The following is a 57,671-nucleotide window of genomic DNA, read 5'->3' on the forward strand; positions in this document are numbered from 1 at the left end:
AACCCGTTCTGTCAAGTACTCATTTCCAGGGTCAATCAATACCATGCCGTTAACTTTTTCAGGATATTTTTCGGCAAAATCCCTTGCTACAAATCCCCCCAGGGAGTGGCCTACCAAAAGTATGTTGTCTTTTGTTTCTGTCTTATCCAAAATAACCAGGAGTTCCGAAGTCATATTTTCAACAGTTCGCGGTACACAGCGCATTTCAGATTTTCCGATTCCGGGCTTATCATAGGATAATGTTCTGGTCACCTGTGCAATTTCTTTTTGGACTGGCTTAAAGTCCTCAAGATTACTTCCTGCTCCGGTAATGAATACAACGGTGGGTGTCCCTGATCCCGCTAAAAAGACATGTTGGTTCTTTCCTTCAACCGGGATTTTCTGAACTCCTGTTGGCAATGCTGCATTACAGCAGAGCATAAGAAAAAAACAGGGCAGATGGGTAAGTGCTAAAAATTTTGTTTTCATACTAACGCTTTTCTATAGCATTGCTTCTTGGTTAAAAATTTTTTACCCAGAGGAAAGATAGATCAAAATTGACAAAATCCCCAGTATGCAGATGAACCAGAATATCCAATACGGTTTTCTCTTGAGTGGATTTTTGCCCCAGAAAGCCCAGGTGAGCTTCATCATTAGCCGTCGGTTTTTTGCGATCCAGTTGTATGTGTGGTCACTAAGTTTTTGAAAAGTGCCAGCGCTTTCATATCGGCTATGCCAGTGTTTTTTTGGATTTTTGAAATACCAGAATGTCCGATATGCGGAATCCGGCCCACTGAATACAGAACCGTCTGCCTCAATCAGTCGAGAGGCTTTCTTAAATTCTTTCAGTGGGATATCCGGGAATTCGGAGGCAACTTCTTGGAAAGTCTTGTAGGTCAAACCATCTGTTTTGCTCTTCCAAACCAGGATCCAATACCTACAAAAGGCACATTCTCCGTCCCAGATAAATAAAGGCTGTTTGGGAGGATTGGAAGTTTTTTGGAACGTGGTGAACATTAGCTAATATAGAAGGTAAAACGATTGAGTTTGGAATACTGGTACGGATTTAAACAGTGAATGATTTAATGTTTTTTTTGGGTGTAAGGAAATATCCTTCCGCTTCTGTTATCGGTTTATATGAAATCCATTACTAGGATATTAGCTTTTCTCACAGTAATGCAATAAAAGCTTCGTAGTGTTCTGGAACACTGGAGTTATAGGCCATTTTGGTCACCCTTCTTCTGTCTTCCGTCCAGTATGCCAAAGAAAATCACGGAACTGGCATCATTGCGTATAATCACATAATTAGTCATAGATTTTCCATTATTCATACTCCGAAACTGATTACTTTTGCGGCGTTTAATTACTAATGGATGTTATTAGATTTATTTACCGCAATGCTTTGGAGCATTTCCCCTTTTGGGGAGGCTAAAGTCGGAATTCCTTATGCCATACTCAAGGGTGTGAATATTTATCTGGCTTTTATTTGTAGCTTTTTAGCCAATTTATTGGTCTTTCCCATAATGAATTTCTTTCTTGATGTAGTCAACAGGTACTTTTTTAAGTGGTATTATTACAAAAAAGCTGCAATTTTCGTAGGTCGCCGCGCAAAAGCGGGTGCAGGAAAAAATGTTAAGAAATATGGTTTTTGGGGCCTGATGGTTTTCGTGGCAATGCCCATCCCAGGAACTGGGGTTTATGCCGGAACTATTGCCGGGTATCTTTTTGGATTGGAGCGGAAGAAGGCATTTTTTGCAAATGCCATAGGCATATTCATTTCGTGCGTAATTGTTTGGGTCGCTACTTTGACAGCGATGCAGGGGTTTAACAATTGACGAGCCTATCAGCCTATTCAGACCTCAATTATTTCATATCGGACTGTTAGTTTATCCATAGAAGAGTTTACAAATGCTGTTCAGCCAGAAGGGAGTAGCTGGCTTATCTTTCAGTTTCTTCTTCTGAAATAATTCTTTGGACGGTTTTATACGTTTCAGTTTCCGGCAGTCTCTCCTTTTTCTGGACAATTATCAGCACACTGATGATCTCCATTGCCTGAAGCCAATAATTCAGTCCACTAGATGTAGCAAAAGATGGTTTGGATATTGGCCAGAATTTACTTCCAATAACCATCCATTAATTCTTCATCCGTCTCAAGTCAGTTTATTTGATTAAAGTGTCATTTTATCTAGAATCCTATTTGGAAAACATGTGTTTCTTACCCAAAGTCAAGAGATTTGAAATTTCCAAGGAAGATATTTGAGTTATCAGTTAATATTTCAAACTATCATTTTATGGAAAAAATCAAATTCATTCGAGTTGCTTTATTTTTGTTTGGTTTTATTGCTACCGGAATTGGTGGTGCTCTTTTATTTTTCCCAGTATCTTTTGAAGCTTCTGCGGGTATTGTACTTGATGAAAACATCAGCCTATTAAGCGAAATAAGAGCTTACGGAGGCATTATATTATCAGGTGGGATTATTGTTTTTTTGGGTAGCTTTTTCGATAAATTACTACTGATATCCAGTGGGGTGTCGAGTCTGTTTTATCTGTCTCTAGGGTTGTCCCGCCTAATAAGCCTGTTTATTGACGGGGTTCCTTCCCAGGCTTTGGTGACCGCAGGCATAGCTGAAATACTAATCGGTCTGGTCAGTTTACTTATGTTTCTGAAAATAGACAAACAAGACCCTTTCAGATTATAGCAGCATTTCGATTTTATTCAAGGCGGGATTTACTTTGATGTTTCACTAAAATTCTTTTTCTGATTCTACTGAAAGATTCGGGTGTCACACCTATATAGCTGGCTAATTGGTGCAGCGGAACCCTGCTTAATAGGCCAGGTTGATTTTTTAGTAAATCCTGATACCTTTCTTCCGGTGAATAGTTAATCAAAGATGACAGATGCTCCTGTGTCTTGGCGAAGTCATGAGTCATTAGATTATGTATCAAATAGTTAAGTGATGGATAATGTTCATGCAGTTTTTGTTCATCTTCTCGAGTCCCTGTAGTTAAGAGGCAGTCTTGCACGCAGGAGAGATAATGTTTGGAAGGCTCCCTGCCCATATAGCTTGCGTATAAAACGGCGGGTTGTTCTTCAGTAAAGAATGCGATTGTCTTTTCTGTCCCATCCACTAATTGGTATTGCCTTACACAACCACTCAAAACAAAATAGCATGTATTACAGACCTCCCCTTCCCGGAGGAGAACTGTTCCTTTCTTAAAATATCCCAGCTTGGTATTTTCTACAATAGCATTTATTTCAACTTGGGTAAAAGTATCAAACTTGGACATGAATTTTCTCAATGCTTCTTTCATTCGATCGTTACTTTTAACGAATACAACGGCCAAGTTTAAACGCGAGTTTCGGGCCAATTCCCTATCCGATTGTGCTAATTTAGATGTGAAAATACTCAAATTTCAAAATCTCCATTTGGGATTGGCAATACGCAAAAGTATCTTTACACCTCATTCATCAAAATGATCTATTGTGGCAAATAAAACTGTAAAAGTGGGTTTAGTCCAGTTGAGTTGCTCTCCGGATGTGACCGAAAATATGGCCAAAACCATTGCAGGAGTGCGTGAAGCGGCAGCAAAAGGTGCTCAGGTGGTGGTTCTTCAGGAGCTTTTTCGCTCTCTCTATTTTTGTGATGTGGAAGACTATGAAAACTTCAAACTTGCCGAAGCGATTCCCGGTCCGTCTACCGAGACACTTGGCGATCTCGCCCAAGAACTGGGAGTGGTGATCGTCGCTTCTCTTTTTGAGAAAAGGGCAGAGGGGTTGTACCATAATACCACAGCAGTTTTGGATGCAGATGGAGCTTATTTAGGCAAATACAGAAAGATGCACATCCCTGATGATCCGGGGTATTTTGAGAAGTTTTATTTCACTCCGGGAGATCTTGGGTATAAAGTTTTTCCAACCAAATTCGGTAATATCGGAGTGTTGATCTGCTGGGATCAGTGGTATCCGGAGGCAGCGAGGATTACAGCGTTGAAGGGAGCTGATTTCTTGGTATATCCTACGGCTATCGGCTGGCACAAGGATCAGGCACCTGATGTCAATGACGAGCAATACGGAGCCTGGCAGACCATTCAGCGCTCCCATGCGGTGGCAAATGGTATTCCGGTAGTTTCTGTCAACCGCTGCGGGAATGAAGGTGATATGAAATTCTGGGGCGGTTCTTTTGTATCCAATCCTTTTGGAAGAATCATCTTCAAAGCCAGCCATGACGAGGAGCAAATCCACGTGGAGGAACTTGATTTTGGGAAATCTGACCAGTACAGAACGCACTGGCCTTTCCTCAGAGATCGCCGCATTGACTCTTATCAGCCAATTACCAAACGATTCCTTGACGAAGAATAGCCATTCATGACAGATATCTTTGCACTTGCCGATTCTGGTGAGAAAACACCGGCTGAATTGGGGTATTATTTTCCCGCAGAATATGCACCACATACGGCCACCTGGCTGAGCTGGCCTCACAAGGAGGAGTCCTGGCCTAGGAAAATTGCTACTGTTTATGCTCCATATTCTGAGTTTATCAAATATGTGGCATTAGGTGAAACCGTCAATATCAATGTGACAGACCAGGCCATGAAGGAGTTTGCTTTGTCGCACCTGGAAAAAGCAGGAGTGAACTTAAGAAATATCCGATTTCATTTTTTTCCAACTAACGATGCGTGGTGTAGAGACCATGGGCCTGCATTTCTGATTAATCCAGATGCCGAGGTGAAGAAAGTGCTGGTGAAATGGGATTACAATGCCTGGGGAGAGAAATACCCTCCACATGATCTTGATAATCAGATACCCATCAAAATCGCTGCTGAATTGCATATTCCATGTTTTAAACCAGGAATTGTCATGGAAGGTGGTTCTGTGGAATTTAACGGAAAGGGAACACTTTTGACCTCAGAGGCCTGCTTATTGAATGAAAATAGAAATCCACATCTCAATCAAGGGCAAATCGAACGGTATCTTCAGGATTTTTATGGTGTAAATCAGATCCTTTGGGTAGGGGACGGAATCGTCGGCGATGATACTGATGGACACATTGATGACATTACCCGCTTTGTCAACGAAGACACGGTTTTGACAGTGGTAGAGGAAAATAAATCAGACGAAAATCATCGTCTATTGCAGGAAAACCTGGAGCGCTTACATAAAATGCGTTTGGAAAATGGTAAGCAGCTTAACGTGGTGGAACTTCCTATGCCTTCCCCTGTAATCTGGGATAACCAACGATTGCCGGCTTCTTATGCCAATTTCTACATAGCAAATCAGGCGGTGGTCGTACCGACATTTAGGGATATAAAAGATCAGGTAGCATTGGATATCATTTCAGCTTGCTTTCCTGACCGTAGAGTAGTTGGGGTAGATTCTACTGATATTATATGGGGTCTGGGTAGTTTTCATTGCCTGAGCCAACAGGAGCCGTCGGTGTAGTAAAAGTATTCCGTAAGTGAGTAGGGGGGCAAAGAAAATTGTGTGCTTTAAATTATTGTCATCCAGTAATTAAGCGATACGATTTTACTAGTATGAAAATGGGTACTGTCAAAATTGGTGTTTGCTTGATTCTGAAGAAGAATATGATCGTGCAGTTGCCCACTATGAATAGCTAAAGACGGCGAAAAAAGGAGGGGAAGCGCATAAAAAAAAGCTTTTGGTGTATTTGATTTCTGATTATGAGAGCAAACAATGGGATTTGCCAGAGGTAGATCCTGTAGAAATGATCAAAATCAGAATGGGGGATTTAGGCTATAAATGCGGCGACTCTGGCCAGAAAAATATGGAGACAAAGTAACTAGTAGTAAAGTACTGAACTATAAGCACTCACTTTCACTGACTATGATCAGGAAATTTAGTCATTAGCTTAAAATACAGGCAGAATGGCTTATTAAAGAGTATCCTATAAAAAAGGCTGTGTGAAAAAAAATGAATATGTAGAAATAAATAATAAGGTCTATTGCTTAAGCACTTCTATCAATTCTTCAGGGGTTAGCACCTGTAGATACGGTATTGAAAGTTTGAGAAGATACCGGTCTGAGGTTACAATAGCATCGATGGGTTGATTTAGGCAGATAAAATAATGAACAGAATCTCCAATGTCTGTGTGGTTAGATTGAATTACCGAATGGAATGAATTTTGATCTCCTTCTAACAATGTGACTTTTACACAAATAACTCCGATTATATCTTTACAGACAAAAAGTTCATACGGTTTAAAAAGGCATTCGTAATCTATCAATTTTCCGATTTTTCAATCTTTATTTACGAAGGATCCACATCCACCACAAAACGCACAGATCGAAACTCGGGTCTGGATTTCAATTCCTCAGTGATTTTCCAGAGCTGTTCTTTAAAGGTCACAGACGTATTCCCTGATCGATCAAGTTTGATCAAACTCTCAAATTGGTATTGGTTCTTGATTCTGGCAATAATGCCCTTTTCCGGGCCTAGTATGATCTTTTTAACCGGGATTTCCGCCATGCCATGATGAAGGTTTAGCGCAGCTTTTTCCGCTACTTTATAGTCTGCATGTCGTGTAGTGATCTTTACCAGTTTCACAAAAGGCGGATAGTAAAACTTCTTCCTGTCATGAATCTCATGGTTGAAAAACTCAAAGTAATCCCCCCTGATCACCTGCGCATAAATTTGGGTTTCAGGATTTCTGGTTTGTACGATCACCTGGCCCTGCGTTTCTCTTCTGCCAGCTCTGCCAGCAACTTGGGTGATTTGCTGATAGGCTCTTTCACCCGCGCGGAAATCAGGGAAATTCAGGATCCTATCCCCATCCCAGATTCCCACTACAGTCACCCTGCCAAAATCCAAGCCTTTGGTAATCATCTGAGTTCCTACGAGAATATCCAGATTCCCCGACCCAAACTCATCTAACAACCGCTGGTATCCATGCTTATTCCGGGTTGTATCCAGATCCATTCTGCCGATTCTTGCTTCGGGAAAGAGCAGACTCAGGGATTCCTCGATCCGTTCGGTTCCCATTCCCATAGTGCTCAGTTGTGTACTTCCGCAGGCAGGGCAAGAGCTAGGCACTTTCTCTTTGTATCCACAATAATGGCAGCGTAGTTCTGCGGAGAATTGATGATAGGTGAGACTCACATCGCATTGCACACACTGTCCCGTCCACCCACAGTCCTCGCACTGTATGTATGGTGAGTATCCTCTGCGGTTTTGGAAAATCAGGACCTGCTCATGCATTGCCAAAGCATCTTGGATTTTCTCCCTTAGGATTCGCGTGGTGTCAAGCTTGAGCAAGTTTTTTCGCTTGTCTGCTGCCAAATCAGCCAGATGAAAATGAGGCATGCTGGCATCCCCAAATCGGTGGGTCAATTCCACATAACCAAATTTACCCTGACTGGCATTGAAATACGATTCAAAGGATGGTGTGGCTGACCCTAGAAGTGTTCTGGCTTGGTGAAAATTAGCTAGCATAATCGCAGAATCCCGAGCCTGAAATCTCGGTGCCGGATCAAATTGCTTGTAGCTGGATTCATGCTCCTCATCTACGATAATCAGCCCTAGACTATCAAAGGGCAGGAAAATAGAGGATCGCACTCCCACCACAAAGGAAAATCTTCCACTTAAAACCCCATTCCAGACTTCTACGCGCTCATTGTCCGAATATTTTGAGTGGTAAACGCCCATTTGGCTTCCGAAGACTTTCCTCAGCCGGGTGACAATCTGTGTGGTGAGGGCGATTTCAGGTAAAAGCAATAATACCTGCGAACCGCTTTCCAGCACTTCTTTGATCATCTGGATGTATATTTCAGTCTTTCCGCTGCCCGTCACACCATGCAGTAAGACGGACTGCTTGCTTTCAAATTGATGTTTGATTTCCTCGAAAGCTACCTGCTGGCTGGAGGAAAGTACCGCAGGTTCGGATGCTGGCTCTTCCTCAGCAAGGCGGTTTACTACTACCTTGAACGATTCAAAAATCCCATTCTTTATGAGTGTTTTCAATGAACTTTCAGAATCTCCCTCTTCCAGTAAAGTCGCTTTGTCCAATCCTATTTCATTGGACTTCGGCGTTTGGAGAAAGGGAACATCCCTTAAGTATTTGAGTAGAATTGATTCTTGTTTGGGTTTACCCTCCAGGTCTTCAAAAATAATCTGTAAAGCAGTTTTACCCGCAGCTATATCAGGAGTCAGTCGAATTCTGGTTTCTACTTTTGGTGTGTATTTTTCCTGAACTTTCTCAAAAATCAAGATTGCTTCTTTTTTGACTAGACTTTTGAGAATTGGGTGAATACTCTTGATAGAGAGTACTTTTTCGCAATCATCATACGAAAGTTCAGGTTTGTTCTCTAGTGCATCTAAGATCAAAATCTCCCGATCATCCAGGGGATAAGAATTGGATTCTCTGTCAAAATTCGGATTGAGCTGCACTTTACTTTCGCTGCTCAGTCTTAAGCCTGAAGGAAGAGCAGCATACATCACTTCCCCGATATGGCAGCAGTAGTACGCTGCCATCCAAACCCAAAATCGGATTTGTATTGGGTTCACGCTAGGGGTATCATCCAAAACTTCGAGAATTGGCTTAGCCTGGTATGCCTGTGGAGGTTTATTGTGTACTTTCCCTACTATTCCGGTGAGGACCTTTTTCTTCCCAAACTGCACAATCACGCGAGCGCCAAGATTTATCCCGGATTGCATAGAATAGGGGATGCAGTAAGTGAACATTCGAGGAATCGGAACGGGCAGAATGATATCTGCGAAATTATTTCCGCTTTCAGGTGGGAACAGATCTTGATCTCCAAACAGGCTTTCCACTAGTCTTAGGCTAAATAGGGGAGTTGAGAAATGGCTTCTTCGCGTGTACTTACCGGTCTTCGGCAGGCATGATCGAAGCAGACATAAATTAAGGCATTTCCTTTCGGATCAGGGGTTTTGTCGGAAAGAATAGCGGCATTTTCTGTCAAAGAATCTGAGAAGGCCAAGATCATGTTGGGTAAATAGGTTCTTTGGAGCTCCCTTGCCTTCTGGGAAGCGCCATTTCCTATGATGGCTATTTCGGCCGTTGGTACAAGCTTTTCCAAAAATAGGCTTGCCCAATTGCAGAGGAATCCTGGTTCCCGGAGAATTAATTCCTTCATTCCCCCCAGCATTTTTGAGGCGATTTCCGTATATTTTTCTTCGTAGGTGAAAAGTGATAGTCGATGAAGATTCCTTGCCATCATCGAATTAGATGCAGGGATTACGTTGTCGAAAAGTTCCTTTTTATTGGCGATTAATTTCTCAGCACTGGGGTTGTTGAAAAAGAAAAATCCATCTGTCTCATCGTGGAATTCAACCAGGCAATAATCCGTCAAAGGTCTCGCCAAATCCAGCCAGCGTGCATCCCCCGTGGCTTCAAAAGCCATCAAAGACGCCCGGATTACCGCGGCATAATCTTCCAAAAAACCCGGAGTATATGCACTACCGTTTTTATAGGCCCGGTGCAAAATCCCATTGATCAACAGCTTTTCCTGTAGAAATTCCAGATTGGCTATGGCCAAGTCCAGCATTCGTTTTTCGCCGGTAGCATAATATGCCTGGATCAGTCCCGCACTCATAAGACCATTCCATCCGCTAAGGATTTTATCGTCTTTGCCAGGGAAGACTCGCTGGTTCCTGACTTCCAGAAGTTGGGCTTTTACTTCTTTTAATCTGGATTGGAATTCTTCGAGACTCATCCCATATTCTTCCGCTACTTTCTGTTCACTTTCTGTCTGAAAAAGAATATTTACTCCATCTTCCCAGTTCCCCTCGGGCTTGAGATTGTAAAGTCTACTAAACCAAGGCAATTCCACAGGGATCAATTCCTGCAATTCCGTAAATGTCCAAACATAAAACTTGCCTTCCACACCTTCCGAATCAGCATCTTGAGCTGCATGGAACCCGCCCTCTCCATTCCCCATTTCTACTTCCAGCCAAGCGACTGTTTCTGTTATTTTTTCCTTAAAAAAACTGTCTCCACTTATCTGATAGGCTTTTGAATACAATTCTAGCAATTGTCCATTGTCGTAAAGCATCTTTTCAAAATGAGGAGCAAACCATTCCCCGTCCACGGAGTATCGTGCAAATCCACCCCGCAACTGATCGTAGATTCCTCCCATACCTATCTTGCGAAGCGTGAAAAGGACTTGATTAATCAGTTTATCATCCCGGCGAAGTAAGGCAAAGTCTAATAGAAAACTCCAAATTGCGGGCATGGGGAATTTCGGAGCTCGCTTCATTCCCCCCCATTCGGAATCGAGTTGTGAAGTGATTTTGGCTACAATCTCTGCAAGCTCATCCGGATCGAGTTCTTGATCACTTGATGAAATCTCGTATTTCTCTGTTTCCTTTCGATTCAGACTGGCACCAAATCCCTCAGCACTCTCGGCCAGTTGGTCTTCATGCTTTTCAAAGGCGTCTGCGATGTTCGCCAGTAGCCCTTTCCATTGCTGATTCGGGAAATAAGTACCACCGTAAAATGGTTTCTGATTGGGCATCAGGAACACGTTGAGTGGCCAGCCTCCCTGTAACCCCATTGCCTGGACTGCATCCATGTAAATATTGTCAATGTCAGGGCGTTCTTCCCTGTCGATTTTGATGCAGATAAAATGCGCATTCATCAGCTCAGCTGTAGCTTCATCTTCGAAACTTTCCCGCTCCATAACATGGCACCAATGGCAAGCTGAATAGCCGATGGATACCAAAATCGGCTTATTTTCACTCGTTGCTTTTTCCAATGCCTCAGCACCCCAAGGATACCAATCCACAGGATTGTTGGCGTGTTGGAGTAGGTAGGGAGATTGGGAATGGAGTAGGCGATTGGACATGTTTGTTGGAATAGTTTAAAATTGCAAAACCTACGCGTTTAACTGATTTTGAATTTGAGTGATCTCCCTGGAAAAATCAAATTCCTCATTCAATCGTTCCAGCTTTTGAAGAAGATTCTGTAGAAATTTTCGATGTCCTTCACTGGTTGGATTGAGGGGGCGATGTGCCAAATCCTGGTTGATTTTATTGATTTCTACAATTTTAGCTTTGCTTTCCCTGCTGAAATACGCATCGCTCCATTTTCTCCAGATGTAATTTTCTGCCGCTTCGGTTGGATGTATCAAATCTTCCTTATAAAAGCGATAGTCACGTAATTCATCTATAAGTATTTCATAAGCAGGGAAATATGTTATATTACTTAATCTCTTTTCTAATTCATAACAGAGCACACGCAAAAGACTTTTACTCAATTGATTTTCTGGGATACCATCTTTAATATGGCGGACCGGACTGACAGTCATAATGATTTTCAGGCCGGGATAAACGCTAGAGATATTTTCAAAAACATGGCTGAGGTGAGAGACCATTTCTTCAAGAGGGACCAATTTTTTCTCAAAAAGTTTTTGTGGGAGTTTGTGGCAATTTGCCACTCGTCCAAATTCCTTGGTTTTGTAGATCCAGGATGTTCCTAGGGTTAAGATAAGGTGGGTTCCTTTTTCCAGATAATCTTTTATCGCAGCAAGCTTAGTTTGATATTTTTGAATCAGTTCATCCCGGGAGGAAGCAAAAAGATCGGAATGCGCACCGAGATAGAAATATACTCCATCCCTTTCTAAAATCCCCTGATCATCCAGCATGTCCTGAAACATTGCATGATGCAACAGATCACCCAGTATCATCGGGTGAAAGACAGTTCCGAAAGGATTTACCAGGCAGTCAAACTTTGCATCAATCATTTTCTGTCCTATAGTCTGGGCAAAGCAGGATCCCAAACTTAGGATTTTACTTTGATGCGAAATCGGGGATTGTGATTCAGGAATTGTGAATTCTGTAGACCATTGCATAACACGAAATTAAGGATTTGTGATGGATTGTTGTAACCGAAATGGACACAGAGGTTTTCGACGAGCTACCCAATAGTGCCTATCCCGAAATAGTCTAGACTGGTTCTAGTGCAGGTTATTCCTGATCGCAAAGGAATACACCTGGGAAGATTAGTTACACCATATTTCACCCACAGATCCACTGGCTGTTCCGTTTCAGGTTTTACTTACATGGTCCACCAAAAAAACTATACGATATTCTTAGGGGCCCCGCACCTCCTATGTTGATAATGGCGTTACCGCAAGACCCTAAGATGATCCACATATTCGCGGGGTTTAATCTTTGATTTTCTAACGCCTAAGTAGCATCACTATCAATTCATCTGTCAGGATTTTGCTACTTTATAAAATTTCCCGCAATTCTGTGATTTTTCCCAACCGAGGTAGACTAATAGAGAAAAGAAACCAGATGAGTATTGAGGAAGAGTTCATCAGCCTTATCCATGAAAATCAAGGGTTGATCTACAAGATCGCGACGGTTTATGCTAAGGAGAAAACCGAACAAGATGATTTGTATCAAGAAATTGTCTATCAGACATGGAAGTCCTTTGATCATTTCAAGAAAGCTTCCAAGCCCAGTACCTGGCTCTACAGAGTTGGGATGAACACCGCTATTACTCATTTGAATAGGTCAAAAAGGCAATTGTCTACGCTTCCGTTCGACAAGGTGACTATTCAGTTTTCTGAGTCAACTGATTCAGAGAAAGAGGAGAAAATCCAACTGCTCTATGCGCAGATCAGAAAATTGAATTTACTGGACCGTGGAATAATTTTTCTTTTTTTGGAAGAAAAGACTTACGAGGAAATTGCTGAGATATCAGGGATCTCTGTGAGCAACGTGGGGACGAGAATGTCCAGGATCAGACAAAAACTAAAATCAAAGATGAACCCTAAACCAACTACTGATGGAACTCGATGAAATGAAATCACTTTGGGCTGACCTGAGTCTGCAAGTGGAAAAACAGGATAAAATCCAAAAGGAACTACTTATGGAAATCACCAGGCAAAAATTCAGAACCAGGTTAAACGGTATCAGGATTCCGGAACTATTGAGTTCTCTGGTATGTGTAGGCTATGCCGTGTATTTGCTGTCTCATTTTTCCGATTTTGAACTTTGGTACAATCAGATCTTTGCACTGACAACTATTTTTATGATGATAGCTCTTCCAGTGGCAAGTCTGGCAGCAATTAAAGGAATGCGGAACCTGCCGATAGGCTCAGAAACCCCGGCAGCAATTTTGGATAAGTTCACTAAGAGCAAAATCCGATTTTGGAATGTCCAACGGTATGGGGTGATCTCGGGGGGAATAGTAATGGTTACGATTTTCCCTCCTTTAGCCGAGTTGAGTGGATCATCACATGAGAAGATTCTAAACCCTGTGTTTTGGATGGTTTACATCCCTACAGGGCTGGTTTTTATGTACTTTTTTAGTAGATGGGTCCTGAAAAAGTACAAAGGAGTGGTAGATTCATCAGAGAAAATGATCCGGGAAATAGAATAAGGGAATTAAAAAGGAGCTGCCTAACAGCTCCTTTTTAATTATTTCCTGAGTTCTTCCCTTTTCAATTCTTCCCAAAGTCGCTTGACCTGCAAATCCCCGTAGCCATAAATGGCGTGCTTGATATGAAATGCCCGAAAGATTTTCCCAAAGTCATCAGTTCCGAGTTCAGCAGCAATTTCTTTCAAAGCAGCTTTTGGCTTGCCGGGATAATCTCCATGGGGAATTGATTCTTTCCAGGCTACTACTGCCGGATATAGAAATGGAAGTTCAGGCATGGTTTGATGCGAGAGGGTCAACGCTTCAGAGATATCCGGTGCCTGATAGAGTTTCCACATGTCAGCTAAAATATGTCTTTCATTTGCTGTCAGTAATTTAGCATCTCTATATGCCTGTTCCAACTGCAGCTCATTCATCCCGCCAAAACCCTCAATCAGATCCGTGACGGGGGTTACCAGGTAAACAGAGCCTTTGTGCGGTTTGAGCAGATGCATGACAAACCATAAATTCACCTGGCAGAACAGGTCATACTCAAACCAGAGATAGATCTTGGTGTCAGAAGAGACAGTCATGATTTTTTCAAATTGGGAAACCACTTTCGTAAAATAGTTCTCCTCAGATGCTTCAGGGTAATTTTTTGAAAGAAACTTATCCCGAACTACCCAGAGCTCTTCTGTGGAATGAGCTTTTACAGGTCCATCAACCAGGCATTCACGTGTAATAGCGATTTGGCCTGGGATGCTGGCCGGAAATGAGGATGCCAGCGAATCGCCATTCAGAACATGTAGCATACTATTGGTTTTTAGTTCGTACTAAATTAATGGAAGTACGGATCATTTCCCTAAAAACCTCCTCATTTACATCAGACATTTTATTTATATAAATGCACCCTTTGGCTTTTTTATGTTTTCCGAGCTTATTCAAAAAGGGCTCCAGCTTCTTGTTTTCCAGCATGATGTAGATTGATAAAGATTGCTTTCTGGGGGAAAAACCTACGGGAAACCATTCCATTTCTTTACCGGATGCATAAGTATAAGACATTTTACCAAAACCAACTATGCTCGGTCCCCACAAGACAGGTTCTTCACCTGTCTCTTCCTTGAATAATTGCAGAAGCTTCAATCCATCCGCCTTTCGCTGGGGGTTCTCAACAGATTGGAGATAGTCTTCTACCGAAAGGTCGGTTGCTTTGGTTTTCAGTTCAGACATAGCATACCAATTTATTGAATAAAGGATGAAAATCAGCTAAACAAACTGATCATTTGTGATTAGTTGGATAATATCGGTTAAAATTTCCAGTACATCTGTTAAAATTGTGATTCAAACTGTTTTTTAGCCTTTTGTCTCAATCTAAATGTGACTATAGATTGTTTGTGGTATTTTTCACTAACCAAAATATAAACACATGAAATTAAGAGCTACTACAATCTTTGCTTTCGCTGCTTTCCTCGGATTTATCTGGACGGAAGTATCAGCGCAGAGTACCTATCAAACGCCCCCACAATCAATTGCTGACCTGGCGAATGCGCCGAGTACGCCTTCTGTGAGGTTTTCCAAAAACGGTGACTGGATGCTGTTGATGGAAAGATCAGACAATCCAAGTATTGAAGTGCTTTCTCAGCCTGAATTGAAAATAGCAGGAATGCGAATTAATCCGGCGACCTCTGGCCCGAGTAGGCAAATAGGAATAGAAAACATCAAAATCAAAAACACCGAATCAGGTGAGGATATCCAGATTACCGGTTTGCCTGCCCAGCCAAATATGGGTGATTTTAGATTTTCCCATGACGAAAAATATATGGTTTTCACCCAGACAGAGGCTGATGGGATCAGTCTGTGGTTGGTTGATTTGATGACGAATTCCGCCAAAAAACTGACTGAAAAAATCATTAATGATGTTTACGGAAATTCTGTTCTATGGACTCCCGATAATAAACTGTTAGTAAAAGCGGTGAATCCCAACCGTGGAGCTACTCCTCAAAAGCCTTCTGCTCCTGCGGGTCCTATTATTCAGGAGACTACCGGAGATGCGGCACCTAGCAGGACGTATCAGGATTTGCTGGAGAACCCTTACGATGAAACGCTTTTCGCCTATTTCATGGATTCCCAGTTGACGGAAATTGATTTGAAAGGGGGCACAACGCCCATCGGTCCTTCGGGAATGATCAAATCCATGGATATATCACCTGACGGAAGTTATATTTTGGTTGAAGTAATCAAGAAGCCGTTTTCTTATCTGGTCCCGGCCAATAGATTTCCATATGATGTAGAGATCTGGTCCAAGGAAGGCAAAAAGGTTAAGACCCTGGCTGAGATTCCACTGGATGAAAACAGACCAACAGGGTTTGATGCTACTGTTACCGGCCCACGATATATCAGCTGGAGAGCAGATAAGCCAGCCGTGCTGTATTGGGTAGAAGCCCAGGATGGGGGAGATGCCCGGGTGGAAATGCAAGAGCGCGAGATAGTGTACACTTTGGCAGCTCCATTTGCAGGTGAAAAGCAAAAGCTTGCTACTTCAGCATACAGATTTGCAGGTATTGATTGGTCAGATGATTCGTTTGCAATTATGAGTGAACGTTGGTCTGGAACGAGAAAAGATATGCGTTCCATTATTAATCCATCTGATCCTTCCCAGGCCAAACAGGTCATTATAGAGCGTTCTTTTGATGATTTGTATAATGATCCGGGAGATCCAGTGATGGTAGAAAATGACTTTGGGAGGAATGTATTGCTAAGAAAAGGTGAGTTGGTCTATATGACAAGTCCGGGTGGTTCTCCTCAAGGAGATATGCCGTACCTGTCTACATTTAATACAAAGACAAAGGAAGAGGACATACTTTGGAGATCACAGGCGCCATATTATGAGCGGGTAGCCAAAGTGTTGAATGACGATGCTACTGAGTTTATAACAATTAAAGAAAGTACTGACATACAGCCGAACTATTGGCTGGTTAATACTAAAAGAAGGATAGCACCCCGCCAACTCACCAACTTCGATAATCCTTATGAATCAATCAAAGGGATCCAAAAGCAGTTGGTAACTTATGAAAGAAAGGATGGGTTGAATCTTTCAGCAGTTATTTATACCCCAGAGGGCTTTGAAGTTGGCAAAGATGCGCCACTGCCGGTTTTGATGTGGGCTTACCCTAGAGAATACAAATCCAAAGAGGTAGCAGCACAGGTAAGAGGTTCGCAATATGCCTTCACCCGGGTGGGTTATGGTTCACCGCTTTTCTGGGTGACAAGGGGGTATGCTATTATGGATAGAACTGAAATGCCAATAGTGGGAGAAGGTGATAAAGAACCAAACGATTACTTTATTGACCAGCTTGTAGCAAATGCAGAGGCTGCGATTGACAAAATAGTGGATTTAGGCATCGGTGACCGTAGTAGGATTGCCGTTGGGGGACACTCTTACGGAGCTTTTATGACGGCCAATCTGCTTTCACATACGGATCTGTTTGCAGCGGGAATCGCGCGAAGTGGAGCTTATAATAGAACCCTTACTCCTTTTGGTTTCCAGTACGAGCAAAGAACTTATTGGGAAGCGCCAGAAGTTTACTTCAATATGTCCCCATTCTCATTTGCGCATAAAGTGGAGACCCCAATTCTTCTGATCCATGGACAGGCAGATAATAATTCCGGTACATTTCCAATTCAGTCTGAACGGTACTATAATGCCCTGAAAGGACATGGTGCTACTGCGAGATTGGTGTTTTTACCTAACGAAAGCCATGGATATTCTGCTAAGGAATCCATCAATCATATGCTTTGGGAAATGGATACTTGGCTTGAAAAATATGTAAAGGATAAAAATGAGCTGGAAACGGCAAAATAAAAATAGACATACTTAGATAAAAAGACCTTCTGCAAGCATAGAACGCTAAGCAGGAGGTTTTGCGCCTTATAAAAAACGCCTTACAAATTTCTTCATAAAAAGAATAGGTTTTGAGATGATTTTATTTTTGGCGTTTTTTTTAAGGTAAATAGTTGGAAATTTATAATAGATGTTAATTTTACGTTAGTTAAACCCAGGTATAAAGCAGAAAAAGTGTCCGATTTTGGAAAAATGGTTTATTTTATTTTTTAGCCAATCCGAAATCAAACACTCCAAATTGAAAGATTATGAGAAAGATTTTCGGTAGTAAGCATTTATTTTTTATTGATCGGAAATTTCTGTTTTCCCAGACTCGTCCATAAAAAAAAACTTAGTCTATCATCCCTTATTAAAAAAAAATGCAGCTACAAGGCGTAGCTGTACTTATGAACAATTAATTAAAACTCATGAAAAAAGCGTTACTCAGTATGCTCTTTGGATTACTGGTTTCCAGCTCGGTGTTTGCGCAGCAGCGTACTATCTCCGGGAGGGTGATTTCAGAAGAGGAGCCGGAAGGACTCATCGGAGTCAACATTTTAGTGAAAGGTACCACTACAGGTGTCATCACTGATTTGGATGGTAATTACACTATTCAAGTTCCAGACGATGCAACTGCGTTGGTTTTTAGCTACATCGGTTATTTAAGCAAAGAAGAAACCATAGGGAATAGGTCTGAAATCAATGTGACCCTTACCCCTGACTCGCAGAATCTCGACGAAGTGGTGATCACCGCTTATGGAGGAACCATGGATAAGGGTAACTTCACCGGGTCTGCTGTCTCGTTAAAGGGAGACAAAATAGCCGATAGGCCTATAAACAATGTGGTGAATGCAATCGAGGGACAAGCCCCAGGGGTGATTACTACCTCAGCATCTGGACAGCCAGGTTCTACGCCATCAGTCAGAATACGTGGTGTGGGTTCAGTAAATTCTTCTTCATCACCGCTTTATGTGGTGGACGGAGTGGCATATGATGGTAACCTGTCCAATCTCAACCCATCCGATATTGAGGATATGACTATCCTGAAGGATGCCTCTTCTACGGCATTGTACGGATCCCGTGCCGCCAACGGAGTGATTATGATCACTACTAAGTCAGGCAAAAAAAACAAGCCTACTTTCAATTTGAAAATCCAGCAAGGCTATTCGGGGAGAGCTCTACCTGAGTATGATCGGGTGAATGCTGCAGAATATTACCCTGTTGTTTGGGAGTCTTTGAAAAACAGCAGACTTGGTTCAGGACACACTGCTGAAGCTGCCGCACAGTATGCTTCTACAAATTTGATTGATAATGTATTAAAGTACAATATTTACGATGTGCCAAATGACCAGGTGGTAGGTTTGGACGGTACCTTGAATCCAAATGCAGTAAACAACTTTGAAGGGTTGGATTGGTATGATTTCCTACAAAGAACGGGTGATCGAAAAGAATATAACCTGACCTATTCGGGGGGGTCGGATAAGACAGATTTCTATACTTCGTTTAACTACCTAAACGAGCAGGGATTTGTAATCAAGTCTGATATTGAAAGATTTACGGGGCGTGTCAATGTGAATACCCAGGCCACGAACTGGTTGAAGACGGGTTTAAACCTTTCTGCTACAATGAGTGAAGGAAATAATGCGAGAACTTCTGGAAGTACCAGTTACGTCAACCCGTTTTTCTTTGCCAGAAATATTGGTCCTATTTACCCTGTTTACGCACAGAACATGCAAACGGGTGGATATATTCTAGACGATAACGGTGAGAAAATCTACGATACAGGAAACCTGTCAGAGCTTGGACTTCCAAGTAGAGGCTCAGATGCATCTGCAGGCCGGCATGCTGTACAGGAAACGCTTCTGAATGTCGATTCATTTGATAGGGATGTGATCTCCGCCAGAGGGTATGTAGAAGCAACTTTCCTGAAGAACTTTACCTTCAGAAGCAATATTGCCACGGATATGACATCCTTATTGAACATTGGGTATGACAACCAAATAGTAGGCGACGGAGCCCCGGCCGGTAGAACAAATAGAGAGAATATTAGAACAAACTCCCTGACATTTAACCAGCTTTTGTCTTATTCAAAAGTATTCCGTGACAAGCACTTTGTTGAAGCGCTGGTCGGTCACGAGAATTATGACCTACAAATTAACAGACAATACCTGGGCAAGCAGGATCAGATTCTTGCCGGAAATATAGAGCCGGATAACTTTGTGACTACCACTTCCGGAACAGGAAGAGTGGATGTGGACAGGATCGAGTCCTATTTCAGTAGAGTAAACTATGTCTACGATGATAGGTATTCCTTATCGGCTTCTTTTAGAAGAGACGGTTCATCCAGGTTCTTCAGTGATGTCCGATGGGGTAATTTCTTTTCTATAGGTGGTGCATGGAGCATCGATCAAGAGAGCTTCTTTAATTCAAGTGCCATACAGCTGATGAAATTGAGAGCTTCTTATGGTCAAGTTGGAAACAACAAGCTTGAATTTTCCAACGGTGATGCCAACTACTATCCTTGGCAAGAACTTTATGATTTAGGCTACAATAATGCCACTGAGCCTGGTGTTTTACAGGCATCCCTTGCTGCTAATGAATTATTGTGGGAATCTAACAATACGTTTGACGTAGGATTGGATTTTGCATTCGCAAATAGATTCCAAGGTACTCTTGAATATTACTACAGAGAGTCAAAAAACCTGCTTTTCGAAGTTCCTTTGTCATTGACAACAGGTCTTGAAAGTAGATTCCAGAACATCGGGACTATGAGCAATACAGGTATTGAATTCAGTATCTCCGGTGATGTAGTAAGATCCAATGATTTCACATGGAATGTGGGTCTGAACATATCTTCCTTTACAAATGAATTCAAGAAATTACCTTTCGAAGAACAGATCGAAGATACCAAGAAATACGAAGTGGGAAGCTCCCTCTATGACTTTTGGTTAAGAGATTGGTATGGGGTAGATCCTGAAACTGGTGATGGTCTATTCAGGGCAGAGGAATATAGTGAGGATGATGATGATATTAGGATTATCGGAACTGACACCCTTACTGTCGATCAGGGAAATGCAAGGTTCCACTATGCGGGAAGTTCAATTCCTGATTTCTTTGGGGGGTTGTCGAACACCTTTACTTATAAAGGATTTAGCTTGGGTGTTTTGATGAGTTTTTCAGTTGGAGGGGATATTTATGATGGAATCTACCGTGGCTTGATGGATGCTGCCACAGAAGGTGGTGCACTACATAACGATATACTTAACAGATGGCAAAATCCTGGTGACATCACAGATGTTCCAAAGATGGATGTTACTGATGCTGCGAATACTAATGTGATATCTGACCGCTGGCTGACTTCTGCATCTTACCTTAATTTGCGCTCAGTGAATCTTGCCTATACTCTTCCAAAGCCGTTTTTGGAAAGAATAAAAGTAAAAGGTGCCACGGTTTATTTAGCAGGTGAAAACTTGGGCTGGGCATCTGCAAGAAAAGGCATGTATGTGTCGGGTACTTTTAGTGGTACTACATCCAACACCTATACTCCGGCAAGATCTTTCACTTTGGGAGTTAATCTAACACTCTAATTAGAAGACAATGAAAAATATTATTAATAAAATAGTTGTATTGGTTTCACTTTTTGTTGGGACCAGTTGCGCAGATGATTATTTGGACACCGCACCTACCGATGCAGTGCCTAAAGAAGATGTTTTTACTACCACTACCAGTGCCATGGCAGCATTGAACGGTATTCATAGAATGCTCCATATCCGTTTTGACAGTCAGGGCCAGGCTGCTGAAAGTGGGGTGATGATCATGCGGGAAGTATTGGGTGAGGATGTGGTGTTTACTACTACCGGTAATGGCTGGTATGTTTCAACCGCTAGATGGCTGAACCATGTCAATGAAAACTCTGGAGATGTCCGTTTTGTCTGGAGGTATTACTATAGAGTGATCGGTAACGCCAATAATATTATTGAAAATATTGATGCTGCTGAAGGCCCCCAAGAGGAAAAAGATGAAATCAAAGGACAAGCATTGGCTTATAGGGCCTGGGCCCATTTCAATTTGGTTCAGATGTTTGCCGAGCGATACGATGCAGCAGGTGGAAATGATCAACTAGGTGTTCCGATTGTAACTGAGCCTATTACCGAAGGAGGACCGCGTAATACGGTAGAAGAAGTCTATACACGGATTAACACGGATATTGATGCTGCTATTGGATTATTGACTGAAGGAAGAAATGAAACTTCTCATATCAATAGCAATGTGGCTAAAGGTATCAAGGCAAGAATCGCGTTGACCCAGGGCAACTATGAAGTGGCTGCCGCTATGGCGAAAGAGGCACGCAACGGATTTGTGCTGATGTCGGATAGCCAACTCTATCAAGGCTTCAATTCTGTGGACAATCCAGAGTGGATGTGGGGTAGCCGTCAGGTAGATGACCAAGGAACTTTCTTTGCTTCCTTCTTTGCTTACATGTCTCTGAACTTCAGTTCTACCAATATCCGGGGAAATCCTAAAGCTATCAATAGCAAGCTTTATGAAATGATTTCTGATTCCGATTATAGAAAAGGTCTTTGGGATCCAAATGCATCGGACCCGGAATTGAGAGATCCTTTTATTGATGAGATGACGCTGTCTAGTTTCAGTAAATATGATTACATGAACCGCAAGTTCCTTGCCCAAGGAAATGCATCATCTGTAGGGGATGTGCCTTATATGAGAGCTGCGGAAATGTATCTGATTGAGGCAGAAGCATTGGCCAGAGGTGGAAATGACGCAGAGGCGGCGCAGGTTCTTTTTAGCCTGGTGTCGAAAAGAGATCCGGAATATAAATTGTCTACCAAAACTGGTGAAGCGTTGGCTGAAGAAGTCATGATTCAGAGAAGAATTGAATTATGGGGAGAAGGGTTTAGATTCTACGATTTAAAGCGTCTTAATCTGCCGTTGGATAGAACTGGAACTAATCAGGTGGAATCTGTCATCAATGGCAAATTTACGGAGCCTGCCGGAAGTAATAACTGGCAGTGGAGAATTCCAATAGATGAAATGAATACCAATGATCATATGGTTCAGAACCCTTCTTAAGCGGATTTTGATCGTAAAAATTAAGCCCGGGGATTTTTTCCCGGGCTTTTTTGCATCTATTTGAGCTAAACTTCATAGAACTCAATAGGCAAGCCATCGGGATCTGCAATAAATGTAAAGCGTCTGCCGGTGAATTCATCAATCCGGATTGGTTCAGAAGATACCTTATTGCTAGCGAGCTCCTTAATACAGGCTTCCAGATCAGCCACAGCAAAAGCCAGATGTCTGAGGCCTGCAGCCTCTGGTCTTGAAACTCTCTGGGGAGGAGAGGGGAACGAGAATAACTCTATAACGTATTGACCATTTAAACTCAGGTCAAGTTTGTACGAGTCTCTTTCCTTACGGTATACTTCCCTTATCGGCGCAAGGCCAAGGATATCGGTATAGAATTTTTTTGACCGCCCGTAGTCTTTGCAGATGATAGCGATGTGATGGATGCCCTCGAGCTGAAGCATATGAATAGGCTTTAATCAAGTAGGTGTTTTTTCAGGAAATCAGCGGTAGCCTGATTCACTCGGATCATATTTGACCACTTCATCCAATGGTGCGTATCGCCGGGAATTAGAATAGATTGATAGGATTTGCCCAGCTCTTCAAACCTTCTGATTAAATCAGCCGTCTGGCTTACAGCAACATTACGGTCATCATCGGCATGGATAAAAAGGACAGGAGAAGACCAGGTATTTAGATCTGCCATTGGTGAAGATTCCCAAGCAATCTTCTTGGCGCTGTCCAGATCTGAGGCGACTTCATACGTTTCGGGAAGTTCATACCGGCCATCCAAATCATGGACTCCATGAATATCAACCCCGACTTTGAACAAACCGGAATCTCTGGCCAAAGCCAAAGCTGTCAAATAACCTCCGTAGCTACCGCCATAAATCCCGATTTTATCTCCATCTACCTGCGGCATAGAAGCGAGAAATTCACCTGCGGATTTTATATCCTGATACTCTACAGCACCTTGATAATAACCATTGGCAGGACGGTGGAATTCATATCCGTAACCAATTCCCAGTCTATAATTCACAGATAAAACCACAAATCCAAGTTCTGCCAAATACTGGTTCAAGGCATAGGTATTGGAGTAGTAATCCATATAGCTCCAGCCCAACAGCATTTGGCGCTGCGGACCACCATGGGCGAAGACCACACCTGGCTTTTTGGCTGGTCCAGCTTCTTTTTCAAATAGCTGACCATATACCAGGGTGCCATCCGGGGCAGTGAACTTCACTTGTTTTGGCACAACCAGAGAGGCTTGCGGGAAGTCGTCCGGTATGATCGATTCTTGAAGAAGCTTGATCTTAGCTCCGTCTTTAACCGCAATTAAATGAGGACGCTTGGATGATGCACTGAAATAGGCCATTTTTCCTTCATTTCCGATCCACACCGGATAAGCTTCGATTCCTTGTCCTGAGGTTTCCCAGGTTAATTTTGAACTGGGAATATCGATTGACCCGATATGTCTTCGATCGAGGTCTTCTGGATCAGAACCTGCATTGACTGAGAAGATAAGTTTTGTACGATCAGGATTGATTTTGATTTGTTCCACCATGTAGTCTCCCGGGGTAAGTAAAGTAGTTTTGCCGGTAGCTACTTCCAGCGTATACAGATGCTGCCACCCATCTTCATAGGATTGGAAAACCAGATTCCCGTCTGCTGAAAATGAGAAAAACGGATAAGGATAAGAACCTCGCAACGTCTGCGGAGCCTTCCATAGTTTTTCCGCATTCCCTGTCTCCACATCTGCAATCCAGATTTCCCAGGGAATATGTCTAGGTTTTAAAAGATCAAATGCGGCTCCTTTTCCACCTTGAAGTCTGATGAAAGCCAGCTTCTTTCCGTCCGGCGACCATTGAGGAAGTACATCGCGGTGGAAGGAAGGAGATACCCACTGAATGGGAGTCTGGTTATCCTGATAGATTCCTGTCAAGGAATGCGATCCTCTATTGGATACAAAGGCTAGCTTTGTCCCGTCTGGAGAATACTGCGCATAGTTTACGTTTCCTTTTGCTTCGAAAAGCTGAGTCGGCTCAGATGAAGATTCCAAATCCGCCACCCAGATTTGTCCTCCTTTGAGGTAGCCTACCTTATGGGGAAATCCGGTGAAAGGATCATCAGCTTCAGCGATAGTTTCCACCTTACCATCTGCAAGGTTGATTTTCCAGATTTCCACTTTTGGAAGTTTCGGAAGATTTTGGGCATTTACAGTGGAGGAAGAATTGCCGCCACCATGATCACCCCCACGTACAAAAATCAACCAATTTCCATCTGGAGTAAATTGAAGACTGCTGATTTCCTGTCCATCGTCTTCGTTGAATCCGGTTAGTTTTTTGGGTTCAAAATCCGGTCCTTCAGAAAAATACACATTTCGTTTTCCTTGCTCATTCATCGCCCAGGCTATTTTCTCACCTGCAGGAGAAGAGATCAATTCAGAGGGAAAACTGAATTTTCCGACCTGCTCCATGGTAAAGGATTGTGCGTGTATATTATGGGGTAGGAAGTAGCTAGTGAAAAGTAGGAGGTAAACCGAAAGTTTGGCAAAAAAAAGCATATTAGTTTTAATCATAGTTTGATAGTTAAGTAATTGGTGGCTTATGTTTTTTAGCTCGCTGATATTCCAATTCTGTTAATACGTATCGTGAATGAAGTAGAGTACTTTATTTAGTTCAGTCTTCAATTCATTGCCCGGGATCGGATAGTTATTCATCAGGCAGGAAAAGTGGAGGATTTTTCCACTTTTGGTAATCAAAAAACCACTTAGCGCATTTGCCATAGATAGGGTACCGGTTTTGGCATAAATGTAGGGTGGCTGACCTGAATCTGCAGGATACCAGTTTTTGATGGTGCCAGATTCTCCTCCTGCCGGGAAGTAAGCTTTGATTTTTTCCAATGGAACCTCTGCTCTTATCTTCCCCAGCAAAGCGATGATGCTTCTTGGTGTAAACATGTTTTTCGAGGATAATCCTGAACCGTCCACCCAAATGGGTTCGTCGGGGAGGTCAGAAAGCAGATTCTCCTTTGCATAAGCAATGGCATCTGCGGAACTCAGCTTATTATCCAATTGATCGGAGACGAGAAGCAAAAGCTGCTCAGCCAAGAAATTGTCTGAGATCTTCATCATCTGGGAATAAATACTGTCGGCAGGTGCAGTCAGTAATTTAGAAGGTTCTTCTGAGAAATAGCGCGGATTTTTGATTACGGTGATGTGCTGTCCGATTTCCTCGGAAAGTAGCTGGGCTGTAAATTCAGCCGAAGTAATAAAGGGGATATCGGTTTCAAATTTTTTGTCTTTAGCCTCTGAAGTCACGTAATAGTTAAACTTGTTTTCCAGATGATCTCTACGGAAACTAGAGCTTGAAGTACCTCTGGGCTCTATCAGCTCCATGGAGGATTCAAAGCGCTGGGGGTAGACGGTGAATGTAGAATCCCCTTCGTTTTTGGCAAAGCGAACAATATCACCATAAACAGGTAAAACAGAACGCTCGGCAGCATAGTACGAGTTGTACCAGTCCCATGACCAGCCAGGGCCAAAAGCATCCACCTGATCAAAATTATCCAATAAGTAGAGTTTTTTATTCTGGTTTTTCAGAAAATCCAGGGCAACTGTGTTTTTTAAATCCGGGTGTAGCAAACTCGGATCGCCTGTTCCCCAAAAAATGAGGGAATCGCCTTTTTCCAGGTAATTCAGACCATTCACCAGGCTATCGCCCAAGACGGTATAGGAAGTGTAAAAGGTAAAAAGCTTGGTGTTTGATGCAGGGATAAAGTATTTATTGGAATTGATATCTACCAGAACTTTGTCTTTATCCGGATCAAGCAGCATAAAACCCAGATGACCTTTGTCAAAGACATGGGATTTGGTTAGGGATTTGTTGATCTTCTGGACTGTGCAAGAACTTAGAATGATCAATGTAGCGAATAGTGTTTTTTTCATTTAGTATGGATTGCTTACTTAAGGTAAAGTAAAAAAGTCTCCCGCCTAGAGGCAGGAGACTTTAGAAGTCTTTGATGGATTATTGATCCCACCAGATCCGGTCAAGTAAGGTTACTGACGGTACATTGGCACCGTTTCGGCTGACTTCACTATCTGGATAAGCCATGCGTCGGATAAATTCACCATTCAGATCTGGATTCAGGTTCGCTGGAAGCTCCATGTTCTTATAGGCATAGTCATATCTTCTTGCATCATTCCAAGTCTCCGGGTGAAGAAAAAGAGCTACATATTTTTCCTTAAAGATGTCGTCCATTGTAAAACTTGCGACTCCCATACTTACACTAGGTGCTGACAAATATGCATTTTTATCAGCCTCAGGCACTTCCAGCATGTCCATATGCGCTTCAATACCTTTTAAATAGGCTTCATAGGCACGTTCTTTATCTGTCTCAAATGCTGCTTCTGCTTCAATAAATTTGAGTTCTGCATAGGTAAATATTAGAACAGGGGAAAGTTCGGAAGTATAGAATTGCCCTGGTATCAATGTGGAGCGGGCCCCCTGTTCTGGTGCATTGCCCCGTCCAGCACCATTTACGGTACCTAAATATTCCCCGTCCTTCGTAGTCCCTATCATATATTCCATCCTAGGATCGACAGTCGGGTAGGAGGTGCCATCAAGTGCCTGCACAAATTGCTCAGATATCCATCCCCCAAGAAGTAGGTTTTCATTATCAATTGCGACATCTGACCAAGGATTAATATCTTGTTCAAAAAAGAAAACCTGTGCATCATCGACATTGGACGTGAACGAGTTATCTACCGCAGCGAGTACATCGGCTGCATTATATCCTTCAGTACCTTTAGTATGGATCATGTATCTTGCCTGTAAAGCATAAGCAAACTTTATCCACCTCTGGATATCACCCTGATAAATAAAATCATCTGCATTAATGGTGAAGGTTGATTCTGCATTTAGATTAGCGATTGCATCTGTTAGCAACGCGTCTATGTTTTCATAAAGCGATTGATCATCATCATAGGATGGTGTCACAGTGGTGAAATTGAAACCCTCAGAATACGGAACATCTCCAAAGAAATCTACCGTCATCCCCAGGTTTAGAGCCATCAGTACCTGACCCACACCCAGGTAATGGTTTGCTCCATTTTCTTCAGCTTTAAGCATTATCTCGTTCAGATCAGTCATGACATTGTAGAGATTGAACCATAAAGTGCTGAAATTTGAAGGTTCCATCGTGTCGGATCCGCTTGCAGGATTGGGAGAGGCAAGGTATTGCACATAGTTACTGATAGCGCTTCCTTCCCTAAAAACATTAAGCGGAGTTTGATACGTAGCGTTTGTCAATAAACTTGACATGGGAGCATCGGTGGGGTCATTTGGATTTTTATTCACATCCAAAAATGTCTCACAGGCAGAAGCCGTCAAAACCATGCAGACAGCAATCGTTGATTTTACTTTATTTTTAAAATTCATCTTTTCGAAATTTAGAAGTTTACAATCCCAAGTTCAGCGTGAAATAATAGCTTTGAACGCCAGGGAATCCTAGTCCGGTAAATCCAATTGCGTTTCCTCCTGCACCCGCTGAAAAGGATTCAGGGTCAAAGCCATCCCACGGAGTGGACAGAATGATGTTATTGGCGGCAACTGAGAATCTGGCAGTTCGGAAAGGAGTCCGTTCAAGCACACTTGGAGCTAGATTGTAAGCCAATGTGATGTTTCTAAGTTTAATGTAGCTCGCATCATTTACAAAGTTTTCAGAAACTCCTCTGTATGCATTTCTCCAATAGCCCGCGCCATAATCTACGCCATCAGGTCCTATTCCTTGACCAAGCCATACTTCTTTGGTGTTTTGAGAGCCATCAGCTATAATCCCAGGGAAAACCATCGTTTTATTTCTTCTTTCAGAATCTTCATGTTTACCAAATGCTGAAAGGAAATTTGCAAACTGATTGTATTGCTCAAGACCAGCACGGAAATCAATTAAGACAGAGAGTTCGAAGCCTTTGTAAGAAAAATCATTTTTCAAGCCTCCGAAAAATTTCGGAACAGCATTTCCAAGAATAAGTTGATCGGCTGTTCGGGCAGGAAAGCCATTTGCGTCAATCAATTTCGGCAGATCCCTGTCCAGAACAGTTGCGTTTGGATCGGCTCCCGGACGGACATATGAAGAACCATAAATGTTGCCATACGGCTCTCCTTCTCTTAAGATCATTGTGACAGTAGAACCTACATACCCGAATTGACTTCCCACCACTATTTCTTCTATTCCTTCCCTGATCTCTTTTACTTCGTTGTTATTCGTGGTGAGATTAGCGGAGACATTCCATCTAAAATCTCCACGTTCAATTGGTGTTCCTCCCAACAGAATCTCAAATCCTCTGTTTTCGATCTCACCGGCATTGGTAATGTAAGATGAAAATCCAGTGGCATCAGAAATAGGAACAGGAATGATTTGGTCTGCTGCATTTGATTTGTAATAGGTTACATCCAGGTTCACTTTGTTATTGAAGAAAGCAAACTGAGCTCCAAATTCAAGAGAGGTAGTTCTTTCTGGTTTCAGTTCAGGGTCCCCAAAAACAGAGTTTTTAGAATAACCTACTTGAGCGTTTAGCGGGAAGACAGAAGGAGCTACAAAGGTGGCGCCCAAAATGTGGGGGTCAGTATCTTTACCCACTTGAGCCCAGGAAGCTCTCAGTTTCCCAAAGGTGACCCAAGAAGGTAGGTCCCAGTTCTCACTAAACACATACCCTACGTTGAAAGAAGGGTAGAAGAAAGAATTATTCTCTTTGGGAAGCGTTGAAGAAATATCATTTCTCCCTGTAATGTTTAAAAAGAGAAAGTTCTTGTAATCGATCATTAGATCACCATAGAAGCCGACTAATCTCCTGATGGTCTTGTGTTGATCTGTAAATACTTGTGAGGTATTGCTTAGGTCATAGAATTCTGGAATGACATAATTTACACCTGTAGCAGTGACACGGTCAAATCTTCGTTGAAATACATCATTTCCCAAACGTAACTGGGTATTCCAGTCCGAATTCCACTGTTTCTTCAGAGTAATGTAGAAGTTGGATGAAATATCTTTGCTGGCGATCCGTGTTTCTTCTAAAAATCCTTGGGAGTCTAAAGCCTGCTCGCCTTCTATGCCGATGGGTCCAGGTAAGATTTCTTTCCTATTGTCACTGTAGAAGTCTGTACCCAAGCGATAAGAAAACATCATCCAGTCTGTAGGACTGTAATTAAGATTAATATTGCCAATGATACGGTTTACGTCATCTTCATAAGTTGCAAAGCGGGCGTCATAAATAGGGTTTGTATTTCCTCCGGCTGACTTCATCGTTCCATCTTCATTGATGTAATCACTTACATCAGTAGTTTCTGACCAGTACATCATACGCTCCAGGAATCTGTCATGAGGAACTCTATTTCCTCCAGAGTTGGAGAAGTTGATAGAGGCTGACATGTTGAATTTTTCGCTGGCTTTAAGTGTTCCGGAAAGTTTTGCCGTGGTTCTATCCCAATCAGAGAAAGGGATAATTCCTTTTTGGTCAGTACGTCCGATTGAGGTATAGAAAGTCGCTTTTTCATTTCCTCCTGATACACTAAGGCTATTGTCAAAATTTACTCCAGTGTCAAATGCCTTATTCCAGTTATCCTGATACACATAATTTGGATCATTTTCTTCAGCAATATTTGCTCCCCAGGATGGCCAGAAACTATTGTCATCCCGCACTCCAGAGAATCCTTGTCCATATTCATCTTGTAGTTTAGGTTTTTTTACCAGTTGGTCAAAGCCAATGGAGCTATTGAAGTTTACTTGTACCTGACCATCCTTGCCTTTTTTGGTGGTAATGATCACCGCGCCATTAGCAGCGCGCACCCCATAAAGAGCGGTTGCGGCGGCCCCTTTCAATACAGACATGGTCTCGATATCATTGGGATTTATATCAGCGATTCTGTTGGTCATCCCACGTGGCGTGCGGCCATCCCCTGATTCAACCGTGGAATTATCCACTGGTACCCCATCTACCACAAAAAGTGGCTGGTTATCTGCATTGGGGTCAAGGGAGTTAATTCCCCTAATGATGATCCTGGCAGATTGTCCTGGAGCACCGCCAGAGTTCGTTATTTGAACACCTGGCACCTGTCCCTGAAGTGCATTCACTACGTTGGGTTGACGTGAGGTAGTGATCGCATCGGAGTCTATGCTTTGAGCTGAATACCCCAAAGATTTCTTTTCTTGGGATATCCCAAAAGCGGTCACAATAAACTCGTCCAGGTCGGCTGTTTCTGACGGCATAGCTACATTGATCGTCGAATTGTTTCCGACAACCCGATTGACAGTCTCAAAGCCAATGAATGAGAATACCAATACCGTTTCAGAACTTGGGACTGAAATGGAATAGTTTCCGTCCAAGTCTGTCACAGCACCTGTCGTAGTGCCTTGGATTACGATACTCACACCGGGAAGCGGATTGCCGTCTTGCTGTGAGGTTACTTTTCCTTGGACTGTCTGCTGGGCATAGAGTGGCATGCTGGCCAGAAAGCCCAAAAGAAAAAGCAATGTAATTGCGTAGTTTTTCTTCATGTGTTTTGTATTTATTTAGTATTAATTGGTTTCAGTAGTATATCTGGCAAATTACTGCATTGGTTTTAAGGGATTAAAGGGTACATGTCATATTTCCAGTGAGTTATAGTCTAGAAACCCAATTGAATTTTAGAACTTAAATGAGTTCTCAAAATTCTGACCTACAACCTTTCAAATTAACCTATTATATAGATAATGGATGATAATTGGACAATTTGAGCTTAATCTACCTGGCATTGTTTCATAAATTAAGAATAATGCATGGGTTATTTCAATTTTTTAACACGGATTTTTTACAAAACATAAATAATTATTTCGGGCTCAAAGAATATTTGTTGATGCGGGTTTTTGCCGTATTATATTTTGAATACAGGCAATAGTTAGCTGAGCAGTTGGGGAGATATCCGAAGCTGTTCTGCTATTGCTTTGGCCAAGTATTTACTTCTCCCTTGTTGTGTCTGAAATGTTGGGGAACAGATTCTTTATCGTGTACTTTTAAGCTAAAACAAGAAAGGCTAGCCGATTACCGGCTAGCCTTCTAAACAGGCTGCTTTTGAAACAGCCTCCTATTATTGTAATCAACTTCTAATTAATTGACATCCCACCAGACGTTTCCATATAGACTCTCGGATCCTCCGAATTGTCTCTGGACCGCTTCATTGTAGTTTTCTGTATTATTGAATTGCTCTGTCTCGATGTAGATCTGTCTGTTTGGAACTTCCGCTCCTCCAGGTGCCACCATATTGTCCGGATAACCAGTTCGGCGATACTCGGCCCATCCTTCATAGCCATGCATGAAGAGGTGCACCCATCGCTGGGTGGCGATTTGCTCAATGGCTGCGGCAGGATTGTAAGCAATTCCAGGCTGCATCATGAATTCCTCTAGTCCGCTGGTGTCTGCTCCCCATTGCTCCATAGAAGCTTCGATAGCCAGGTTGTAGTGCTCTTCCGCGCTGGTATCATCTCCTGCTATCCAGCCTAATTTGGCAGCTTCTGCCTGGGCAAACAATACCTGGGCATAAGTAACAAGTTGTACCGGGGCATCCTGTGCGTGGATTGCATCTCCAAGCAATGCATATTTTTCGGTGTCAATATCCTCTGTTTCACCAAAAACCAACCCGGTGTATTCGCCGTCCGTTCTATTGGGATTGGCATATATCTTTAATCGGGGGTCGCTGACAGACTTCATTTTGTCCATCAGGGTCGAGCTGATCGCCCACCACTCTCTTTCCTGCACATTAACCTGGCCGTACCAATAATTCTGGTTGTTGGCATCCTCCAGATGTCTGAATACCAAGTTGTCGTCGTTCGATTCCAAAACACCTGCCTGCATTGCTTCAGTAAATTTTTCCCTGCCTAAGGCGGGATTTACCTCAGAAAGCCGTAGCGCCATAAGCATTTGAATGGTGTTGGCCAGTTTTGCCCACTTGACCATGTCCCCTTCATAAATGATGTCATTGGAAATATTCCCTGCTACGATCTGGGCAGCGGCTTCATCGAGTACCTTGAAAAGGTCTGTGTAGATAAATTCCTGGGTATCATAAGCGGGAGTAAAATTGGCTAGGCCCTTTAGGGCTTCTGTATAAGGTATATCACCCCATCGATCAGTCAGGTTCCAGATGTAATAAGACTTCAGGATTTTTGCAACAGCAAGCTGGTTTGCTACCGGACCTTCCAAACTGCTTAGCTGCTCCGCATTCAGGACGGTCTCCAGGTTCATAAGTGGTCCCTGATACCAGCCATAAAAGCTCGTGGAGGATTGGGGGTAAAGGGAAGCATTCACATACTGTGTTTCACTGAGGTATTGGGACATAAATTCTCCCTGAGGGGAAGAACTGAGTCCTGGTAGAGAAAGCATTGCGTTGGCAATTAATTGCGTACCGGATGCCTGACCTGGCTTGTTAGGGTTGATGTTGATGTCGTCATCAAAATTGTTACAGCCCGCCAACAGAAGAGCTGAAACGATCATTATATTAAGCTTTTTCATGTTTTCTGTAATTAGAAGGTAACGTTAAGATTGAAGCCAAACGAACGGACACTTGGCAATTGTCCTGATTCATACCACCCGATAGCCTGTGAGCCTGTAGAAAGCTCAGCAGGGTTGATCCCTTTTGGGGCATTCTGGAATAGCATGGCCAGATTTCTGCCTACCAAAGCAACCCGTACGTTTTCCACGGGAAGTCTTGCGTACTGGCCCTTATTAAAATTATAGCCCAGGCTCACTTCTCTCAGCCTGATAAAAGATGCATCGTATAGCCAGTCTTCGTAGATTCTACGTCCGACTACTCCATAGTATGCTTTGGCATCTACATAGGCAGTGACTTCTTCACCGGTCTCAGCTGAGATTCCTTCTACTTTTACCCCACCACCATCTTCCAATGGATCTCTCACATTCATGCCTTTGTCATTGGTGGCAGCGGAAACAGGATCAAGTCCTGTTCTTACAGCCAGCATTTTAGATCTTGAGAAAAACTGACCACCGGCCTGAAAGTCTATCATAGCGGCCAACTGGAAGTTTCTGTAATTCAGGACGTTTTGAAAACCACCGGTAAAGTCAGGCAAAACAGTTCCAAAATCATGTGTTGCATCTGTATAAAGCGGCATATTGTTGCTTCCCAGTAGGATTTTGCCTGTGGCTTCATCTCTCTGGTAGGCCTGTCCTACCAGGCTGCCGAATGGCTTGCCTACATAGGAGTTTAAATAACTGGAAGTGGAAGAGTAAGTGGTGCTTCCATATTGATATACGTCAATGCCAGGGTAGAGCTCTACTACTTCGTTTCTATTTCTGCTTAGATTAAACGAGATGTCCCAATTGAAATCATCTAATCTGAAAGGAGTAGCGGTTATTGCCAATTCAAGACCTTTGTTTACAATTTCACCTGCATTAATGGTAGCTGAGCCATATCCGCTTGTCCCGGATACATCCAGATTCAGGATTTGATTTTCGTTTCTCTGATTATAGTATGTAAAGGACAGTCCCACTCTTCCCTCGTAAAATTTAAAATCCACACCAGCTTCGTAGGAGTGGGCGAAAGATGGCTTGATATTCGGATTGTTAAGATTGTCAGGAACAGTCAGAGTATTTGTAGTGGAATAATTAGTGCCTACATCGAAGAAGGACGTGGTGCTGTATGGACTTAGATCTGAACCTGCCTGGGCATAACTTAACCTGAGTTTACCGAGTGTCATCGTCTGGGATCTGATCAGTTCACTGAATACCCAGGAAGCTGAAATGGATGGATACCAATACGAATTGTTATCAACGGGCAGTGTGCTGGAGTTATCATTTCTAAGGGAAGCATCTACGAAGTAGGTGTTGTTGTATCCCAATGAAACCATCGCGTAAGCACTTTTGATTTGCTTGTTTTGCTGATATGAATTGGTTTCCGGTCTATCTATAGAGGCATCTATATTATAAAAGCCAGGAGAAGTCAATCCTCCTACTGTAGCCATAGAAAGGTATGAATAATTTCTGTCGTATAAGTTCCCGCCCACATTTGCATCAAGAGATAATTTGTTCCAGACTTTATTGTATTGGGCCAAAAGTTCATAGTTCATCTCAGTGTTTTGATATTTTCCTATGGAATAGCCTGAGACACCAGTTCCTCCGAAAGAAGCTCTGGAATTGATGTTTTGGGTGTACGTATCCGATCTGACAAATGCACTTACTTTCAATTCAGGTAAGATCTGATAGGAAACACCTACATCTCCGAAAAATCTGTCCCGGTTATCATCACTATAGTTTTCGTAAGCAAGGAAATAGGGATTTGCCCAATAAAGCGGATTGAAGTTGGACACTTCACCGGTAGATGTACTTGGTCTTCGAAGGTTCCAGTGAAGAAACGTCCCATCGTCATATTTATAATCTTTCAGTCTGTTCATGTCAAGAGAGCGCTGGAACCATTGCCCCAAATACCTGGATCCGTCTTCTGAACCCTGACCTGGTCTTCTCCCTTTGTTTGCGGCGTAGTTGATGTTTGTCGTGATTCTTAGCTTATCGGTAAGATCAACCCCTAGTCCCAGCCCTACATTGTTTCTTTTAAGGGAAGTGTTTGGTTCAACGCCCTGGATACGTGTGTCATTTAAGCTTACCCTGAAGTTGGAATTGGCTCCGCCGCCGGTAATAGTTACTCCGTTATTCACGTTTGTACCCGTTTGGTAATAGTCTTTGATATTATCAGGGTGCGCTATAAAAGGGGTTAGCTGACCATACGTAGGATCCTGAGCATAAAAACTCATGACATGACGGGCTAAAGTGCCGTCCATCTTTGGCCCCCAACTTTCATCCACAGACATGTCCACGTACTTGTCTCCGTTCGGAAGTGTTCTCCAGGTCTGACTGGATCCGCCTCCATAGAGATTTTGATACGGCATTAGATTGGCTACTTTATCCACGAATACAGCAGAACTCAATTCTACCTTCACATCAGAACCCTTCTTTCCTTTTTTAGTTGTGATCATAATTACTCCATACTGCCCTCTGATCCCGTAAAGTGCAGATGCAGCTGGGCCTTTTAGGACATTGATTGTCTCAATGTCTTCTGGGTTGATATCCTGTCCAAGATTTCCATAATCCTGCCCTGACGAACCTGAGAAATTTGAATTGGAAATAGGTGTTCCATCCACTACCATCAATGGCTCTCCGCCTCCGGAAATGGAGTTGACTCCCCTGATTTTGATTTTCTGGGTTCCTCCCATGCTTGCCCCGGATGAGCCAGTAACCTGAACACCTGCTACTTTACCAGAAAGCGAACCCAATACATTTTGTTCCTTGGTATACGTAAGATTTTCACCTGTTACTTCTTGTGTGGCATAACCGATGGACCGCTCATCTCTGGTGATGCCCAACGCAGTCACTACTACTTCACCGAGCTGAGATACATCTTCTGTCAAAGCGATGTTGATTTCAGATGTATTGCCCACAATTTTACGTTGGGTAGTATATCCTATAAAAGAATAAACCAGAACCGATTCAGATCCTGGTACAGAAATGGAATAGTTACCATCCAAGTCAGTCACGGTACCTATGGAGGTACCCTGGATTACGATACTCACACCGGGAAGCGGATTGCCATCTTCCTGAGCGGTTACTTTTCCTTGGATTGTCTGCTGTGCATAGAGCGGCATGCTGGCCAGAAACCCTAAGAGAAAAAGCAATGTTATTGCGTAATTTTTCTTCATGTGTATTGTATTTATTTCGTATTAAATTGATTTTAGTAGTATATCTGGCAAATTACTGCACTGGTTAACATCGATTTGTAAGCATAAAAGAATCTTTGTAAGGAAGTTAGGTTTCCAGTGATCAGAATAGCGTACTGGGGAAATGGCCGACTTTAAACTTGTTTACCAATCCCCTTTAAATTGATCAGATGAATGAAAATTGGATGAAAAGCAAGCGGATTTTGCTTATTCTAACTAGCATTATTTCATAAATTAATAATAATACAATGGTTATTTCAATTTTTTCGTACGGATTTTTAACAAAACGTTAATAATTAATTTTAGCTCAAATAATATTTGTTGTTGCCGGTTTATGCCGTATTATATTCCGGATACTAGCAATAATCAGCTAAGTGTTTGTAGCTGAGGTTAAAAAAAAGACTGCCTTCAGTTAGGCAGTCTTTTGAGCGTGGAAAGAGAAGAATATCAGTCTGGCTTCTTTGTTTCTATCCGTGTTTCTGAAACTGCTTTTTTTCCGTCTTCGTAGTTCATTTCTTTTTTGATAGTGACTTTCTCTGAGATAGACCCGGAGTGGGAGTTTTGACTGATGTGGGGAGCAATAATCAGCGCAACGATAGACATCAATTTAATGAGTATATTCATAGATGGTCCGGAAGTGTCTTTGAATGGATCACCAACTGTATCACCCGTTACTGAAGCTTTATGGGGCTCAGACTTTTTGTAGTACATCTCACCGTCTATTTCTACACCTTTTTCAAAAGACTTCTTTGCATTATCCCAAGCTCCGCCGGCATTGGACTGGAACATGCCCATCAAAACGCCTGAAACTGTCACACCTGCAAGTAAGCCTCCCAGCATTTCAGCGGAAGAGACCTGCTCAAATACACCCTGAAAACCAAAACCAATCAGCAGAGGAGTGATCAGTGCTATTGCCCCGGGAAAAAGCATTTCACGAAGAGAAGCCTTAGTAGAGATTTCTACACATTTTTCATATTCGGGTTTGGCTTTGTATTCCATAATCCCTGGGATTTCTCTGAATTGGCGCCTTACTTCATTCACCATATCCATAGCTGCCCTTCCCACAGCAGCGATGGCCAGGGAAGAAAATATGAACGGAATCATCCCCCCTACAAACAGGGATGCCAAAACCGGGGCTTTGAAAATATCTATGGCATCTATCCCGGCTACTCCTACAAATGCTGCAAATAAAGCCAATGAGGTCAAAGCAGCCGAAGCAATTGCAAACCCTTTACCTGATGCGGCGGTAGTGTTACCTACTGCATCCAAAATATCTGTACGGTGTCTTACCTCCTCAGGAAGCTGACTCATCTCCGCGATGCCGCCCGCATTATCTGCGATCGGGCCAAAAGCATCAATGGCAAGCTGCATTGCGGTAGTTGCCATCATCCCAGCAGCGGCGATAGCTACGCCATAAAGTCCCGCAAAAGCATAAGACCCCATGATGCCACCTGCCAATACCAGTATCGGTAATACTGTAGACTCCATTCCCACGGCCAGCCCTGCAATGATGTTGGTGGCATGGCCTGTCGCCGATTGCTGGATGATGGATTTAACTGGTCTTTTACCCATTGCAGTATAATATTCAGTGATGATACTCATCAAAGTCCCTACTACCAGCCCAAGGATAATGGCATAGAAGACATCCATATTGGTGAAGTCATATCCGCGGATAGTCAGGGTTTCGGGAAGCATGTATTTTACCACAAAAAATGAGGCGATGCCTGTGAATACTATAGATGACCAGTTTCCCATATTCAAGGCATGCTGCACATCGCCTTTGTCATTTTTGATAGTTACGAAGAACATTCCAAGTATTGAGAATACAATCCCTAAACCCGCCAATACCATTGGAAGTAGAATAGGGGCAATCCCTCCGAAATTATCAACTGATACAATCTCACGTCCCAAAACCATCGTGGCAAGGATGGTGGCAACATAGGAACCAAACAAATCGGCACCCATTCCTGCCACATCCCCTACATTGTCACCTACATTGTCTGCTATAGTTGCAGGATTCCTTACATCATCTTCAGGAATTCCGGCTTCCACTTTTCCCACCAAATCGGCTCCTACATCTGCAGCTTTAGTATAAATACCACCCCCAACACGGGCAAAAAGAGCAATTGATTCAGCTCCCAAGGAAAAACCTGCAAGTACCTCAAGCGCTTTTTCCATCTCAACACCATTTACACCGGCGCCTACACTTTGAACATACCAATGATAGAACAGGATAAATAAGGATCCAAGACCTAATACTGCCAAACCTGCAACGCCAAGCCCCATGACAGATCCTCCCGTAAAGGATACTTTAAGCGCATGCTTCAAACTCGTTCTTGCTGCTTGAGTGGTACGGACATTAGCTTTCGTTGCGATATTCATTCCTATATATCCGGCGAATGCTGAAAATATAGCTCCGATAAGAAAGGAGATGGCAATCACCGGACTGGAGGTCTCCACTGACATTCCCGACCAGGCCAAAAGGATAACCGCAATAACCGCAAAATAGGAGAGGACTTTCCATTCAGCCTTTAAAAATGCCATGGCTCCATCTGCAATATAGCCTGCAAGTTCCATCATGTTTTTATCGCCTGTTTCCTGCTTGGTAACCCAGGCGGATTTAATGGCCATCACGACGAGGCCCACCAGTCCCAATGCTGGGACCATATAAATCAAAGCTTGTTCCATAAAGTATATCGTAATATCGTACTGTAAATTTTGAGATTGTTAATTGAGCAAATATATAACTTCTCCTTTACCGACCAATTGCGAATTATAATTGTTTAAATCGCTGTTTTAGAAGAATTTATTGACAATTATGCAATGAAACCAATGTTTGATTTCAGGTGCTTGTAGGAATACTTCGGAATTATTGAAATTTGGCAAAATGAAAAAAGGTGGAGATTGCTAAAATCTTATAAGTTTTATACAATTACTGCCTGTGTAGGCAGTAATCCCCATGAATGATAATGCAGCTTGTTTTATAACAGCTGGTGCGTATATTTTATTAAGTTATTGTAATTCAATAGTTTAAATATATGGTGGCTGTTTGTGCACAGTAAATTGATTTCTTTTTGTTATAACAGTCATCCTCGTTTCAGTGGATATACTAATCGAGAGTTTGAAGGTATCATTCGAAAAATGTTTATAGAGCGGTTATACCCCTGCATGTGGCGGTCCAAGTTAGCCCATACTTTGTTCATCCCAGGGAAGTCCAGGGAAATAGGGCAATGCCAGGGGTTGGAACAGAACTTGGTTAGAACAGATTAATAGGGGAGACCCTCTAAGTATTTTTGGTATCCCTCGGGTTGTTTGTAAGGGAGATTTGGATTGAAATAATTCCAAATCAGGTTAGAAAGCTTCCTTGTCAATATCCAAGCTTCATTGTCAAATTCCCAGCTTTGATCCACATTGTTTTTGGTAAAAACTGCGCATACATAATCTCCCTGTGGAGAATTTACCAAAAAGACTTCAGATCGGGAGGCATTAACCATTCCTTGCTTACTCGCCACATTAATTCCCGGTGGAATTCCCGAAATAGCATAATCGGTATAAAAAGTGTTGGACAGCAATCTATACATCAATTCGGAGGCAGCAGTGCTAATCAGTTCGCCCGCATTTAATCGAACAAGAATATCTGCCATTTCTTTGGGAGTGGTCTGCCCCCAACCATACTTTTCCCAACTCCGTTCTCTGCCCTCAGTACGGCTGTTTACCCGGGTGGTTTTATAACCTAATTGATCCATCACCTGATTTATTTGAATTCCTCCTCCAGCAAGTGACTGATTCCAAAGAGAGGTAGTGTTGTCTGAATAGCTAAGCATCAGAGCGAGCAGCGTGCTTAGGTCAGTTTGGGTGGAATCTTTGAAAAATTGCATAATTCCCGAACCGCCATATTTGATTGAATCCCTATACATCAAAGATTCGTGGTAGTGAAGCTCTCCTTTTTCTATTTTGTCAAATACGCCCAAAAGTATAGGTAATTTTACAATACTGGCAGTGGGGAAGATGGTGTCCGAATTGATCTCAATCGTGTTTCCGCTAGGAAGATGTTCCAAATAAATGCCTATATCTCCGTGAAAAGACGCAACCAAATCTTGAATTGCCGATTCTAATTTATTAGAGTTTTTCTCTTGCGCTTGAATTTTCTTACAGCATACTAAAGTGAAGATCAATGAAATAATCAGTCTTTTTGAAATCATGACGATGGATATTTGAGCTATAAATATGGGAAATTCTAATTGCGAAAAACAAGTTGTCAAATTTTAAGGGTTCATTTCTTGTAAACTTATCCGAGTAAGGAGGATGTCTCCAAAGGAAGGTCAGTCTTTGTCTTATTCGGATAGGTAGTTGAGTCAATTTTCATACAGCCAATTCTCAGGCACTTCAATAGACTTATGAGACAACCTCATGATTTATCATTATTCATCATATTTTCTATTTTTGGGTACCTGTGTTTCAGGTTTCCCAAAGCTGCCTGAAGGATATACAAAAAAGTCACAGATGAGTAAGGGATTTACACCAGAGCTTATTTTATTTGAAAAAAACAGTTGAAATGGCTTTAGATAAAAGAATTATTGCTGATTTTCTGGAATCAGCAGATAAAATCAACCGCTACAGTCCAATACTAAAGGCTCTTTGGTTTGATGGGAATGGAGATTGGGAGAAGGCCCATAATCAAGTGGATGAGCTGGGCGGACAGGCTGCAGCCAGAATCCATGCCTATCTCCATAGAAAAGAAGGAGACCAATGGAACGCGGATTACTGGTACCGAAGAGCAGGTGAAACCAGGCCGGATTTAACATTGGAGGAAGAGTGGGAGATGTTGCTTTCAAAACATTTGGTTTGACTATTCTAAGCTGAGTACGGTTCTTTTTGCTTAATCTGTGAAAATATACCCTGTATAGGGTATATTTTTGTAAGTCCTTGTTAGGTATCTTTGAGTTATTAACTCATCGTACTTTTTATGAAATTCTTTTATTTATCTTCTAGTCCAAACAGTAAGGGGTTGCATGAAGTCCACGATCGTGAATGCGACAATATTCCAGACGCTTATGATAGGGATTATCTAGGTCCCTTTAATACTGGAAAAGAAGCAATGAGAAAAGCTTTGGCTACAAAAAAAAAGGTGGGCTTATGTGAGAAATGCTGTAAGTCAACGGATTATTCTATCATTTCTACCCTAAATGATTGATACTACTTCGTTTTATTGGCGAAGTATCTCAGGCAATCTATCGGGGACTTAAAGCATACAAACCTGTAGCACTATTGGTTTTTTATCAATAAGCTTCCACACCAGCAGCAGCCACAATTCCGTCCTGGGCCGAGGTGGCTCCGGAGATACCTATTGCTCCCACGATTATTCCATTCTTGAATATGGGAAGACCTCCTTCAATTGCAACTGCATTTGGTAAGGTGGCAATTCTGGCTCCCCCTTCTCCTTTCATCATATCTTCAAAGACTTTAGTGGGACGTTTGAAGTAAACAGATGTCTTTGCTTTACCCAGCGCTACATCAATACTGCCGATTTGAACGCCGTCCATTTTGCGAAGCGAGATCATATGTCCGCCGGCATCCAGTATTACAATTACCATATTCCAGCCTTCTGAGGTGGATTTTGCCTGTGCAGCATCTGATATTCTTGCAGCATCTTCCAGTGTAAGGTAGGGATGTAGTTGATCTTGGGCCTGAGTGAAAAAAGGCACCAATACTAAGATGAAGAGAATAAGGTTTTTCATATGATATAATTTGTTTTTAAAGACCATATGGAATCTCGCACGATGAATAATCATCCCTCGGTGTGTCGTTTTCGACATGCTCGATTTCATGTGTTTATATTTTGGTTTTTAATGGCTATAGGGAATCTCGCATGCATTATAATCTTTCCAGTATGTGACTTGAGTCATGTTTGATTTCATGTTGTCGTAGGCTTGACTAGAACGTATATCCAGGATTGAAGTTAATAATTTTTTGGAGGTATAGATGAAAACGTTATCTTGATAAGCATATTAATTCTCAAACCCTTAACCTTAAACCTATGAATTTTCTTTCAAGAAGAACCACATTGAAATCTCTTGCGCTTGGCGCAGGAATTAGCATGATATCACCTTTTAGTGTATTATCGTCAAAAAAGTCGCGCAAAGACAAGCTTGGGGTAGCCCTAGTCGGCCTGGGTTATTACAGTACTGATTTGTTATCCCCGGCTTTGGAGAAGACCGAAAAATGTTATCTCGCAGGGATAGTTACCGGGACTCCTTCCAAGGCAGCGACATGGAAGGCAAAGTATAACATCCCCGAGAAAAATATTTACAATTACGATACATTTGATTCTATAGCAGAAAACCCGGATATAGATGTAGTATATGTTGTATTGCCCCCTTCCATGCATAAAGAATATGTGATACGGGCAGCAAAAGCTGGAAAGCATGTCTGGTGTGAAAAGCCTATGGCGATGACCGTGGAGGAGTGCCAGGCTATGATTGATGCCTGTAAAGATGCGAATGTCTCACTATCAATTGGCTATCGATGTCAGCATGAACCAAATACCAAGGCTTATCAAAAAATCGTACAAGAACAGACCTTAGGGAAAGTGCTGGGATTGGATTGTGCAGCTGGGTACAGGGAAAATCGTACAGACCATTGGAAGCAGAAGCTTGAAATGGGGGGAGGGGTGATCTACGATATGGGTGTTTATTCAATCCAAGGTGCTAGACTGGGATCTGGGATGGAGCCAATTGCTGTGAACGCTGCAAAAGTATGGACTGAGCGCCCGGATATTTATAAAGATGGATTGGGGGAGATTGTGGAAGCTGAGCTGGAGTTTCCCGGAGGTGTGATCGGAACCATTAAAACTTCCTTTGCTGAAAACGTGAATTTTCTAACGATTACCTGTGAAAAAGGAAAGATAGAGATGGCACCGTTTTCAGCATATGCTGGCAATAAGGGAAAAAGCCCTTTGGGTGAGATTGATATCCCGTTTCAGCAACCCATGGAGCAGGTGTGGCAAATGGACAACGATGCCCAGACAATAATGGATGGAAAGCCTCAGTCAGTACCCGGTGAAGAAGGACTTCGGGATATCCGGATAGTTCAGGCTATTCTTGAATCAGCTGAAAAAGGGGAAAGAGTGAGAATATAGCTAGTGAAAACACCTTTTGGGCATAGAATAAGCCAATGTGTGGAGAATAGAAGCGCTTATTGTCAAAATATAAAACTCAATTTTTAGCATAAATTGTTGCTGAAAATTGAATAAAATGACTGTTTTAATGAAAACATCATTTTTCTTCACTAAAAATTAAAAATAAACGCCAAAAGACTTCTAATGGCACTATAAATGATGTTTATTGTGCTCAAGTATAATTTATAACCAACCAATAAAACGATTATGAGCAGACACCAAGAAGTTAAAGATTTGGTAGATTCTTTAGAAGCAGACTTTGCAAAATTCTACGAAAACGGTAACAAAGCAGCTGGTACTAGAGTAAGAACAGGCATGCAGGCAATCAAAAATCTTGCACAGGAAATCAGAGCTGAAGTTACAGCAAAGAAAAATGCAGCTAAATAATTATTTTAGTCGCTAACAATAAAAGCCCCAATAGTATATGCTATTGGGGCTTTTTATATAGGTGAACTTTTGAGTTTATTTGGTAATTATTCCGTCTTTGATCAGTTGGTATTCAACTGCCTGAGCAAAGGTTCTGGAGAAAGATTCAAGGGAAGATGGGTTGGTAGTTTCAGATTGTGCGGACCATACCAAAGCTTCAGACTGGGCATCGTAAAGATTCATTTCGATGTAGTAGTTTTTATCAGTGGTATAATAGCCTGGATCATACATTACCGGATTGTAATAGGAATAGTAGCCATAGAACCCGCCATAGTATCCGCCGTAGCCTAAAGGAGAGTACATAGTAGTACCAGGAACATATCTGGTTTCTGAAGTCTGGTCAAGAAGTGCTACAGTCAGAATAGCGTCGTGGCCTGCCGCCTGAATGGCGCTCACGGTTTTTTCTTTGTTTTCAGGTGTTGCTTTGAAACCCGGAGGAATGATCTCAAAACTGCTACTTGCCGTGATTCCGTCTTCCTCAAGGATTGCATCGATGTCATTTTCGATAGTTTGCCTCGCTACAAGTTTGTCGGTCAAAGCAGTTACAAAAATATTGCTATATCCGCCTGCTTTGGCTTCTGGCGCTTTCCAGGATCCAGTGATTTTAGTGCTTGGAGCACATGCTGTCGCTACAGCCAGTAGCATGAGCGCTACTATTGCATAAGATTTTCTCATTTGTCAATTAGTTAATTCGATTCTTGTCTATTGATTCAAATACTTCCAAAACAGCATCCTCTATAGCTGCTTGTTTCTTTTCTTGTTTATTCGGGATGATCTTGGATACAACTCCTACCCAAACCGCCTTATTTGTTTTGGCATCAACTAGGTGAACGGTAAGTGTACCTTCTTTATATTTATTGACCACTATTTCTTGACTCTGCCAGGTGTAGTTTCTCTGACCTGTATACATAAATGGATCTGTCGCAAGACTTGTTTCTCTTGTTTGTTCTTTTTCTTCTACTACAATCCCAAGATTGATTAGCAATTCCGGATTTGACGTGTCCTCAGTTAAATTTCTGGAAACCATCTGTTTACTTATTTCTTCTTTGAGAAAGTCTACAGATAACTTAAAACTTTCATTGTGCGTGCCATCTACATTTACATCCAAGAAGGAGTAGGTCTTATAGCTACTCAGATCAAAATCATCATACAATCCTTGGTCAACGGTTACATTTGACGTGCTGCAGGCTATGACTCCCATTACAAAGACAAGCCAAGCATAAGATAACTTTTGCATAAGATAATTCGATTTGTTTTATTCTAATTTACTGGATATATGCTTGTTATTATAATTTGGAAAATTATTTCAGTTAAGTCTCGGGATATTGGGAGAATATATGTCTGGATCATTTCCAATGATAAGCTTCCTTCCTTTGAGAAACTAGATTAGTCTTGGTCAAGCAGACAGTGATACAATGTAATATTATCCGACTAGTAACATCATTGGTTTGCCTGTCGGAAATATTTTAGGATAGAAGATTCAATTTATCGTAGGAATATAATCCCAAAATCCAAACCGATAATTGATTGGCCATCCAGATCATCTCCACTGAAAGACTGGTAATATTTAGCTCCAAATTTGAAGCCGACGTACTGTGCAGGCCGATACATAAGACCCAATTCAGGTCTTATTGCAAACTGCCAATGTGTCTTTTGCGTACTGAATATCCCCATGTCTACTCTTTTATCTTGGGCGATGGTACCTATTCCTAAACCCGCATATGGTCTCAGCGCTCCAGTTTGGTTGGTATAATAGGTGCCGGTTACTAAAATAGGGTAGCTGTTAAGGTATCTGTATTGGATTCCGGAAAGTGAGGCAGATCCTTCGGTATATACTTTTTTTGATTCGCGCTTGTACAAGGTGGTATTTCCTGCCTCCCCTCCAAGGGCAAAATTGCGATCAATGAATCGTTGGTATTCTACTTTTATTCCCCTGCCTGATACCTGATCAATATAATCTGCGGTGTTTCCGGTAGGGATGCCAATAGAATAATTGATAGAGAATAGTGAGGTTTGTGCTTGAGTAGCTCCGGTAAAAACCATGCCCAGAAGTGCTACTAATAGGAGTGATTTTTTCATAATTATTTAGCTAGGTAAGGTGATTGCTCAAAAGCTTGATCGATAGTCGTATTGATGCGTTCACTGATAGAATTCTCACTTCCCTCCAGTAAGCCATTGATCACTCCTGTCCAAACAACGGGAATCTGATTTGTTTCGGAAATATTCTGTGGATCGGTCATTTGCATCATAATTGTACCCGTGCGGACTCTACTGACCTGAGGTGGATAATATCCTGGATAATACCAGCCCCATCCCGGTCCCCATCCCGGATAAAACCAGTTCCAATACCACCAGTCGTAGTAAAAGAAGATTTGGTCAGTTTGCAATGCAGTAGGCAAAATGATCAGATCCGGGTCTGCACTTTTATCTACCTCAGTGTACCCCGCATCTTGCATATTGGATCGGATGGATGCCAGGATAGCAGCTGTATAAGCAGGGGATAAATACTCAGGCTCAAACTCCCCATTTGCTGCATTGACCGTTCCATTTGAAATTTTTACAATTTTATCCGGTACCGCGAAAGTAGTGTAAGAGGCAAAATCATTGTTCACATCGTAGTTTGTGTACACCACATCCAGTTCGTCTATGTACTCAGCACCATCCGGTGTGCAGGAAACCAGCATCCATGATCCCAGTATTCCGAGTGTCAGTAGTTGTAGTTTTTTTTTCATAAAAATTTGTGTTCTTATTGATCGATAAAAGGTAATTCCTGTTGCAGCGCATTTCTAATGGTATTATGGATGTAGGTATCGATTTGCATAAATTTCGCTGCGTCCAGTGCAGATGTGGCTTTCTTGAATTTCCTGTAAAAGCTGGAGTGAAGTTTGGAAAGGGCCATATCATTTTTCAATGTCCTTTTGGCTAAATTGTCGGCCGTTTCCTCATTCATTTGTCCATAATCCGAAAGGAAATCATCGATAATAATCAGGCGCTCCCTTGCCAATTCTTTTCGGCTCTCTTCGTAAGCCTGATAAACTGTCCAAAATCCCGGTGCTATTTCATCGGAAAGATCCATGTATCCCTCAATAATTTGTTTCTTATCCATGCCGAAAGAAGACTGAATGAGAGTGATTTCATCTTCTACCGTGTCTTGTGCGTAAGAAATTTGGATTGAGGAGAAGAGTAAGCATGCAAAAATAAAAATTGCTTTTTTCATAGCTAATTGCGTTAAGAAGTTGAGAATAGTATGCGTATGAAGTTAACCTAAATTTAGGATTTAAGTTAAAAAAAATGTAAAAATAATCCTAGTTAACAATTTTTCTTGGAGCCTTATTCAATTTAATGCTTTAAAAGGACTCGTTTATATTCAGGTAAAATCCTGAATTGCCTTTTTGTCCAAAACCATAATCAGCAGTTATAGTTGTTCTTTTTTCCTTATTTATCATCACGCGAAGTCCAACGCCATAACCGGGGTTTATTTGCTCCATGAGTTTCTCTCCGGTCATTTTGCTGCTGAAGGAAGCCGCATTTATGAAAACAGTTCCTCCAAAAAGTTCTTTGTTACGCAGTAGCGGAAATCTATATTCTACTTCAGAATAAACCATATTTTCTCCTCTGAATCTACCTTGGGCGTATCCTCTTCCTGATCTTCCAAACATGTCCCATCCAATAGATGGTAGATTCATGTAAGGTAAGTCACCTGAAACAAGAAAGTTTCCATAAGCCCAGGCAGCAATAATGTGCCTTTTGCGGCTTTCACTGAGGTTGAAGTAATGCCTGTAATCCAACAACAGGGTGGATGATGTTTTGTCAGATCCGAGAAATTCCGGATTGATCTTAAGAGAAATCATCGTGTAATTTCGCTCGTAAGGGGAGACGGCCACATCACGGTTTTCCATGATGCCATTGATTGAAATACCCGAAAGCGTATATTCGTTGATGGGAATCCCTACTGATTCGTTGTAATAATTGTGGCTGAATTCAGCACTAAAATCAATGGGTGTTTCTGTATAGCTTTGAATTTTTTGGTGAATATCCAAGTGGTAACCTACTCCAAGATAGAATTTGCTGTATCCTATTCTTCTTAGAATTGTCTCGTAAAAACGTATTAAAGTAAAATCCATTTGTTGTTCCCCGACAACTACAGCACTTTGGTCGATTTGTTCGAAGCTAAGGTCATTTGGCGTAGTGCTTCCCAGTCCATAGGTCGGCTGCGAAGTAATGAAATAGCGCCAATCTCCGATTAGATTCCATTGATCATCTGCAAGAAACACATTGCTCTTAGAGCTGATTATCCATTGTTTCTTCGTGGTATAGAGAAAGTTAAAAACCAGATTTGATTGATGGGTAGTTACAGGATTTCCCAAAAACCAGGACGTGGAAGCCGCTACTCCAAACATCCATCCGTTGGCAGGATTATAGGCGACGGCTGGAAGTGGAAGAATACCGAAATTATTGATTCTATTTGCCTGATAATGAATAGTGTCTTCCTGTGCAAATAAAATTGAAGTGTGCAGAAAAGACAGAAAAACTAAACATCGGAGGCGCATCAGAATGAAATATCGTATTGGATCCTGAATCTGAACTCATCCTCCTGAGGCAAGCTGTGATCTTGGAAGGTATATCTTGTCAACTCGGTAGTTAGTTTATTTTGATGTTTTGAGAAAAACCAGTTGAAGGCCAGTCCTGCTTCACGCTGCTTAAGTCCGTTTAACTGCAGATCAGGATCAACTACTGCGTATCTGATAGCAAGTTCAAGCGGTTTCGGCCAAAAGCCAATCACCTGACTTGGGAAATAACCTGCCATGATATAATAACCGCCTAGTGTAGTCTCTACCTCGTCGAAGTTATCATAAATATATTTCCTGTGGAACTCGGAAGACCATGAAAATCCCTTGTAGTTAAAAGCAGTTTCTATTTGAAATTGCTTTACATCGTATTGGCCATCATTTGTGCCCTCAAAGCCGTGCAGATTGCCTCCTCCTGCTGAAGAAAAACGGGTATAAGGACTGGTATTGGTGATAGCCGCTATGGCAATAATCCCCGCAGGCTTTGCTGAAATAGCTATGTCACTACCCGAAAACGGAACCTCTCTTCCTAAGAAATTCCATTGAAATCTACCAAAATACATCAAGTTCTCATCATCGTTCTGTGTAGATCCCCTTCCAGTCCCGGTGAAAATCCCAAGCCAATAATTGAAGTTTGCAATGCCCCCACCGTCCAAAAGGCCATAAGCAGAAACTCCTTGCTGTCGGTCAACAGTGAATTTTCTATTGAGAAGTGATCGGTCTACCATCTGTTGGTTGCCACTACTGATAAACCTTTCTCTAGTGAATTCTACTTTCCATTGGCCTACTTTGAAGTTAAGCCACGGCCACTTTTCAAACATAACCCGATAGTCGAGAAGAATACTGCTACCCAGTTCATATTCAAAATAATACTTTAGCCAGGGCTGGTAGGCATGCCCACCTACTTTCAATCTGGCACGGTTGATCTTGAATACGCGCGTATCTTGATTGGTGAAATCCGCGAATGTTACAGGATCCTGATCATCCGGTACGGCAAATCTGAGCTGAAGCCGTAATCCAATCTGCATCTCATACTTGTCATCTTCAGTTTTTAGAATAAACCCTTTTGAGGTATGATTGAGAAAAGATTCTTTTTTTTTAGGGCTTGCTTGAATGCTGTCGCTTTCTTGGGCAAAACCGGAAAATATAAATGTAAAAAAACTGATGAATAGGAGGATGTAGAATGACTTCATACGTAAGATTCACTTCGTAATCTCATTTTGAGAGAGTGGACGATTTTTTTTTTTGGAAGGACAAATAACGCAAAAAGCACCGAGAATATATTGGATATTCCCGGTGCCGATATACGATGGATTAAAGATACTTATTTCCCAGCTTGGGGCAGTCTAAATACTAATCCGCCCTCTAGTCCGAATTGATACATGCTTGAATAGCTGGAAAGACCTCCGCCTGCTCCTCCTGTACCAAAATAGAGGCCACCACCAACAGCCTGGGTTGCCGAAAATAAGGATGCCTGAACTCTTATCGCAACATTATCTGCTACCCAGAAATTTGAGCCTCCCCGGATATTCCAGGCGAATTTGGTTCCGGATCTTTCACTGCCTGTGTCAGGGTTAGTCACATTAAATATTCCCATACCAAATCCTGCTCCCGCAAATGGCTCCACAATTTCATTTACGGGAAAGTACCTGGTACCATTGAGCATCAACCAGTTTATTGCCATATCAAAATCTGTGTTTTGAATTTGACCACCAAATATTCCTCCGTCCTGATAAACAGTTGGCGCATTGGTGTCCTGACGCAAATACTGGATTTCAACTGCTCCTCTGTTAGGAATATGATATTCGATTCCTGCACCCCATCTCAATCCATCTTGGATTTGCCCTTCGAAATAGGAGCTGCTTGAATAGTAGGAGTCTACTTTATCCTTGAAAACATATCCCGCGTACGTGTTAATTCTTAGCTCTTGAGCCATGGAGGCACTGGCGACGAAAGCAAGAAAAAATAAGGTAATAAGTGCCTTTTTCATAGTGATAGTAGTATTAAGTAGTTAAAGAATAATTAATCTATGAATTAATTTTACTTAAGTTAGGAAATCGGATCCTGATTTCATTAATCCTAGTAATAAAACTGCCGGTAAATTGAATTTTTTCCTCTTTCAATTTAATTTTTTGAAATTGAAAGAGTATCCAATCAATAAACCGATATTGGTATATTTGGCATCAGTGATAGTCAGTGATCCTTCCAAAGGTTTGTTGATCGTAGAATTGGTAAAGCTCCCTTTTTGGAGATATTCATCCGTTTGACCGATACTATAAACTATCCCTAACGTTAAACTGCTCCTGTTTTTTTCTATGATAGTACCAAAGGTGAAGTGATAAATATCCCATTGCGTCACCTCAGTTACAAGCTGTAGACTCTCAAACGTATCAGGATCAAAGTAAGAGAAGTCCGATCTAAAACTTCCCAATAGGCTGACGTTACTTTTTATAGGCAGCTCATATCCCAGTGCAAAATTTGTGACAGATTTCATTGCTGTTTCGAGGTTCAAAAATTTATCGCTTCCCAGTCCGGCCTCGTCACCACCCGGACGGATGAAAGTGCCTGGCTCAGCTTGGATAATAGTATAGGTGTCATAGCCTCCAAAATGAGTAACATTAAGGTGGAGGACCCCCGTCCCAAATTCAAGATGGCCTCCCGCTGATATCTCCATAGGCGCCTTGTATTTCGCCTTCAATTTTTCCTGTCTATCTGAGGCAAAAGCAGTTAATCTTCTGCCTATTTTGTCGATATATAGATTGTTGATGGTAATGTCCTTCGAGATTGTACCGTTTCCAAACAGATTTATCCCAGGCGTGGTAAATGTCAGCCCAATACCATAGTTATTTTTCTGATAGTTTAAACCTGCTTTTAATGCGGTCCTTACAGTAAAATAATTCACATAGGAATCCTGGGCTCTGGATACCAACATATAATCCTCTGTGTTCGTTAAGGTCTTGGCGGAGAAGTCCGTGGTAAAATCGGTGGTACGCAATGTACTTATCAGGCTTAATCCTATTCCAAAGGCTGAATTGATCCTTCGTCCCATGCCTATGGTTAGACTGGTTTCCTGTACCTTGGTGTTCAAAGAGGACTCTGCCACTAGCTCCTCTAAACCAGGGCTCTCATCCTCATTGATCAAGTCGGCCATTTCCACCAGTCGCGCGTTACCATTAAACTTAAAACTCACAGGTGTCAGCAGCCCGTAACTGAGCTTCCATTTTGGGCTGAGTGTAACCGATCCACTGATTAAAAGAGGAATGGTATTGAATTGTAGCCCTTTATAATCTGCCTGGTTGCCTAGTGCATTTTGGATGCTGATATTGTCCATTCCATAGAAATTGGAATTGATTGAAAGGGAAGCGGTATCCAGAAAACTTAAATTCCCGGGATTATAATAGACTCCGGCATTGTCCAACGTGTCAGTCAAAACTGCTCCTCCCAATAGCGCAGCACGTGTCCCGAACTGATTGTTCCAGTGGTGGGTATCCTGGGCATTTACAGTGTGATAACTGTAAAATAGAAGAAAAACCACGCCAAAGCTACAAAAAGAAGCTAGTCTAAACTTCCCATTGCGATATCCTGATATTAGATTCCTCATACTAAAATTAGTTATAGTGAGACAAAATCAACGAAACGCCCAGGTTGTTCTGCTATTGATGTGCTATGCCAGACTCAGGCGTGTTTTTTTCTTTTCTTGAGAAATAAAATTTCAATCTAGACCCCACTGCTTTAACTGTGGGGACATTGGTTCCATTACTGAACTGATGCAAGTAGTACGTTTCAAAATCTATAATCTTGCTTACTTTTAGATTTGCTCCCACAGCTACCCGTGTTCTGTTCAATCCCCTTCCTTGGAAATCGAGAAACCGCTCTGCATACGAATAGGCTGAAAATGTCAAGTACTCTGTTCTGAAATCTCTTTCCAAAATGATACGAGGAACATACCTGGCGTTAACTTCGTGATCTGCTATCACTACATCAAACTTTCCTTTGTAGTAAGCACGGAGTTTTTGTGTAATCATAAAAGTATTCGAGGTCTGGATTCGTAGAGTGCTTGATCGTATTTTATCCTCTGCAGTAGGAGGTGTGGTGGAATAAAGGTATCCTGCACGGAGTCTGAAGCGGAATCGCTCTTCCCGTCCTACAAAGTTTAGTTTTGATATGGGGGCTTTAAAGCCAAAATAATCAAGGTATATGGCAAATGAACCTTCACTGTAACTGGATTGATCTGCTTTAGATCCAGAAAGAATTGAGTATAGGCGAAAATTTTCGTTGAGTTTATAATAGATATTCAATTCAGGCCATACCTCTTGCTGTGGGCTAAGATCTGTGGAGTCATTCTGTGCATAGACTTCTTCAGATGCAAAAATTGACGAAAATAAAAATATGACTAAAAATATTTTTTTTGTCATTTTACAGATTTATTACTTTTACTTAAGTAATATCTTAAGAATTTCTCTTTTTATAAAAACAATTATAATCCAAGATACTATTGCTGCAAAAATCCCTACTATTGCTCCGACCAGAATATCCATAGGATAATGTACTCCCAGGTAAATACGGGTATAAGATATCACCGCAGCCCATAAAAATAACCAGGGTAGAAAACGGAGTTTCCCTTTCATCTTTAGATTTAAGAAAAGAGCCATGCCAAAGGTATTGGCAGCATGTGAGGAGGCAAACCCAAACAAGCCACCACATCTTCCATAGTTGTGGATTATCCCTTCCCAACGCTCGTCATGGCAAGGTCTTAGCCTTTCAAAAAAAGGTTTCATCATGCCGGAAGTCACCTGATCGGAAACAAGTATAGTCAACGCAACACCTCCATAAACCCACCAACTGTTTTTGGGCTCTGCCTTGTAGATGAAATATATTAGAATGGCATAAAAAGGAATCCAGATAAATGTTTGGGACATTTGAAAAGCAACCACATCCAACCAATCAGTATGGAAGGAGTTTAGCCAAAGGAATAATTCCTCGTCCCAAGTCTTGATTTGTTCGATCATTTCACAAACGATAGCCAGTCAATTCCTTTTTTGAGGTGGTCTTGGGTAAATTCTTCCTTAGACCCGATTTTTGTCTCATGCATGTAATCCCATTCTGCCATTGGAGGCATGCTCATTAATATACTCTCAGTGCGGCCGTTAGTATCCAAACCGAATTTGGTACCTGCATCCCACACCAGGTTAAATTCTACGTAGCGGCCTCTCCTCAAACTCTGCCAGGATTTTTCGTTTTCTCCATAGTCGAGCAGGGAGTTTTTCTTCATAAAATGCCCATAGAGCTTTGGAAACAATTTGCTTAAAGACAAGCTGAATTGTAATATATCTTCAAATTCCAGGTCGTCTTTTGCTTTTATTCGATCATAGAAAATCCCCCCTATACCGCGGGTTTCATTTCTATGTTTGAGAAAGAAGTAATCGTCTGCCCAATTTTTAAATTTTGGATAGTAGGCCGAATCGTATTGATCGCAGACATTTTTTACTTCTTGATGAAAGTATTTTGCATCATCCCCATCAATATAATGAGGAGTCAAATCTATTCCACCACCAAACCAATGCTCACCATTATCCATCTCAAAGTATCGGATATTCATGTGAATAATGGGAACCATCGGGCTTTTGGGATGCAGGACGATAGATACACCAGTCGCAAAAAAATCAGCTTTCTGTAAGTTTAACTTCTTAAGAATTTTATCCGGGGTAGGTCCGTGTACAGCTGAAAATGCTACTCCTCCTTTTTCGATAATAGTTCCATTTTTTAAAACCCGGGTTCTTCCGCCGCCGCCGGCAGGTCTTTGCCATCTGTCTTCTATAAATTTTCCGCTGCCATCAGCCAACTCCAGCTCATTGCAGATATGATCCTGCATACGACTGTAAACTTCAGCTATTTCTTCCTTACTCTTTCGTGACATTGTTGAATGATTATTGTTTTAGAATGGATAACCTATACCAAAGTTAAGAACAGTTTGGCCTTTTAGACCAAAAAGTTGATTGAATGATAGATTGTCGAGAACCCACCGCTCGCCCTCCGGCATAGATGGATCCACAGCTTTGGTAGCCAAGTCAAGACGGACTACCAAGAAATTAAAATCCATCCGCAAGCCTATTCCGGTACCTAAAGCTATTTCCTTGTAAAACCTGTCAAATCTGAAATCAGCTCCAGGCCGGGAATTGTCCACACCTATCACCCAGGCATTACCTGCATCAACGAAAACAGCCATATCAAAGTAGCCGACCAGATTTCTTCGGTATTCCAGCATGGTCTCCAAGATCATTTCGGCAGGCTGCTCAAAGGCATAATCGTATCTTCCTCCATCCCCAATGGGGGGTGTATAACTGCCTGGACCAAGCCTTCTTGCCTGCCATGCCCTGATGCTTGTGCCTCCACCGGCAAAGAAATATTTCTCATAGGGAAGAATTCCGCTACTTACACCATAAGGGGTAGCAATTCCGAAGTTAGCTCTATAAGCTATGGTTGATTTTTGAGTGATAGGATAGTATCTCCTGAAATCCGCCTGGAGTTTAAGCCATTGGAATCTGGCGAAATCCGTGGTTTCATTGTTGCTCGGGGCATCCACAAAATTCAAAGTAGTCCCACCGCTTTCCACAAATAGCTTGAGCAAAGAGGCTTTATTCGTTGAATTGTAGTTGCCATAATTATTGAAATTAATAATTGACTGCGCCGATATACTGCTTATTAGCGAAGGGAGGAAAGACCAAATCAAATTATTCCCCTGACTTTCAAGATCTAGTAGTACTTGTGCAAAATCATCAGAAATGTTCGGTGTCCGTATGTAATTAATGTCTGCGGCATTGACAGTGAATTGTTGCCTGTTGCCCTGAGTGACCCAAGTATAGGCGAGTAGGGCATTCAGGCCCGATCTGGTATATTCCGGACGATTTGTATAGTTATATCCCAGCTGAACTCGGGTGTTTGGATTGTATTTACCATATTTCTGTAAACTTAATCCATAGAATGGAATAAGGAATCGAGGGAAGATAACCGATGCGGATGTGCCGAATTCTTTACTTTGATAGACTCCCTGATCCGTCGCTGATGCAACACCTTCGTATCCGATTCTTGAATTAAATTCCAAAATCTCACCGGCTCTGAAGAAATTCCTATTTCTCAGCACCACACTAAAGAATGGCCCGGGCAACTGCTCGGTAATACTCAATCCGAGCTGGTTGGTTAGTTGGTATTTCTGGTTAGGTTGAGTTATAATCCGTGCAGTTAGTCTGGTTCCAACCGTGTCAAAAGAAATATTGATATACCTGAAAAGGTCGAGATTACTGAGCTGCTTTTGGGTCTCTACTATGTTAAGTCTTTTATATTCTTGTCCCTCATCAAACAAAATCCTAGAGCTGAGCAGTTTCTCCGAAAACCGATCTTTGTAAAATGTGAAATCAATGTTACGGTAGCTTTTTTGCACCTTTTCATCTATGAAGGAATCACTTGGTGGACTAACTTTAAATGTGATGGAGTCGATCTTATATACCTCGTGTTTTTCTGTAAAAGAGGGTTTAAGTATCCGCTGCTCCACATTGATCTTTTTGGAGGTGGTATCGTAGAAGAGGTTGTAATCAATAAAGTTTTTCGTAAACATGAAGTATCCATTGTTTTTGAAAAGCTCTTCTAGCCGATCCCTTTCCCGGGTGAAATTGCTCTGATCATAGCGGTCACCTTTAGTGATGAAAGAACCGTCCTTGTTGTTTTTGATTAATTCCAAAATCCCCTCATTGTCTGAGCGGACATAGATTGAATCGAGCATGTAAGCATTTTTTTCTTGAACGGTGTAGATTACTTCGGCTTTTTTCTTTTTGGTTTTTACTTCAAAAGCCACCTCTGCCTCTAAAAATCCTTTGTTGTATAGGTAATTGTCTATTTCAGTGACTGTTTTTTCAGTAAGTGTACTGTCTAAGATGGTGACTGGATTTCCCGTCCGCATCAAAAAATTCCCGTACTCCTCCAATTTTTCCAAATATTGAATTTTTGTCTGTAGCTTCTCCCGCTTCTTAATTAGTTTCCGATCATCAGGTACTTTATCAAGTAGGGATCTAACCTCCTGAAGCTCGCTGTTTTTTGCGTAAAGTTTCTCATTTACCTTTGCGCTATCATAGAACGCCAGCCCCACCCGATATATGCTTACTCCCAAGGAGGAGTTGGTAAGTGGGATTCTGGTATTGGGTTCCTGAATATAAAGGCCTTCAATCTCCAATTGATTTGCCTTTTCTACCCCTTTAAGTTTATTGCTTTCAAGTACATAGGTACCTTCGGGCAGGTTTTTACTTATGGAGCAGGCATGCATTGCCCAGAGGACACCGATAAAAAGTATATATTTGGAGAATTTCAAAATGGCAGAGTCAATCCGAATGCTTAGCAAAAATACAGTTAAGTTTATTAAATCCTTACATCAAAAGAAATTCCGGAATCAGGAGCAAAAGTTCTTCGTAGAAGGGGAGAAAAGTGTACTGGAAGTCTTGGATTCTGATTTCATAATTGATTTATTAATTACCACCGAACCCTTTTTGGAACGGATTAACAGTAAGATCACTCACTCCAAGACCCAAGTAATTGTGGCTACTCAAAATCAGCTGGAAAATCTTGGTCAGTATCAGAGTAACGATAGTGCGCTGGCGGTGGTAGGTATGAAACCCAATCACTCTTTCGATCTTCCGGCTGGTGAATTGGCTATAGCATTGGATGATGTGAGGGACCCGGGAAATTTGGGAACTATCATTAGAATAGCAGATTGGTACGGGATTAAGCATCTGGTTTTTTCTCCTCAAACAGCTGAATTCTACAATCCCAAGGTCATACAAGCTAGCATGGGATCATTTACCAGAGTCAATTTTTTCTATGAGGATCTGGCATCCATTTTCCGGAAATGGAATGTGCCTGTATATGGCGCCTTCTTGAACGGGAAAAATGTGCATGAGCTGAAAGGAGTGAAGGCCGGAGTGATATTGATGGGAAATGAATCAAAAGGGATAGCTAGTGAATTGGAAATGTCGGTGACAGAGAAGGTGACCATTCCGGGATTTGGTAAAGCTGAGTCGTTGAACGTTGCCATTGCGACTGCCATTCTTTGCGACAATTTTAAACGGTTGACCATCATATGATTCGAAAATTAACCAGCACACTTGGCAGGGTTGGCATCAACGGGTTTTTATTGAGCTTATTAGCAGCGATTTTTCTGGCTTGGCTATTTCCATTTGTGGGATCAAATGAATCAACAATACCTTGGAAGCCAATGATTAACATTGGAATTGGCCTGGTATTCTTTTTTTATGGTGTCAAACTCAATCCTACAGCTCTGAAATCCGGTTTGTCAAACTGGAGATTACATGTTTTAATCCAAGTAAGTACGTTCTTGCTTTTTCCACTTCTTGTCCTGCTATTATCATCCGGAATGACATGGATTGATAAAGATTTCAGGATAGGAATTACCTATTTGTCCG

General features: G+C 41.9%; 45 protein-coding genes (2 of these 45 running past the window's edge). 14 read left to right on the forward strand and 31 right to left on the reverse strand.

Annotation, left to right across the window (positions count from 1 at the left end; genetic code table 11):
* Together AS141_RS00820 and AS141_RS00825 are read right to left on the reverse strand one after the other, a co-directional pair.
* Positions 1-468, reverse strand: the 5' portion of a protein-coding gene (locus tag AS141_RS00820) for an alpha/beta fold hydrolase (protein WP_057935718.1). It extends 369 nt beyond the left edge of the window; 468 of the gene's 837 nt are visible here — the first part of the coding sequence; the start codon lies at positions 466-468; its stop codon lies off the left edge, out of view.
* Positions 469-510: 42 nt separating this feature from the next.
* The gene (locus tag AS141_RS00825; protein ID WP_057935719.1) at positions 511-996 is read right to left on the reverse strand and encodes a thiol-disulfide oxidoreductase DCC family protein; all 486 of its coding nucleotides are present in this window, start codon (positions 994-996) and stop codon (positions 511-513) included.
* Between the two features lie 356 nt (positions 997-1,352).
* Between AS141_RS00825 and AS141_RS00830 the strand changes: the two genes are divergently transcribed.
* Both AS141_RS00830 and AS141_RS00840 read left to right on the forward strand, forming a co-directional pair.
* On the forward strand, positions 1,353-1,814 hold the full coding sequence (locus AS141_RS00830; RefSeq protein ID WP_057935720.1) for a COG2426 family protein: 462 nt from the start codon (positions 1,353-1,355) through the stop codon (positions 1,812-1,814).
* A gap of 456 nt (positions 1,815-2,270) precedes the next feature.
* Entirely contained in the window at positions 2,271-2,678 is a 408-nt protein-coding gene (locus AS141_RS00840) for a DUF4345 domain-containing protein (RefSeq protein WP_057935722.1), read from the forward strand.
* 13 nt (positions 2,679-2,691) lie between these two features.
* Here AS141_RS00840 and AS141_RS00845 read toward each other — a convergent pair whose 3' ends face one another.
* Complete coding sequence (locus tag AS141_RS00845; protein ID WP_057935723.1) at positions 2,692-3,291, reverse strand: Crp/Fnr family transcriptional regulator; 600 nt, start codon at positions 3,289-3,291, stop codon at positions 2,692-2,694.
* 172 nt (positions 3,292-3,463) lie between these two features.
* Between AS141_RS00845 and AS141_RS00850 the strand changes: the two genes are divergently transcribed.
* A complete protein-coding gene (locus AS141_RS00850) occupies positions 3,464-4,339 on the forward strand; it encodes a carbon-nitrogen hydrolase (RefSeq protein ID WP_057935724.1) in 876 nt (291 codons plus the stop codon).
* Between the two features lie 6 nt (positions 4,340-4,345).
* Entirely contained in the window at positions 4,346-5,419 is a 1,074-nt protein-coding gene (locus AS141_RS00855) for an agmatine deiminase family protein (protein WP_057935725.1), read from the forward strand.
* An 825-nt stretch (positions 5,420-6,244) separates the two neighbouring features.
* Here the strand turns inward: AS141_RS00855 and priA are convergent.
* From priA to AS141_RS00875, 3 genes are read right to left on the reverse strand one after another with little or no spacing between them, the layout of a single operon-like run.
* Entirely contained in the window at positions 6,245-8,764 is a 2,520-nt protein-coding gene (gene priA / locus AS141_RS00865; protein WP_057935726.1) for a replication restart helicase PriA, read from the reverse strand.
* Between the two features lie 5 nt (positions 8,765-8,769).
* The gene (locus tag AS141_RS00870) at positions 8,770-10,797 is read right to left on the reverse strand and encodes a thioredoxin domain-containing protein (RefSeq protein ID WP_057935727.1); all 2,028 of its coding nucleotides are present in this window, start codon (positions 10,795-10,797) and stop codon (positions 8,770-8,772) included.
* A gap of 30 nt (positions 10,798-10,827) precedes the next feature.
* Positions 10,828-11,802: a GSCFA domain-containing protein gene (locus AS141_RS00875; RefSeq protein ID WP_057935728.1), complete on the reverse strand. Its 975-nt coding sequence runs from the start codon at positions 11,800-11,802 to the stop codon at positions 10,828-10,830.
* Between the two features lie 448 nt (positions 11,803-12,250).
* On the opposite strand from AS141_RS00875, the gene AS141_RS00880 reads away from it, so the two are divergent.
* Together AS141_RS00880 and AS141_RS00885 are read left to right on the forward strand one after the other, a co-directional pair.
* Positions 12,251-12,760 carry an RNA polymerase sigma factor gene (locus AS141_RS00880; RefSeq protein ID WP_057935729.1) on the forward strand — a complete coding sequence of 170 codons (510 nt, stop codon included), beginning with the start codon at positions 12,251-12,253 and terminating at the stop codon, positions 12,758-12,760.
* Positions 12,747-13,343 (forward strand): hypothetical protein, encoded by a 597-nt coding sequence (locus AS141_RS00885; protein ID WP_057935730.1) that lies wholly within the window; start codon positions 12,747-12,749, stop codon positions 13,341-13,343. Before AS141_RS00880 ends, AS141_RS00885 begins: the two co-directional genes overlap by 14 nt.
* Positions 13,344-13,381: 38 nt before the next feature.
* Here the strand turns inward: AS141_RS00885 and AS141_RS00890 are convergent, their stop codons facing one another.
* A complete protein-coding gene (locus AS141_RS00890) occupies positions 13,382-14,131 on the reverse strand; it encodes a DUF1835 domain-containing protein (protein WP_057935731.1) in 750 nt (249 codons plus the stop codon).
* 1 nt (position 14,132) lies between these two features.
* The gene (locus tag AS141_RS00895) at positions 14,133-14,549 is read right to left on the reverse strand and encodes a DUF1801 domain-containing protein (protein ID WP_057935732.1); all 417 of its coding nucleotides are present in this window, start codon (positions 14,547-14,549) and stop codon (positions 14,133-14,135) included.
* A 196-nt stretch (positions 14,550-14,745) separates the two neighbouring features.
* Between AS141_RS00895 and AS141_RS00900 the strand changes: the two genes are divergently transcribed.
* The 3 genes from AS141_RS00900 to AS141_RS00910 all read left to right on the forward strand — a co-directional run bounded on the left by AS141_RS00900 (position 14,746) and on the right by AS141_RS00910 (position 22,290).
* Positions 14,746-17,181 (forward strand): S9 family peptidase, encoded by a 2,436-nt coding sequence (locus tag AS141_RS00900; protein ID WP_057935733.1) that lies wholly within the window; start codon positions 14,746-14,748, stop codon positions 17,179-17,181.
* Between the two features lie 446 nt (positions 17,182-17,627).
* A complete protein-coding gene (locus tag AS141_RS00905; RefSeq protein WP_057935734.1) occupies positions 17,628-20,786 on the forward strand; it encodes a SusC/RagA family TonB-linked outer membrane protein in 3,159 nt (1,052 codons plus the stop codon).
* Positions 20,787-20,796: 10 nt separating this feature from the next.
* Positions 20,797-22,290, forward strand: coding sequence for a RagB/SusD family nutrient uptake outer membrane protein (locus tag AS141_RS00910; RefSeq protein WP_057935735.1), 1,494 nt, complete (start codon positions 20,797-20,799; stop codon positions 22,288-22,290).
* A 65-nt stretch (positions 22,291-22,355) separates the two neighbouring features.
* Here the strand turns inward: AS141_RS00910 and gloA2 are convergent, their stop codons facing one another.
* From gloA2 to AS141_RS00955, 9 genes are all read right to left on the reverse strand, one after another.
* On the reverse strand, positions 22,356-22,745 hold the full coding sequence (gene gloA2, locus AS141_RS00915) for an SMU1112c/YaeR family gloxylase I-like metalloprotein (RefSeq protein ID WP_057935736.1): 390 nt from the start codon (positions 22,743-22,745) through the stop codon (positions 22,356-22,358).
* Positions 22,746-22,756: 11 nt separating this feature from the next.
* Positions 22,757-24,859, reverse strand: a complete 2,103-nt coding sequence (locus AS141_RS00920; RefSeq protein WP_232424789.1) for a S9 family peptidase — start codon at positions 24,857-24,859, stop codon at positions 22,757-22,759.
* Positions 24,860-24,919: 60 nt separating this feature from the next.
* Entirely contained in the window at positions 24,920-26,227 is a 1,308-nt protein-coding gene (locus AS141_RS00925; protein WP_057935737.1) for a D-alanyl-D-alanine carboxypeptidase, read from the reverse strand.
* A gap of 79 nt (positions 26,228-26,306) precedes the next feature.
* Entirely contained in the window at positions 26,307-27,719 is a 1,413-nt protein-coding gene (locus AS141_RS00930; protein WP_057935738.1) for a SusD/RagB family nutrient-binding outer membrane lipoprotein, read from the reverse strand.
* A gap of 19 nt (positions 27,720-27,738) precedes the next feature.
* A complete protein-coding gene (locus AS141_RS00935; protein ID WP_057935739.1) occupies positions 27,739-30,834 on the reverse strand; it encodes a SusC/RagA family TonB-linked outer membrane protein in 3,096 nt (1,031 codons plus the stop codon).
* A gap of 589 nt (positions 30,835-31,423) precedes the next feature.
* Entirely contained in the window at positions 31,424-32,821 is a 1,398-nt protein-coding gene (locus tag AS141_RS00940) for a SusD/RagB family nutrient-binding outer membrane lipoprotein (RefSeq protein WP_057935740.1), read from the reverse strand.
* 11 nt (positions 32,822-32,832) lie between these two features.
* Positions 32,833-36,015: a SusC/RagA family TonB-linked outer membrane protein gene (locus AS141_RS00945; RefSeq protein WP_057935741.1), complete on the reverse strand. Its 3,183-nt coding sequence runs from the start codon at positions 36,013-36,015 to the stop codon at positions 32,833-32,835.
* A 465-nt stretch (positions 36,016-36,480) separates the two neighbouring features.
* Positions 36,481-38,721: a sodium-translocating pyrophosphatase gene (locus AS141_RS00950; protein WP_057935742.1), complete on the reverse strand. Its 2,241-nt coding sequence runs from the start codon at positions 38,719-38,721 to the stop codon at positions 36,481-36,483.
* 578 nt (positions 38,722-39,299) lie between these two features.
* Entirely contained in the window at positions 39,300-40,235 is a 936-nt protein-coding gene (locus AS141_RS00955; RefSeq protein WP_057935743.1) for a serine hydrolase, read from the reverse strand.
* 353 nt (positions 40,236-40,588) lie between these two features.
* Here AS141_RS00955 and AS141_RS00960 point away from each other — a divergent pair, with 353 nt between their 5' ends.
* On the forward strand, positions 40,589-40,882 hold the full coding sequence (locus AS141_RS00960) for a hypothetical protein (protein WP_057935744.1): 294 nt from the start codon (positions 40,589-40,591) through the stop codon (positions 40,880-40,882).
* Between the two features lie 430 nt (positions 40,883-41,312).
* Here AS141_RS00960 and AS141_RS00970 read toward each other — a convergent pair whose 3' ends face one another.
* Entirely contained in the window at positions 41,313-41,771 is a 459-nt protein-coding gene (locus tag AS141_RS00970) for a GlcG/HbpS family heme-binding protein (RefSeq protein ID WP_082632119.1), read from the reverse strand.
* A gap of 299 nt (positions 41,772-42,070) precedes the next feature.
* On the opposite strand from AS141_RS00970, the gene AS141_RS00975 reads away from it, so the two are divergent.
* Entirely contained in the window at positions 42,071-43,171 is a 1,101-nt protein-coding gene (locus AS141_RS00975) for a Gfo/Idh/MocA family protein (RefSeq protein WP_057935747.1), read from the forward strand.
* 246 nt (positions 43,172-43,417) lie between these two features.
* Positions 43,418-43,597 carry a histone H1 gene (locus AS141_RS00980; protein ID WP_057935748.1) on the forward strand — a complete coding sequence of 60 codons (180 nt, stop codon included), beginning with the start codon at positions 43,418-43,420 and terminating at the stop codon, positions 43,595-43,597.
* Positions 43,598-43,672: 75 nt separating this feature from the next.
* On the opposite strand, the gene AS141_RS00985 is transcribed toward AS141_RS00980, so the two are convergent.
* From AS141_RS00985 to tamL, 13 genes are all read right to left on the reverse strand, one after another.
* Complete coding sequence (locus tag AS141_RS00985; protein ID WP_057935749.1) at positions 43,673-44,311, reverse strand: hypothetical protein; 639 nt, start codon at positions 44,309-44,311, stop codon at positions 43,673-43,675.
* A gap of 7 nt (positions 44,312-44,318) precedes the next feature.
* Positions 44,319-44,873, reverse strand: coding sequence for a DUF4136 domain-containing protein (locus tag AS141_RS00990; protein WP_057935750.1), 555 nt, complete (start codon positions 44,871-44,873; stop codon positions 44,319-44,321).
* 248 nt (positions 44,874-45,121) lie between these two features.
* Positions 45,122-45,715, reverse strand: coding sequence for an outer membrane beta-barrel protein (locus tag AS141_RS00995; RefSeq protein ID WP_057935751.1), 594 nt, complete (start codon positions 45,713-45,715; stop codon positions 45,122-45,124).
* A gap of 2 nt (positions 45,716-45,717) precedes the next feature.
* The gene (locus AS141_RS01000) at positions 45,718-46,368 is read right to left on the reverse strand and encodes a DUF4136 domain-containing protein (protein WP_057935752.1); all 651 of its coding nucleotides are present in this window, start codon (positions 46,366-46,368) and stop codon (positions 45,718-45,720) included.
* 14 nt (positions 46,369-46,382) lie between these two features.
* Positions 46,383-46,853 carry a hypothetical protein gene (locus AS141_RS01005; RefSeq protein WP_057935753.1) on the reverse strand — a complete coding sequence of 157 codons (471 nt, stop codon included), beginning with the start codon at positions 46,851-46,853 and terminating at the stop codon, positions 46,383-46,385.
* Positions 46,854-46,983: 130 nt separating this feature from the next.
* Entirely contained in the window at positions 46,984-48,186 is a 1,203-nt protein-coding gene (locus tag AS141_RS01010; RefSeq protein WP_082632120.1) for a BamA/TamA family outer membrane protein, read from the reverse strand.
* Entirely contained in the window at positions 48,186-49,397 is a 1,212-nt protein-coding gene (locus AS141_RS01015; protein ID WP_057935755.1) for an OprO/OprP family phosphate-selective porin, read from the reverse strand. The genes AS141_RS01010 and AS141_RS01015 overlap by 1 nt, the downstream gene beginning before the upstream one ends.
* A 131-nt stretch (positions 49,398-49,528) precedes the next feature.
* On the reverse strand, positions 49,529-50,194 hold the full coding sequence (locus tag AS141_RS01020) for an outer membrane beta-barrel protein (protein WP_057935756.1): 666 nt from the start codon (positions 50,192-50,194) through the stop codon (positions 49,529-49,531).
* A 129-nt stretch (positions 50,195-50,323) separates the two neighbouring features.
* Positions 50,324-51,805: a hypothetical protein gene (locus AS141_RS01025; protein WP_057935757.1), complete on the reverse strand. Its 1,482-nt coding sequence runs from the start codon at positions 51,803-51,805 to the stop codon at positions 50,324-50,326.
* Between the two features lie 52 nt (positions 51,806-51,857).
* On the reverse strand, positions 51,858-52,619 hold the full coding sequence (locus AS141_RS01030) for a DUF2490 domain-containing protein (protein WP_057935758.1): 762 nt from the start codon (positions 52,617-52,619) through the stop codon (positions 51,858-51,860).
* 18 nt (positions 52,620-52,637) lie between these two features.
* Positions 52,638-53,213, reverse strand: coding sequence for a phosphatase PAP2 family protein (locus tag AS141_RS01035; RefSeq protein WP_057935759.1), 576 nt, complete (start codon positions 53,211-53,213; stop codon positions 52,638-52,640).
* Positions 53,210-54,121 (reverse strand): oxygen-dependent coproporphyrinogen oxidase, encoded by a 912-nt coding sequence (gene hemF, locus AS141_RS01040; RefSeq protein WP_057935760.1) that lies wholly within the window; start codon positions 54,119-54,121, stop codon positions 53,210-53,212. The genes AS141_RS01035 and hemF overlap by 4 nt, the downstream gene beginning before the upstream one ends.
* A gap of 18 nt (positions 54,122-54,139) precedes the next feature.
* Positions 54,140-56,563 carry a translocation and assembly module lipoprotein TamL gene (gene tamL, locus AS141_RS01045; RefSeq protein ID WP_082632121.1) on the reverse strand — a complete coding sequence of 808 codons (2,424 nt, stop codon included), beginning with the start codon at positions 56,561-56,563 and terminating at the stop codon, positions 54,140-54,142.
* Positions 56,564-56,582: 19 nt separating this feature from the next.
* On the opposite strand from tamL, the gene AS141_RS01050 reads away from it, so the two are divergent.
* Both AS141_RS01050 and AS141_RS01055 read left to right on the forward strand, forming a co-directional pair.
* Complete coding sequence (locus AS141_RS01050; protein WP_057936195.1) at positions 56,583-57,332, forward strand: TrmH family RNA methyltransferase; 750 nt, start codon at positions 56,583-56,585, stop codon at positions 57,330-57,332.
* Positions 57,329-57,671 carry the 5' end (the start) of a bile acid:sodium symporter family protein gene (locus AS141_RS01055; protein ID WP_057935761.1) on the forward strand. Its footprint extends 644 nt past the window's final position, so only the first 343 of its 987 coding nucleotides appear in the window; the start codon lies at positions 57,329-57,331; its stop codon lies off the right edge, out of view. The genes AS141_RS01050 and AS141_RS01055 overlap by 4 nt, the downstream gene beginning before the upstream one ends.

Origin of the sequence: Algoriphagus resistens (assembly GCF_001442615.1) — a bacterium.
In the GTDB taxonomy this organism is placed as follows: domain Bacteria; phylum Bacteroidota; class Bacteroidia; order Cytophagales; family Cyclobacteriaceae; genus Algoriphagus; species Algoriphagus resistens.

Excerpts from the sequence above, each read along its gene's own strand:
- AS141_RS01035 (WP_057935759.1), bottom strand. The coding sequence starts at position 53,213 with ATGATCGAACAAATCAAGACTTGGGACGAGGAATTATTCCTTTGGCTA.
- AS141_RS01025 (WP_057935757.1), bottom strand. The coding sequence starts at position 51,805 with ATGAGGAATCTAATATCAGGATATCGCAATGGGAAGTTTAGACTAGCT.
- AS141_RS01050 (WP_057936195.1), top strand. The coding sequence starts at position 56,583 with ATGCTTAGCAAAAATACAGTTAAGTTTATTAAATCCTTACATCAAAAG.
- AS141_RS00910 (WP_057935735.1), top strand. The coding sequence starts at position 20,797 with ATGAAAAATATTATTAATAAAATAGTTGTATTGGTTTCACTTTTTGTT.
- AS141_RS00920 (WP_232424789.1), bottom strand. The coding sequence starts at position 24,859 with ATGATTAAAACTAATATGCTTTTTTTTGCCAAACTTTCGGTTTACCTC.
- AS141_RS00985 (WP_057935749.1), bottom strand. The coding sequence starts at position 44,311 with ATGAGAAAATCTTATGCAATAGTAGCGCTCATGCTACTGGCTGTAGCG.
- AS141_RS00845 (WP_057935723.1), bottom strand. The coding sequence starts at position 3,291 with ATGAAAGAAGCATTGAGAAAATTCATGTCCAAGTTTGATACTTTTACC.
- AS141_RS00900 (WP_057935733.1), top strand. The coding sequence starts at position 14,746 with ATGAAATTAAGAGCTACTACAATCTTTGCTTTCGCTGCTTTCCTCGGA.
- AS141_RS01020 (WP_057935756.1), bottom strand. The coding sequence starts at position 50,194 with ATGAAAAAGGCACTTATTACCTTATTTTTTCTTGCTTTCGTCGCCAGT.
- AS141_RS00925 (WP_057935737.1), bottom strand. The coding sequence starts at position 26,227 with ATGAAAAAAACACTATTCGCTACATTGATCATTCTAAGTTCTTGCACA.
- AS141_RS00930 (WP_057935738.1), bottom strand. The coding sequence starts at position 27,719 with ATGAATTTTAAAAATAAAGTAAAATCAACGATTGCTGTCTGCATGGTT.
- AS141_RS00885 (WP_057935730.1), top strand. The coding sequence starts at position 12,747 with ATGGAACTCGATGAAATGAAATCACTTTGGGCTGACCTGAGTCTGCAA.
- AS141_RS00960 (WP_057935744.1), top strand. The coding sequence starts at position 40,589 with ATGGCTTTAGATAAAAGAATTATTGCTGATTTTCTGGAATCAGCAGAT.
- AS141_RS00945 (WP_057935741.1), bottom strand. The coding sequence starts at position 36,015 with ATGAAGAAAAATTACGCAATAACATTGCTTTTTCTCTTAGGGTTTCTG.
- hemF (WP_057935760.1), bottom strand. The coding sequence starts at position 54,121 with ATGTCACGAAAGAGTAAGGAAGAAATAGCTGAAGTTTACAGTCGTATG.
- gloA2 (WP_057935736.1), bottom strand. The coding sequence starts at position 22,745 with ATGCTTCAGCTCGAGGGCATCCATCACATCGCTATCATCTGCAAAGAC.
- AS141_RS01015 (WP_057935755.1), bottom strand. The coding sequence starts at position 49,397 with ATGAAGTCATTCTACATCCTCCTATTCATCAGTTTTTTTACATTTATA.
- AS141_RS00955 (WP_057935743.1), bottom strand. The coding sequence starts at position 40,235 with ATGATTTCAAAAAGACTGATTATTTCATTGATCTTCACTTTAGTATGC.
- AS141_RS00855 (WP_057935725.1), top strand. The coding sequence starts at position 4,346 with ATGACAGATATCTTTGCACTTGCCGATTCTGGTGAGAAAACACCGGCT.
- AS141_RS01005 (WP_057935753.1), bottom strand. The coding sequence starts at position 46,853 with ATGAAAAAAGCAATTTTTATTTTTGCATGCTTACTCTTCTCCTCAATC.
- AS141_RS00830 (WP_057935720.1), top strand. The coding sequence starts at position 1,353 with ATGTTATTAGATTTATTTACCGCAATGCTTTGGAGCATTTCCCCTTTT.
- AS141_RS00940 (WP_057935740.1), bottom strand. The coding sequence starts at position 32,821 with ATGAAAAAGCTTAATATAATGATCGTTTCAGCTCTTCTGTTGGCGGGC.
- AS141_RS01030 (WP_057935758.1), bottom strand. The coding sequence starts at position 52,619 with ATGACAAAAAAAATATTTTTAGTCATATTTTTATTTTCGTCAATTTTT.
- AS141_RS00975 (WP_057935747.1), top strand. The coding sequence starts at position 42,071 with ATGAATTTTCTTTCAAGAAGAACCACATTGAAATCTCTTGCGCTTGGC.
- AS141_RS00995 (WP_057935751.1), bottom strand. The coding sequence starts at position 45,715 with ATGAAAAAATCACTCCTATTAGTAGCACTTCTGGGCATGGTTTTTACC.
- AS141_RS01000 (WP_057935752.1), bottom strand. The coding sequence starts at position 46,368 with ATGAAAAAAAAACTACAACTACTGACACTCGGAATACTGGGATCATGG.
- AS141_RS00970 (WP_082632119.1), bottom strand. The coding sequence starts at position 41,771 with ATGAAAAACCTTATTCTCTTCATCTTAGTATTGGTGCCTTTTTTCACT.
- AS141_RS00905 (WP_057935734.1), top strand. The coding sequence starts at position 17,628 with ATGAAAAAAGCGTTACTCAGTATGCTCTTTGGATTACTGGTTTCCAGC.
- AS141_RS00990 (WP_057935750.1), bottom strand. The coding sequence starts at position 44,873 with ATGCAAAAGTTATCTTATGCTTGGCTTGTCTTTGTAATGGGAGTCATA.
- AS141_RS00935 (WP_057935739.1), bottom strand. The coding sequence starts at position 30,834 with ATGAAGAAAAACTACGCAATTACATTGCTTTTTCTTTTGGGCTTTCTG.
- AS141_RS00840 (WP_057935722.1), top strand. The coding sequence starts at position 2,271 with ATGGAAAAAATCAAATTCATTCGAGTTGCTTTATTTTTGTTTGGTTTT.
- AS141_RS00875 (WP_057935728.1), bottom strand. The coding sequence starts at position 11,802 with ATGCAATGGTCTACAGAATTCACAATTCCTGAATCACAATCCCCGATT.
- AS141_RS00825 (WP_057935719.1), bottom strand. The coding sequence starts at position 996 with ATGTTCACCACGTTCCAAAAAACTTCCAATCCTCCCAAACAGCCTTTA.
- AS141_RS00890 (WP_057935731.1), bottom strand. The coding sequence starts at position 14,131 with ATGCTACATGTTCTGAATGGCGATTCGCTGGCATCCTCATTTCCGGCC.
- AS141_RS00895 (WP_057935732.1), bottom strand. The coding sequence starts at position 14,549 with ATGTCTGAACTGAAAACCAAAGCAACCGACCTTTCGGTAGAAGACTAT.
- AS141_RS00950 (WP_057935742.1), bottom strand. The coding sequence starts at position 38,721 with ATGGAACAAGCTTTGATTTATATGGTCCCAGCATTGGGACTGGTGGGC.
- AS141_RS00870 (WP_057935727.1), bottom strand. The coding sequence starts at position 10,797 with ATGTCCAATCGCCTACTCCATTCCCAATCTCCCTACCTACTCCAACAC.
- AS141_RS00980 (WP_057935748.1), top strand. The coding sequence starts at position 43,418 with ATGAGCAGACACCAAGAAGTTAAAGATTTGGTAGATTCTTTAGAAGCA.
- AS141_RS01010 (WP_082632120.1), bottom strand. The coding sequence starts at position 48,186 with ATGCGCCTCCGATGTTTAGTTTTTCTGTCTTTTCTGCACACTTCAATT.
- AS141_RS00880 (WP_057935729.1), top strand. The coding sequence starts at position 12,251 with ATGAGTATTGAGGAAGAGTTCATCAGCCTTATCCATGAAAATCAAGGG.